Annotated in this window: 55 protein-coding genes, 1 tRNA gene and 2 pseudogenes; 24 read left to right on the top strand and 34 right to left on the bottom strand. The window is 55.6% G+C overall.

From position 1 onward, the window contains the following. The 29 genes from ACERY3_RS24170 to ACERY3_RS24310 all read right to left on the bottom strand — a co-directional run. Positions 1–970, bottom strand: a 970-nt coding sequence (locus ACERY3_RS24170) for a type VI secretion system ImpA family N-terminal domain-containing protein (protein ID WP_373226612.1), incomplete at its 3' end; no start/stop codon positions are given. 17 nt (positions 971–987) lie between these two features. Beyond that, positions 988–1,425, bottom strand: coding sequence for a type VI secretion system baseplate subunit TssE (tssE, locus tag ACERY3_RS24175; RefSeq protein ID WP_373226614.1), 438 nt, complete (start codon positions 1,423–1,425; stop codon positions 988–990). Next, entirely contained in the window at positions 1,422–2,648 is a 1,227-nt protein-coding gene (locus ACERY3_RS24180; RefSeq protein ID WP_373226615.1) for a DUF3396 domain-containing protein, read from the bottom strand. Before ACERY3_RS24180 ends, tssE begins: the two co-directional genes overlap by 4 nt. A gap of 10 nt (positions 2,649–2,658) precedes the next feature. After that, complete coding sequence (locus ACERY3_RS24185; RefSeq protein WP_373226616.1) at positions 2,659–3,948, bottom strand: VRR-NUC domain-containing protein; 1,290 nt, start codon at positions 3,946–3,948, stop codon at positions 2,659–2,661. Continuing rightward, positions 3,948–6,452: a type VI secretion system Vgr family protein gene (locus ACERY3_RS24190; RefSeq protein ID WP_373226617.1), complete on the bottom strand. Its 2,505-nt coding sequence runs from the start codon at positions 6,450–6,452 to the stop codon at positions 3,948–3,950. Before ACERY3_RS24190 ends, ACERY3_RS24185 begins: the two co-directional genes overlap by 1 nt. Beyond that, positions 6,445–6,981 (bottom strand): type VI secretion system lipoprotein TssJ, encoded by a 537-nt coding sequence (tssJ, locus tag ACERY3_RS24195; RefSeq protein ID WP_373226618.1) that lies wholly within the window; start codon positions 6,979–6,981, stop codon positions 6,445–6,447. Before tssJ ends, ACERY3_RS24190 begins: the two co-directional genes overlap by 8 nt. After that, positions 6,978–8,075, bottom strand: coding sequence for a type VI secretion system baseplate subunit TssG (gene tssG, locus ACERY3_RS24200; protein ID WP_373226619.1), 1,098 nt, complete (start codon positions 8,073–8,075; stop codon positions 6,978–6,980). Before tssG ends, tssJ begins: the two co-directional genes overlap by 4 nt. After that, complete coding sequence (gene tssF / locus ACERY3_RS24205) at positions 8,039–9,805, bottom strand: type VI secretion system baseplate subunit TssF (protein ID WP_373226620.1); 1,767 nt, start codon at positions 9,803–9,805, stop codon at positions 8,039–8,041. Before tssF ends, tssG begins: the two co-directional genes overlap by 37 nt. A gap of 32 nt (positions 9,806–9,837) precedes the next feature. After that, positions 9,838–11,445 carry a type VI secretion system protein TssA gene (gene tssA / locus ACERY3_RS24210; RefSeq protein WP_373226621.1) on the bottom strand — a complete coding sequence of 536 codons (1,608 nt, stop codon included), beginning with the start codon at positions 11,443–11,445 and terminating at the stop codon, positions 9,838–9,840. Then, positions 11,442–14,849, bottom strand: a complete 3,408-nt coding sequence (locus tag ACERY3_RS24215) for an ImcF-related family protein (protein ID WP_373226622.1) — start codon at positions 14,847–14,849, stop codon at positions 11,442–11,444. The genes tssA and ACERY3_RS24215 overlap by 4 nt, the downstream gene beginning before the upstream one ends. Continuing rightward, positions 14,842–16,050, bottom strand: a complete 1,209-nt coding sequence (locus ACERY3_RS24220) for a hypothetical protein (protein ID WP_373226623.1) — start codon at positions 16,048–16,050, stop codon at positions 14,842–14,844. The genes ACERY3_RS24215 and ACERY3_RS24220 overlap by 8 nt, the downstream gene beginning before the upstream one ends. 2 nt (positions 16,051–16,052) lie before the next feature. Then, positions 16,053–16,316, bottom strand: a complete 264-nt coding sequence (locus tag ACERY3_RS24225) for a PAAR domain-containing protein (protein WP_373226672.1) — start codon at positions 16,314–16,316, stop codon at positions 16,053–16,055. 63 nt (positions 16,317–16,379) lie between these two features. Next, a complete protein-coding gene (locus ACERY3_RS24230; RefSeq protein ID WP_373226624.1) occupies positions 16,380–16,988 on the bottom strand; it encodes a hypothetical protein in 609 nt (202 codons plus the stop codon). After that, positions 16,963–17,544, bottom strand: coding sequence for a hypothetical protein (locus ACERY3_RS24235; protein ID WP_373226625.1), 582 nt, complete (start codon positions 17,542–17,544; stop codon positions 16,963–16,965). Before ACERY3_RS24235 ends, ACERY3_RS24230 begins: the two co-directional genes overlap by 26 nt. Before the next feature lie 124 nt (positions 17,545–17,668). Further along, complete coding sequence (locus tag ACERY3_RS24240) at positions 17,669–18,043, bottom strand: hypothetical protein (RefSeq protein WP_373226626.1); 375 nt, start codon at positions 18,041–18,043, stop codon at positions 17,669–17,671. Next, a complete protein-coding gene (locus ACERY3_RS24245; protein WP_373226627.1) occupies positions 18,040–20,733 on the bottom strand; it encodes a glycoside hydrolase family 73 protein in 2,694 nt (897 codons plus the stop codon). Before ACERY3_RS24245 ends, ACERY3_RS24240 begins: the two co-directional genes overlap by 4 nt. A gap of 11 nt (positions 20,734–20,744) precedes the next feature. After that, on the bottom strand, positions 20,745–21,221 hold the full coding sequence (locus ACERY3_RS24250) for a DUF3828 domain-containing protein (RefSeq protein ID WP_373226629.1): 477 nt from the start codon (positions 21,219–21,221) through the stop codon (positions 20,745–20,747). 158 nt (positions 21,222–21,379) lie between these two features. Then, positions 21,380–23,737, bottom strand: a complete 2,358-nt coding sequence (locus ACERY3_RS24255) for a type VI secretion system Vgr family protein (RefSeq protein WP_373226630.1) — start codon at positions 23,735–23,737, stop codon at positions 21,380–21,382. Continuing rightward, complete coding sequence (tssH, locus tag ACERY3_RS24260; protein WP_373226631.1) at positions 23,730–26,417, bottom strand: type VI secretion system ATPase TssH; 2,688 nt, start codon at positions 26,415–26,417, stop codon at positions 23,730–23,732. Before tssH ends, ACERY3_RS24255 begins: the two co-directional genes overlap by 8 nt. Before the next feature lie 181 nt (positions 26,418–26,598). Next, a complete protein-coding gene (locus tag ACERY3_RS24265; protein ID WP_373226632.1) occupies positions 26,599–27,090 on the bottom strand; it encodes an Hcp family type VI secretion system effector in 492 nt (163 codons plus the stop codon). A 12-nt stretch (positions 27,091–27,102) separates the two neighbouring features. Further along, entirely contained in the window at positions 27,103–28,839 is a 1,737-nt protein-coding gene (locus ACERY3_RS24270) for an OmpA family protein (protein WP_373226633.1), read from the bottom strand. After that, complete coding sequence (gene tssL / locus ACERY3_RS24275) at positions 28,776–29,450, bottom strand: type VI secretion system protein TssL, short form (RefSeq protein ID WP_373226634.1); 675 nt, start codon at positions 29,448–29,450, stop codon at positions 28,776–28,778. The genes ACERY3_RS24270 and tssL overlap by 64 nt, the downstream gene beginning before the upstream one ends. Before the next feature lie 23 nt (positions 29,451–29,473). Further along, positions 29,474–30,823, bottom strand: coding sequence for a type VI secretion system baseplate subunit TssK (gene tssK, locus ACERY3_RS24280; protein ID WP_373226635.1), 1,350 nt, complete (start codon positions 30,821–30,823; stop codon positions 29,474–29,476). A 12-nt stretch (positions 30,824–30,835) separates the two neighbouring features. Next, on the bottom strand, positions 30,836–32,377 hold the full coding sequence (tssC, locus tag ACERY3_RS24285) for a type VI secretion system contractile sheath large subunit (protein ID WP_373226636.1): 1,542 nt from the start codon (positions 32,375–32,377) through the stop codon (positions 30,836–30,838). A 27-nt stretch (positions 32,378–32,404) separates the two neighbouring features. Then, on the bottom strand, positions 32,405–32,899 hold the full coding sequence (gene tssB / locus ACERY3_RS24290) for a type VI secretion system contractile sheath small subunit (RefSeq protein WP_373226637.1): 495 nt from the start codon (positions 32,897–32,899) through the stop codon (positions 32,405–32,407). A 386-nt stretch (positions 32,900–33,285) separates the two neighbouring features. Further along, positions 33,286–33,675 carry a hypothetical protein gene (locus tag ACERY3_RS24295; protein WP_373226638.1) on the bottom strand — a complete coding sequence of 130 codons (390 nt, stop codon included), beginning with the start codon at positions 33,673–33,675 and terminating at the stop codon, positions 33,286–33,288. Positions 33,676–33,784: 109 nt separating this feature from the next. Beyond that, the gene (gene aqpZ, locus ACERY3_RS24300) at positions 33,785–34,480 is read right to left on the bottom strand and encodes an aquaporin Z (RefSeq protein ID WP_373226673.1); all 696 of its coding nucleotides are present in this window, start codon (positions 34,478–34,480) and stop codon (positions 33,785–33,787) included. Between the two features lie 386 nt (positions 34,481–34,866). Beyond that, complete coding sequence (locus tag ACERY3_RS24305; RefSeq protein WP_373226639.1) at positions 34,867–36,657, bottom strand: penicillin-binding protein activator; 1,791 nt, start codon at positions 36,655–36,657, stop codon at positions 34,867–34,869. Between the two features lie 61 nt (positions 36,658–36,718). Next, complete coding sequence (locus ACERY3_RS24310) at positions 36,719–37,231, bottom strand: hypothetical protein (RefSeq protein WP_373226640.1); 513 nt, start codon at positions 37,229–37,231, stop codon at positions 36,719–36,721. A gap of 181 nt (positions 37,232–37,412) precedes the next feature. On the opposite strand from ACERY3_RS24310, the gene ACERY3_RS24315 reads away from it, so the two are divergent. From ACERY3_RS24315 to ACERY3_RS24325, 3 genes and pseudogenes are all read left to right on the top strand, one after another. Then, complete coding sequence (locus ACERY3_RS24315; protein ID WP_373226641.1) at positions 37,413–37,775, top strand: lysozyme inhibitor LprI family protein; 363 nt, start codon at positions 37,413–37,415, stop codon at positions 37,773–37,775. A 225-nt stretch (positions 37,776–38,000) separates the two neighbouring features. Further along, complete coding sequence (locus tag ACERY3_RS24320) at positions 38,001–38,498, top strand: outer membrane beta-barrel protein (RefSeq protein ID WP_373226642.1); 498 nt, start codon at positions 38,001–38,003, stop codon at positions 38,496–38,498. Positions 38,499–39,373: 875 nt separating this feature from the next. Continuing rightward, positions 39,374–39,544, top strand: a pseudogene (locus tag ACERY3_RS24325) (OmpA family protein); the annotation flags it as partial. A 256-nt stretch (positions 39,545–39,800) separates the two neighbouring features. On the opposite strand, the gene ACERY3_RS24330 reads toward ACERY3_RS24325, so the two are convergent. The 3 genes and pseudogenes from ACERY3_RS24330 to ACERY3_RS24340 all read right to left on the bottom strand — a co-directional run. Then, positions 39,801–40,433, bottom strand: coding sequence for a DNA-binding protein (locus tag ACERY3_RS24330; RefSeq protein ID WP_373226643.1), 633 nt, complete (start codon positions 40,431–40,433; stop codon positions 39,801–39,803). An 18-nt stretch (positions 40,434–40,451) separates the two neighbouring features. Continuing rightward, a complete protein-coding gene (locus ACERY3_RS24335) occupies positions 40,452–41,120 on the bottom strand; it encodes a DUF2913 family protein (RefSeq protein ID WP_373226644.1) in 669 nt (222 codons plus the stop codon). A 279-nt stretch (positions 41,121–41,399) separates the two neighbouring features. Next, positions 41,400–41,948, bottom strand: a pseudogene (locus ACERY3_RS24340) (tyrosine-type DNA invertase); the annotation flags it as partial. A gap of 512 nt (positions 41,949–42,460) precedes the next feature. Here ACERY3_RS24340 and ACERY3_RS24345 point away from each other — a divergent pair. Together ACERY3_RS24345 and ACERY3_RS24350 are read left to right on the top strand one after the other, a co-directional pair. Then, positions 42,461–43,306, top strand: a complete 846-nt coding sequence (locus ACERY3_RS24345; protein WP_373226645.1) for a DUF3658 domain-containing protein — start codon at positions 42,461–42,463, stop codon at positions 43,304–43,306. 657 nt (positions 43,307–43,963) lie between these two features. Beyond that, complete coding sequence (locus ACERY3_RS24350; protein WP_373226646.1) at positions 43,964–44,365, top strand: PD-(D/E)XK nuclease superfamily protein; 402 nt, start codon at positions 43,964–43,966, stop codon at positions 44,363–44,365. 67 nt (positions 44,366–44,432) lie between these two features. On the opposite strand, the gene ACERY3_RS24355 is transcribed toward ACERY3_RS24350, so the two are convergent. Next, positions 44,433–44,993 carry an inovirus-type Gp2 protein gene (locus tag ACERY3_RS24355; RefSeq protein ID WP_373226647.1) on the bottom strand — a complete coding sequence of 187 codons (561 nt, stop codon included), beginning with the start codon at positions 44,991–44,993 and terminating at the stop codon, positions 44,433–44,435. A 237-nt stretch (positions 44,994–45,230) separates the two neighbouring features. On the opposite strand from ACERY3_RS24355, the gene ACERY3_RS24360 reads away from it, so the two are divergent. The 19 genes from ACERY3_RS24360 (at position 45,231) to ACERY3_RS24450 (ending at position 55,218) form a co-directional block, all read left to right on the top strand. Further along, a complete protein-coding gene (locus tag ACERY3_RS24360; protein WP_373226648.1) occupies positions 45,231–46,106 on the top strand; it encodes a GTPase family protein in 876 nt (291 codons plus the stop codon). Positions 46,107–46,365: 259 nt separating this feature from the next. Then, the gene (locus ACERY3_RS24365; RefSeq protein WP_373226649.1) at positions 46,366–47,079 is read left to right on the top strand and encodes a WYL domain-containing protein; all 714 of its coding nucleotides are present in this window, start codon (positions 46,366–46,368) and stop codon (positions 47,077–47,079) included. A 1-nt stretch (position 47,080) separates the two neighbouring features. Continuing rightward, the gene (locus tag ACERY3_RS24370) at positions 47,081–47,230 is read left to right on the top strand and encodes a hypothetical protein (protein WP_373226650.1); all 150 of its coding nucleotides are present in this window, start codon (positions 47,081–47,083) and stop codon (positions 47,228–47,230) included. A gap of 11 nt (positions 47,231–47,241) precedes the next feature. Beyond that, entirely contained in the window at positions 47,242–47,457 is a 216-nt protein-coding gene (locus tag ACERY3_RS24375) for a transposase (RefSeq protein ID WP_373226652.1), read from the top strand. 49 nt (positions 47,458–47,506) lie between these two features. Continuing rightward, the gene (locus tag ACERY3_RS24380) at positions 47,507–48,454 is read left to right on the top strand and encodes an Ivy family c-type lysozyme inhibitor (protein ID WP_373226653.1); all 948 of its coding nucleotides are present in this window, start codon (positions 47,507–47,509) and stop codon (positions 48,452–48,454) included. Positions 48,455–48,539: 85 nt separating this feature from the next. Next, a complete protein-coding gene (locus tag ACERY3_RS24385; protein WP_373226654.1) occupies positions 48,540–48,773 on the top strand; it encodes a DUF905 domain-containing protein in 234 nt (77 codons plus the stop codon). A gap of 111 nt (positions 48,774–48,884) precedes the next feature. Next, positions 48,885–49,706: a DUF932 domain-containing protein gene (locus tag ACERY3_RS24390; protein WP_373226656.1), complete on the top strand. Its 822-nt coding sequence runs from the start codon at positions 48,885–48,887 to the stop codon at positions 49,704–49,706. An 80-nt stretch (positions 49,707–49,786) separates the two neighbouring features. Next, positions 49,787–50,257 carry an antirestriction protein gene (locus tag ACERY3_RS24395; protein ID WP_373226658.1) on the top strand — a complete coding sequence of 157 codons (471 nt, stop codon included), beginning with the start codon at positions 49,787–49,789 and terminating at the stop codon, positions 50,255–50,257. A gap of 10 nt (positions 50,258–50,267) precedes the next feature. After that, entirely contained in the window at positions 50,268–50,501 is a 234-nt protein-coding gene (locus tag ACERY3_RS24400) for a hypothetical protein (protein ID WP_373226660.1), read from the top strand. After that, positions 50,498–50,980: a DNA repair protein RadC gene (gene radC, locus ACERY3_RS24405; RefSeq protein ID WP_373226661.1), complete on the top strand. Its 483-nt coding sequence runs from the start codon at positions 50,498–50,500 to the stop codon at positions 50,978–50,980. The genes ACERY3_RS24400 and radC overlap by 4 nt, the downstream gene beginning before the upstream one ends. A 14-nt stretch (positions 50,981–50,994) precedes the next feature. Continuing rightward, positions 50,995–51,216, top strand: a complete 222-nt coding sequence (locus tag ACERY3_RS24410) for a DUF987 domain-containing protein (RefSeq protein ID WP_373226663.1) — start codon at positions 50,995–50,997, stop codon at positions 51,214–51,216. A 15-nt stretch (positions 51,217–51,231) separates the two neighbouring features. Continuing rightward, positions 51,232–51,876: an antitoxin of toxin-antitoxin stability system gene (locus tag ACERY3_RS24415; RefSeq protein WP_373226664.1), complete on the top strand. Its 645-nt coding sequence runs from the start codon at positions 51,232–51,234 to the stop codon at positions 51,874–51,876. Between the two features lie 51 nt (positions 51,877–51,927). Further along, positions 51,928–52,284: a type IV toxin-antitoxin system YeeU family antitoxin gene (locus tag ACERY3_RS24420; RefSeq protein WP_373226665.1), complete on the top strand. Its 357-nt coding sequence runs from the start codon at positions 51,928–51,930 to the stop codon at positions 52,282–52,284. 51 nt (positions 52,285–52,335) lie between these two features. Beyond that, on the top strand, positions 52,336–52,710 hold the full coding sequence (locus ACERY3_RS24425) for a TA system toxin CbtA family protein (RefSeq protein WP_373226667.1): 375 nt from the start codon (positions 52,336–52,338) through the stop codon (positions 52,708–52,710). 96 nt (positions 52,711–52,806) lie between these two features. Next, on the top strand, positions 52,807–53,184 hold the full coding sequence (locus tag ACERY3_RS24430; protein WP_373226668.1) for a TA system toxin CbtA family protein: 378 nt from the start codon (positions 52,807–52,809) through the stop codon (positions 53,182–53,184). Beyond that, a complete protein-coding gene (locus ACERY3_RS24435; RefSeq protein ID WP_373226669.1) occupies positions 53,181–53,672 on the top strand; it encodes a DUF5983 family protein in 492 nt (163 codons plus the stop codon). The genes ACERY3_RS24430 and ACERY3_RS24435 overlap by 4 nt, the downstream gene beginning before the upstream one ends. A 27-nt stretch (positions 53,673–53,699) precedes the next feature. Next, positions 53,700–54,053, top strand: coding sequence for a DUF5983 family protein (locus ACERY3_RS24440; RefSeq protein WP_373226670.1), 354 nt, complete (start codon positions 53,700–53,702; stop codon positions 54,051–54,053). Positions 54,054–54,089: 36 nt separating this feature from the next. Further along, positions 54,090–54,293: a hypothetical protein gene (locus ACERY3_RS24445; RefSeq protein WP_373226671.1), complete on the top strand. Its 204-nt coding sequence runs from the start codon at positions 54,090–54,092 to the stop codon at positions 54,291–54,293. Positions 54,294–54,372: 79 nt separating this feature from the next. Beyond that, entirely contained in the window at positions 54,373–55,218 is an 846-nt protein-coding gene (locus ACERY3_RS24450) for a DUF4942 domain-containing protein (protein ID WP_373226675.1), read from the top strand. Positions 55,219–55,350: 132 nt separating this feature from the next. Here ACERY3_RS24450 and ACERY3_RS24455 read toward each other — a convergent pair. Continuing rightward, positions 55,351–55,427, bottom strand: a tRNA-Asp gene (locus tag ACERY3_RS24455). Between the last annotated feature and the right edge of the window lie 48 nt (positions 55,428–55,475).

A 55,475-nucleotide genomic window follows, 5' to 3' on the forward strand; every position in this document is an offset into this window, starting at 1 on the left:
ATCCGTAGTCCTGCGCCCATGTCGGTGACAACTGCGCCAGTTCGTCCAGCTGGTCGCGGGTACGTTCAGTCGCCATCCGTCCCTGCGCCTGCAGAGCGGCGGCGTTTTCTTCAATCATCGCTCCCTGTTCGGAGGCAGAGAGCACCACCGGCAGCGGTGAAAGTGAGGTGTCAATCAGCGTCTCCGGCAGGTTGTCGTGCCAGTGTTGCCAGCCCCAGGCGCTTAGTGCCGTGAGCAGCAACGAGGCGGCAACGCCCCCGGCAAATCCCGACCACACACCCCGACGATGGCGCTTCAGAATGGAGGTCTGCGTGATTCTCTGGGTGCCGTCATCCCGGACCACCAGCACCACCGGGTCACTGTCGCCATACGACGGCGCAGCGCTGCCCGGAAGCGGACTGGCGGTGTGCGGGTAAGTGGACTCAGCGGGAGCAGGTAGCGGCGCATCTTTCGCGTTTTCCAGCCGGACCACCGCCGCGTGCATCCAGTGCAGCAGTGCATCCATTTTACTGACCTGGCGCAATTCCAGGCGCTGTAACAGGTCGCACAGGTGGCGAAACTGCTGCTCCAGGCGATAGACCACCGGCAGGTCCTGGTGACCGAGCGTGAAGCGGCGCAGGCTCAGCATCAGGTGGTCACTGAGCCACACCAGAATCTCCTTACGAAACGGCATCTGCGGCGGCCACATTACGCTCCACTGGTGTGAAATCAGCGAATCGACAAGTTCCAGCCCTTCCGACAGCCCGGTGAGACCGGAACGCTGCAGGCGGGCACAGCAAAACCAGGATGCGGTCTGCAGGTCGGTGCCGTTATGGCGAAACAGGGTAACGCAGAGCTGCTCCACGTTGCGCCAGTCCACATCGGGACGTGCGGGGTGGGTCAGCTTGCTCAGTTCATCGCGCACCTGGGTGTACTCAGACCATGCGCGGGGATCCTGGCCCGCATGTACGGGCAGGTTTCGGGAAAACATATTCAGATGTCCTTAACTCAGGAGGGGAGTATGCGTTGTTGTTTCAGGTGGCGGAGCAGCACTTTACCTTCCGGCATAAACTCGGTGCCAAAGCGCACCAGTCCGCCGTCGTGAAGTTCCGCTTCAATGGCATAGCGCAGTTCACCGGGCCGGGTCTGCTCCAGTATCACCACGTTAATGTCCTGAATACGCGGCTCGTATTTCAGCAGCGTGGTCGCCAGCGTGGATTTGAGTTCATGGACGGTGCCGGGCATGCCCTGCAAAATCAGCGTCATATCCGGCAGACCGTAGTCCGGCAGGTGCGCCACGGAACCGGCCCGGGTACTGAGCACCCGCTGCAGGTTATCCAGCACCGACATAATGTGCTGGTTCTCTTCACTGACCTGGTGCAACTCAAGTTCACCTTCAAAATTTCCATACAGCATGTCGTGTAATGACACTGAACGATGACTCATTCTGATGACGACTCCGGTAAGGTAAAGACACTGCCCCGATCATCGCGTTTCAGCAGCGACCAGCAGGCACGGTGTTTCTGACCGTGAACATCCTCAAAGGCGGGCATTTTTTGTCCTTCACGGGTTTGAATATACTGCGTGGTGCCGTTAACAATCGAGGCCCACTGCCCGGCATGAGGGGCGATATCATCCGTCCAGCGGGTAATACGGACCGGCTCCAGTGACTGACCGTCATCGTCGCTGTCCAGCAGGGCACTGGCTTCATCAAAACGAGCAAACCAGGCCATGGAAGACTCTTCTTCAAACTGAAAGTTTTCGTATTCTGAGTAAAAATGCAGCCCGTTATGCCCGTCCTGCCGGATGGGTTTGATAATCTGATTCACTTTGACCAGCAGCGGCGGTAACGGTTCTGAATTGACCTCGCCAGGTGCGGGCGGTAATGCCCCGGCTTTCAACACAATGCCGCTGTTATAGGAAAGCAGTTCAATCTCCGGCGTTTTCGCCAGACGGCGGGTCAGTGTCTCCGTACCGCCCAGCTTGTCCAGCCACGGCGTCCCCAGAATGGTGTACCAGCAGGCTCCTTTTACTCCCTCGACCGCTTCTCCCCCCTCCAGTGTCCCCAGTGAATCGACCATCACGCCGGGAAAACGCTGCGCCAGCTGGTACTCATAGGGAAACATGCGTTCAAACGCGTAGGGCAGTACGAACGACAGCCCGGCATAGCCGCTTTCCACCGTAAAGGTGTTGCACAGCCACATCAGCCAGGACTGATAGCGCACTTTGCCCTCCGGCTCTTTCAGCAGCGACAGCGGAAACACCAGTTTGATAACCGAGCGATTATTCTCGTTATGGAAAATCCGTTTACCCATAATGAGTATTTCATAGTCAGGGGCATGATAATCGGTTTCGACACTGCCCAGATACCAGGAAATAATCTCTTCCGGGGATGAATCCAGGATTGTCTGTCGGTTTTTCTGGTAGTTTTTCTCCGTGATGCCCACCCATTTCGAGAGCATGGTCTTCTTCAGATGCGGCTTAAACTCACCGTAATAGCGGTCCACGCATTCGACCATCTTACGGCGCACCGCTGCCGTATGGCCGTCCTTAAAGAACACCGTGATAATCAGCCCGAGGTTGATCGCCGGGCTGCCGTCCCGGTATCTGACCGACGCGTCCGGCAACCACTTATCAAGATAGGTCAGTTCAAAATCTTTCAGTTCCATTATCGCTCCCTTATTCGGTTGCCAGCGTGCCGGACGCTCCGGCACCAAGAACGGCAGCCAGTGCGTCCCAGGCGCTGATTGCCAGACGCACGATGGTTAAAAAGGCGGCCAGTATTTCCGCCGGAACCCCCAGCGTGACCACCAGGGCCCCAATACCGACCGCAACGAGCACCACCCCCACCGTTTTCGCCACGCTGGTGATGATCTGAACCCATTCCACCTGTTTCAGTGTATCCAGCGTCATGTCCGTCGCCCGCTGAATGCTCACCCAGGCGGCCTGTAGCTGCGCATTACTCCAGACTGCCGCGCTGCGCCCGGTGCGGCTGAACCAGCGCCACGTCTGAGCCTCCTGGTAATAAAGCCACTCGCCTTTGTCGTTGAGCCAGCCCGCCCCCCGGCTCAGTTCCTGCTGCATCTCTTTCGACAAAGCATTCCAGCCTGCGGCCACGTGACCGACAACCCCCTCGCTGAGGTCAGCAACGGCCTGACCGGCATAGGTCCACGGCTCCACTTTCGAGGGGGTGGGGGTGGGCGTGGCCGGGGGCGTGGGGGTAAAGATAGGCGGGTAGAGAAACAGCGGCCAGTATTTCGCCCCGCTGGTTTTCCAGGCCTTCATCGTCACGTTGACCACCTGATCGCTCCACTGCTGCTCCTGTGAACGGCAGTCGTGGATCTCCAGTATCGTCATACGCCTGCGCTCTCCGCCAACAATCAGCATGTAATCTTCATACTGCCCTCGCTCAAGTTTATCCCCCGGAAACTTGACCTCCACCAGTCGCTCCAGGTTATCGCCGTGCCTCTGCCCTTCCGCATCGTCTCCCGCCAGCCCCGGCCAGCGATTATCTTTATCCTTCACTATAATGATATCGGGGCGGCGGTAGAGACCTTTTCCCGGCACCGGAAACGGGTTGATGGTATGGCGTCTGCCTGCCCCCTCATGCCGTAACGTACCGCTGAGAAACGGGCGGGGCGGAGTAGTCCGCATATCAAACGGAACCTCGGCCTTGTACCACCACTGGTAATTCGCCGCGATTTCGTCCACCCGGATCAATCCGCTCATCATCATCTGTTTCAGGCTCATCTGATAACACTTACCGTTCCGGCGGATTTCACCCGATAACCGGGGAAAGCGCATCGCGTATTCCACCTTGATATGCAGGTACTGACGGTTATCCGCTGTCGGCAGGCGTGACTGTTTCTCCACCATCTCAATGCCGGTGGTGGTGCAGTCCCACGGCTGATTGTTCGCACCGGCAGGCCTCTCTGCTGCCGGGATATCGGGTAAATCGGGTTGTTCCATTACGCCTCTCTGAATTCCATTGCCAGTTGATGTGTCTCCCCGTCCCCCGTAAAGCACAGTGGGGTATCCGGCGAGAGTTTCGGGTGAACCACATGCAGTTCAGCAGCCTCTTCTTCACGGGTATAAACCGGGGCCGAGTAACCATTGTCATCGGTATATCCGCTCGCTATCAGGCCAGAAGGCGTAGTAATGCGGTAAGGTGTCTTCACTCTGACGTTACCGTGCATGTCCAGTAGCCGGTACACCGCCGAGTACATACGGGAAAGTCCCGTCACAGGGATATCCACCGCCATTGGGGCGGCGGCCACATTCATCGTGGGTTTTACCCTGCGCTGATAGCTCTGCATCGTCCCGTATTCCACGACACCCTGCGCCAGTGTCAGATAGCTGCCGCCACCAATCAGAGTGATACGCTTCTTGCCGGTCAGGGTGATATCATCGCCAGCACTGAGGTTCAGCGGTTTCTGTGCCGACAACTGCATACATCCGTGCTGCGCCTGCACCACCACGGGTCCTTCTCCCGACTGCAGACGCATCGCCCCCCGGTGCGCAAACACCCCGATCTGCTCTCCGGCCATTGCCGTCATCGCCCCCGTCACCCCGAGGCTGATATCCGCGCCTGCGCTGAACGCCACATTGTCAGCCGCCGACAGCTGCAGGTGTTCCCCGCTGGTCAGCGCTATCCCCTCCGGGGCCGACAGATGCAGCATCCGGTCCAGGGTCTGCAGCCGCGTCGCCGACATCTGTACCTGAGCGGTGATATCCGCCTGCAGCGCCTGAGCCTGTTCAGCGGCAATATCCAGTTGCTGGCGCTGCTGCAGGCAGACGTCAATTTCACGCAGCGCATCAGCCTGGTCCAGCACCTCACCGACGGCTTTATTCTGCCCGTCGGCGGTCACCAGCAACCCTTTTGCCACCCGGATGACACCGTATTCGTCGGTGCGCAGCTCAAAGCCGGTCCCCCGGGGCTGGCGCTGTGCATCCGTCATCTTCCCCTGATTCAGCTGCGTCGCCCCATACGGGGTGGTCAGCGCAATATGCTCCTGCGCCTTCTGGTCTTCCATGCGCAGCTCGTTGCCACCGCCGGTACGCAGAATATTCTGGCTGCGGTTATCACGGGTTACGATGTCAGGGTGTTCAGAATCATGAAAAGCGTGCGCAATATAAGGGCGATCCGGGTTGCCGCCATGGAATGCCACCCCCACTTCCGTACCGTCCGTCAGGGGCATGTGCCAGCCATATGTATCTCCGGCAAAGGGCGAAGCCCGCCGCAGCCACGGATACGCGTAGCCCGGTTCGCCCTCATCCGGATGAAAATCCATCCGTACCCGGTAACGCCCGGTGGTATCAATATGCGCGTAGCGGTCATAGGGGGTAACGCTTTCCACCCGGCCCGGCAGCGTGCCGGTGATGTGAGGACGGGGACATTCCGCAGGCCGGAAGCCGTACGCCTCCCGGTACGGCATGCCCCACAGCGACACGTACAGCCGTGAGTCACGCGCCCCACGAAACGAGGTGAAGGTCACCAGTATGCCTTCATTCAGGTCATGCAGCCCCGCTCCCACGGGATTTACCACCTGCCCCGGACTCAGCCAGTAAGCGTTACTGAACAGATGAAGGTAAGCCAGGTTATTCAGCTCGCGCTCATGGCGGATGCGGGCATAAAATCCCCCGGTTTCAGGGGCGGGGGCGGTACCCTCTCCGGGGTGAAGATAAGACTCCCTGTCGCGGTAATGCCCGCCCGTCGTCACGCCCGCAGCACGCACAGAGGCAGTGGCATCCATGGGGGCACGTGCGGTACGAGGATTGTAATCACGAACCGGGACGTTCCCCGTCGCCACGTTGTGCCAGGTACGCAGCCCCCAGCAGCAGAGTTCAGCACCATCATACAGACCGGACGGTTCATGGTATGGCAGAGGCCGCTCAGGCCGGTACTGCTGCTGGCTGTCACCAAAGACCGTCACATCCAGTCCGGTCACATCATGCATCGTCTGGCGATACCAGATGCCGACCTCCGCCAGAATACGCTGCACAAACGCCAGGTCCGTCTCCTGCCACTGGGTGATGAGTTCGCGTTCCGGGTAGTCGCCGGTCAGCTGAAAATCAAAGTCGGAACCTTCCAGACCGTGCGAACGCAGTATCTGGGCCACCAGCTCCGGCACGGTGACATTCTGATAAATGGCGCAACGCCGGGAGCGCGACAGCAGCGCCAGACGGGACCCAAGAGTCACGGCATAGTGGGACTGGTCTGCGTTTGTGGAAAGCCATTCCAGTCCCGTGATAACCCCCTGCACCACTTTGTGATGGCGCAGACTGAAACTCGCTGACTTCAGCAGCACGGCTTGCGCATCCACCGTTCGGTGGGTGGTAAACTCAATGCGCCATGAAAACGGCCTGCTCAGCGCTTCTGTCCCGCGAAATCGCTGAACATCAGCCCTGACCGTGCTGTCGCTTATCACCAGTTGATACGGGTTCTGTTCGCGACCGGTATTCTTATCATCCACCCTGTTTCCCCTTCAACGGTACCAGGCTCAGACTGCCGTCACCCAGTTCAACGGTCCGGGCCTTGTCCGGATCCAGTTCGTCACGTCGCAGCACCAGCCGCCAGGTGTTGTGCTTCAGATCCGGCTGGCGAAACAGCGCCACCACCGCCACGTAAGCGGCATTTTCGTCCATCGGCATATTCAGCGTCACGTTGCCGCCGGGCATCACCAGCAGCGAACGGGAGGCCAGCATATCCTCTTTCAGGACAGGGCTGTCATCACGCAGCAACGTCTGATAATCAGCGGAGTCCAGGCTTTTCCGGTCCTTCAGCTGATACACCCTGACCATGGTCGCCAGCGGCGTCTGGGACTCATCCGCATTCAGCGCCGCACGCGGTGACAGGTCCAGGTGCAGCGTTTTGATTTTTTTGTAAAACAGCGAGGCTGCCATACTGCGCGTGCCGTCATGGACGCTCTGGGCCAGCCCGCACCCGCTCAGCAGAGTGCACAGCAGCGGGAGCAGGGCCCGCCAGTGATTCATAATGTTCATGGTGTTTCCTGGTCAAAGCGATACTGACCGTCGCTGGCCGGGTGCCGTGCAGCCATGCACAGACCCTCATAGCGGCCGGTATTGACGGTGATGTCACGGGGAGGGGGACTTTTGCTCTCCTGGCGCCCCAGCACGCCGGTCTGACCGAGACGGACCCGACGGGCGCGGTCAGGGTCAAGCCGGGGTTCCGGTAACAGGGACAGGGGCACACGAAGCTGCAGACGGACATCGCTGCGATACCCGAGGTACACCCGCAGCAGAACCAGCAGGTCAGCGTGAAGCGATCCCCCCGGCAGCCAGCCTGCCGCCTCTTCCCGGTCTGTGGTACTGAGCGTGACCCGCACACGACTGCAGCCTTCCGGAGCCGTCTGCCCCAGCACGGGACGTGCTGAAAGCATCACGCGGTTTGCCCGCACCAGACCGCTGCGCACGCTCACCGGCACACGTATCACCTCATAATCGCTTACCGCCGTCTGCGTCCGGGGAGCCAGCAGACTGACCAGTGCGCGGATCCCTTCGGCATTGCGGGTCGGCAGACGCATATTGCCCAGCAGGGCCAGAAAGCGGGACACCGGCGTGGCAATCCGTCCGGCGGTACCTGGGATCCCCAGACCAATCAGCCCCAGCAGGCACTGTGAGGTTACATCCGTTCCCCCCGCCTCAAACGTGGCCGGGTACGCATATTTGCGCCAGATCCGGTAATACTGCGTGGTAATACGGTGGCTGAACAGATCAAGAAAGGCGGTGACGGCTTCATACCCTTCACGCCGGGTGGCAATATCATCCAGATAGTGCGTCGGCAGCGGGGAGTCCACACCGTATACCCCGAGGAAAGTTGTCCGCACCGAGAGCGGTGCCTCCGGATCGTCCTCATTCTCCTCCACGGCCCGCAACTCGCTGACCGGAAATCCCATTCCCGGCCAGGGGCGAAAGCGAACCGGATCGTTGCCGGGGCGACTGGTACTGCCGAGCGGAGGCGCATCAGGAGCCGCCTGCTCCAGCAACCGGCAGAAACGATAGAAATTAACCCGCCAGATCTCGTCCCGCAGTTGCTCTGTCAGCCGGGTACGTGCTGACTGTGATTCTCGCACCATCGCAGTCGTTCTCCTGTGGGCTGCAGCAACAGCGTCAGCTGATTAAAAAGATGAATATCGGCATACAGGCTGAAGAAGCGGTGCAACAGCTCCCCGAAAAGATTCACATCCCCTTTACCGGCAAACAGCCCGGTGTCGAGGGTGATTTCAATATCGACGCCGCGCAGCATCACGCCGCGCTCAAAGCGGCGGATAAGGGTATGTCTCACCTCCACAATGGCTTCCAGACGGCGGCGGTTCATTTCATCATCGCTCCAGTCGTACAGCGCCAGAGTCCCCCGCAGCACCTCCGGGTTATCCATCATGCTGAGAAAGTTGGACCCCAGATGGCTCATGACCCGCCAGTGAAAACGATCGCGGGCAGGCGGATAGAGCGGCATCGTGGGTGCCGTCAGGTTCTGGATCTGCAGCGGAATTTTTCCGGCTTTCACCGGTCTGTCCAGCCGCGTGCTCCTCAGCGCCATACGGGGTAACTGACCGTTGGTCCCGGTCATTCTCATCGACAGCGCATCGGTTTTCCTCGCCAGCTGGTCAGCATCAAAGGAATCCCCACCGAGAATAAGCCAGGTGTCATACAGACCCGAGGGACCGCGTTTCACCCGGGTATGAAAGTAGCGCTCCGGTGCGCCATGGCGCATCATCCCGCCACGGTGACGAAAGCTGGTAAACGGCACATAGCGCTGTTGACCATTTTTCACCGTCCCGTGGATCTCATCCACACTGTAGATCTCGGTATGCCCGTCCTGGATCCGCAGGGGACGCAGCAGATATTCATTTACCAGCGGATCCAGAGGCATCGGATCCGCTTCCAGCGTGAACAGGTTGATGACCGGCGCACAGTGCAGACGAACGTTACCGGTGCCGAACGTTAACTCTGCAGGCCAGGCCTCGCTGAGCACGATATCCACCTCAAACCACGTACTCTCCGGTGCCAGTACAAGCTGCTCCAGCCCCCGGAGCCCGACAAACATGAATTTTTCCCGGAAGCTGAAATACTCCAGCAGCAGCTGATAGCCACTGAATGCGGACGTACCCTTCGGCCACAGACGATCGTCGTCATCAAAGCCCAGCGGTTTACACCAGCCGTCAAAGGGTTGTCGTTCCGCTGCCCCCGCATGGCGGACATACATCGCCTGAACCTGACGCGTCAGCGCCAGATGCAGGGCTGAACTGACCGGTGCATCCGCACAGAGGTACAGAACAACCTGCTCCATCTCCGCCTGTGTCAGATCAGCCCTGGCGGGGCATTCAAAGCGCAGCCGGATGGCAGAACGACCGTCGGTTTCCGTCTGCAGACGGGCTTGTGCCAGATGCAGGGGCTGAAGCGTCAGCGCCCGGGTGGTCCGGTACTGGCAGGCCGTCTGCCGTGGCCCCACCGGACGGGAGAGCACGGAAAACCCTTCAGGCAACCGTTCCGCCTGGCGCAGCTGTTGCCACGGTGGCGCAAACTCCACCACCGACAGGGAAGGGATGGTGCGCAGATAATGCGGCCACAGCAGACTCACCAGGCCTTCCGTCAGTTCGGGTAAATCGTCATCCAGCTTTTCGCGAAGACGCCCCATCAGAAACGCAAATCCCTCCAGCAGGCGCTCCACATACGGCTCAACGGCGCCGGGTTTATCAAGATGCAGCATCGCCGCCCTGTCCGGATGGGCGCGGGCAAACTCTTTTCCGGCCTCGCGCAGATAGCGCATCTCGGCCTCGTAATAACGCAGGGTTAAATCATCCATTCCTGTCTTCCTGATAGCCTGTCAAAAAAGGGTCAACTGCAGAGCACCATGGCCCGGGCAGGATCGAGGTTAACCAGCGAGGCCAGCAGGCTGTCCATCTCCGGAGCCAGCCGTGCACGCTCACTGTCGTGACGCCCCGCCCGCAGGCGAAGCAGCTTCAGACGCCGGGCAAGCACTTCAAACAGCAACCCCGGCTCCCAGTCCGCCAGCGTCAGCTGCGGTGCCTGCGCAGCCAGCTCGCCCAGCAGATGCATTGCCATGTCATTTCGGCCGTACTGCTCCGCCACGCGGGCCATCAGCAGGCGCACCAGCCACCGGCCCCGTGGAGTCTCAAACCCCGGACGGGTCTGCAGCCACGCCAGAGCGGCCTCCGGGCCGTCGCTGTCCCCCTTCGCGATCGCCTCCGCTTCCAGGGTCTGTATGTCCTCATCCACCGCAACCGTCGTCGCGGCAGGCTCATGGCCCGGATGCCCGGAGGAGGCATTCACGTGTTCCGCTATCCAGTGCAGAGTGACCTCATCAGCAAACGGACTGCCGTCATTCCAGGCCAGCGTCTCAATACCGGGCAGTCGTGTCAGAAACAGCCGTAAATCCGCCAGCACCGCCTCTGCAATGACCTCAGGTTGTTCCCCGGCCTTGCTCAGCCCCTGCCAGAGATACCACTGCAGATCGAGCCAGAAATGATTGACGCCTTCCGCAAAAAACTGATCGGCAAGGGTGACCAGCGCCGACCAGCTTTGCTGACGGTAAAGGCGGATCAACTGTGCCCGGTAATCGGCACGGGGGGGATTCAGCCGGGTTGTACCGTCCGCCGCCAGCGGAGGCAACTGCTCAACGGTGTCCCAACGGATGGTTTTCATCAGACGGTGTGCGGCCAGCCAGCCTGACGGCTGTTCGCCCAGCCAGCGTGACAGATGACGGGCCTGATCGAGGACTTCCCTCGCGGACAGTTTTCCCGGTACCGCGCCCCCGGAAAAGGGTTGAGGAGCAGGAGACACCACCTGATGACTGACATTCTGGGGCAGCATCGCACCCGCGCCGCCCGCACGTTCAAGCTGTACACGCAGGGCCTGGCATAACCCCGTAAAGACAGGTCGTTCCGCTTCCGGCCATTGACTCACCGACTGGTGTAACTGCACCAGGGCCGTCGCCACCGTGGCCGTGTCTTCCGCCACCACGCCCGGGAAACGCCCGAGACCGTCGATAATGCGCTCACTGTTGAGCCATTCCAGCGATGCCCGTCGGGCATTCGCCCGCTGAGGATGCAGCTGAACGCCGAAACGTGACACCAGTCCGGCAAGCAGCAACAGTCCTTCACTCAACCCCCGGAGCCCTTCATCCTGCAGGCGGGCCAGGGTATACCAGGTCGCCACGCGGATATCTTTGGCCGTATGGTAAAGGAACGATCCCGCCCGCAGACAAAGCTGCGGCAGATCCCCGCCCGAGGTTTTGTTTATCTCCTCGCGCATCCACAAAAAATCGTCCTCGTAGGCCGGATCTTCGCCCGCTGGCGCAACGTCGCCAAAAGGCTGCAGCCAGTCTTCCAGACCCGAGAGCGTCTCCTGCGCGACCTGCAGTAACCGCTGCTGTGTCTCTGCATCAGGTGCGCTCAGGTGAAGCAGGTGTTCAGGGGTATTCACTCGTCGTCCTCCCCGGATAAAAGGGACGCATCATGCTTATCGGATACCGCATCATGTTCTCCCGCAAAAATCGTTTCCGGCAGCCGAAAGTTCCTCAGTTTCAGTAATGCCAGGGGCCCACCGCCCAGTTCACTGCGCAGAACCATACTGAGCGGGTGACCGTCAGTCGTCAGCCAGAGAAGTTGAGTACGGCTGCTGTCCAGCGGCGTGGTTCTGGCCTTCTCCAGCAGGCGGATAAGACTCCATACGCCCTGCTGGCTGTCATACAGCTGAAGCCCCCCGTTATGGTTACTCTGCCAGCTCAGCGTCTCGCCCGGACTGTAGGTGTCACCCGGCCAGGCGAAGCTCTGCCAGCTCTCCATCTGGTTAAAGTAATCCAGTTGCTGTCCGTCCACCGTCAGCTGCATCCGGGCCACGTCTTTCGACGGCCGGGGCAGGAGTTCAAAATGAACCCCGGCGTCACCGCCCGCAAAGACGATGTCGGACAGCGCGGTCAGCTGGTTCACCGCCGAAAGAAACGCCGGGTTGATACGCATCCCCTGGCTTGCCGCAGGATCCACCACCCAGCGGTTGCCTTCCAGACGCAGCATGCCCCCCAGATTCGCGTGCAGGAAGGTGGAAATCCGCCCCGTGTCCGCCCGTAAAAACTGTGCCAGCATCGATAAAGAGGCATCACTGCCGGTGGCACTGAACGGATAGCGTCCGGTAAAGGCGGTATTCCAGGGCCTCACGATGGCGCTCTGCCAGCGGGCGTTCAGCCCGCCCGCCGCCGGAGCCAGTACCTGACGCCAGGCCAGATCCAGCGGCTGCACAAACAGGGCCTGCCCGAATCCGCCCCACGCCTGCCCGAGGCTCGCGGCCACCAGGCTTCCATAATCCCGGGTATCGGTCAGATCGCCGGATTTTCCCTGAAACACCGCCCGGGCCAGCCCCTGCGCCATCTCCTGCGGATCGGGTGCGCTGGTCACCTGCTGCAGTTTCAGCCGCAACTGCGTGACGCGGGTAAGCCATGTCCCAAAGCTGAGCGTGTCACCGCTGTCGACGCCCTCATGCCCCCCCATCAGTCCCAGCAGGGGACCAAACACGCCATCAAGAGGACCTTCCGGCCCCCGGGCCTGCGCGGCGAACTGCTCGCCGTCCGTCACTTTCCCCATCAGCTTTTTCGCTGAGTCCACCAGCGAGTCTGCCAGCGCACCGCCTTTCTGGCCGGTTTTTCCCTGGTAGCTGAGGGTGTTCATCAGCGCCACCAGGGGAGACTGCCGGGCATCGGACAGCAGGTTAAGCTGCCCCATCGCGCCGGACAGTGACGAGGCAGGATGCCAGCGAATGCTGTTGAGCATGCCGAGCCAGGAGTTACCAAAATCGGTAAAATAGCGTTCCGTCAGCCTGGCCTTTAACGCCTCCGGCGACACCTCACCGCCAGATTTGTGCGCCTTGTCGGTCAGCACCCAGTCAATCTCATCCCGGCGGGATTTCACGACATTATCAATGGCGCTCTGCACCTGTGACTCCCAGGCCTGACGGGTGAACATCCCCGGCACCACCTCGTCTGTGGAGAACAGGGAAGACGCATCCGTATCGCCGGTCATATCGGCCAGCGTCAGGTCCGGCCAGTTGCTGGCAATCTGTTTCAGCATCTGCTGGTACAACCCGGAGTCCGCATTGTGTTGACCGATTTGCTTAAGCAGGATCTGGCGCACCGTCCCCACCAGTTCGCGATTGGGGGTCACCGCCCATTCAGGATGGGCCGCCAGATTCTGTCCCCAGAACGCCGCCAGCGAGGGTGCCAGCGTCTGCCAGGTGCCCGCAGGCACGCCATCACGCTGCGGCCAGGCCGTCAGGATATATTTTGCCATCCAGGCAGCATCCGCTTTGTCCGGCCGCGACATCATCAGATAGTCTTTCAGCAGCCCGTAAGCCTGCTGCGCCTCCTTCGTCCGCGCATCGCTCGCAGGCGGCAAACGAACAAAGGCACGAAGACGGGCGATGAGCTGTTGTGCGGTGGCATCACGCATCAGCAGGGTATTATTGCGGGCATAAAGCGGCCACAGAGCCGCAAGCGTATCGTGGTCCTGATTGAGGCCAAAACGGGTGTACCACGGCGCTCCCCGGGCTTCCCGGTACTGAAGACGGGCAATAGCCTGCTGCAGCGCCATCTGGTGATGCAGTCGAACGGCCAGCGAACTGTGGGTATCCGCCGCCTGGCTGGCGGTCTTCTGCACCAGATAAATTTGTGTACGGTTCACGGCAAGCGACAGACCGGTGCCCGTGCCCCACAGCACGATGAGCGCCAGCAGGAGAGCTTTCCCCCGGGTTCTCCAGTCCGCCGTGATTTTTCGGGCACGAACCACCACGCTGTCCTGTGCAATGGTCTGCCATCCCGGCGAGGACATCGCACTGTGAGGAAGCGATGCGGTACGGGTCTGTGCCGGACTGAAGACGAGGCCACGCAGACGATAAGGTGCCGTTGCACCCAACACCCAGGTCACCAGCGTCTTAATATCGCTGCGTAAGGCATCCTGCAACCGGGACGACAGGCTCAACAACCCGTCGTGGCGCAGGTCATTCAGCACCGCCGTCATCCCCACCTGACGCAGACGGGGAACCAGCGCATCCACCTGTGACAGTAAGGCTTCCGGCGTGCATCCCGGTCCCGACAGAGCCGCAACCGCCTGGCTGGATCCTCCCTCAGGAAACCCCTGATGCGCCAGCGGCAGCCACAGCCAGACCGGAGCCTGCCAGCCCAGGAGCTGGTCGGCTTTCTGGCGGTAACGGATGCAGGCATCACGCGCCTGTTCATCGGGGAAAGCGTCCGTATGCACTATCTGGACAATCCCGGTCACCGGCTGGCGGGGACGAAGTTGTCTGAGCACGGATAAGACGTTTTCATCCGGCGGCAACTGCGCATCGCCACCGTAAACCAGCAGACACCCCTCCGCTTCCTGCCAGTGCTCACTGCTCAGCCTGGGGGCAGCGCTCTCCGTATCTTCCGGACTCCCCGTCACCAGGAAAATACGGACCTTCTTTTGCCAGCGAGGGCCGTAGCGGAGCTGAAGGTGATCGCGGATAGTTTCAACACAGAGACTTTTTTCACGACTTCCGACCTCGGGGAGGTCGGTTAATATAACCCCGACACCCTGCTTCCGGTTTGCGCCCCACTGATAATACAGACCGGATTTACCTGAAGCATTGAACATCTGTTCAGTCAGCCAGCCCACTAAAAACCAGATAGCAGCCATCAGCGAACAACAGGTGAAGATCCGCTGACCGTCCCAGGGACCAAGCCCCGTAGTGGACACCATTGTTTCCGGAAAGGCATAAAACAAAAAAACCACGATCACCGTCAGAAAAAACAGAACAGCAACAGTCGTGCCAATCAGTGTTTTCACTTTTACTTTAGACATTCCCTTGCCGTTCCTCGTGCATTTTTTCTTTAGTGATAACCATGACCCAAATCTCATCAATATCAGCTGCTGGCTGGGCGGCAATAAGCTGGGGTCCCCTTGTCTCACAAACTGCTTCCGCCAACCCTGCGGCAACCCACAGAGCCGCCTGACCGCAATACCCCAGGACAGGATCGAAGCAAACGTTGTTTTCTGACAGACTGTATGTCAGTCCATTTTCTTCACAGGCCGTATTCCAGCTCGCTCCCGTCTCCAGTAGTGGGCCACTACTCCACCCGCCCTGTAACGCGCAGGCATCAATTCCGGCCCACAGCAGGGCTCTGTTCAGGGTTTTCACGAGGGTAGTATTACGACCTTTTTCAGGTCTGTGGAGACGAGGGGCGTCAGGAAATGCCACCGATTTGCGGTTGCAGAGCACCATCATGGTCACAGCATCAGCCTCTCCCGCCCGGGGAATGGACGGAAGAGAAAATGTGACAGCAACAAGGATCCCCGGCACCTCATGACATTGATCCAGCCAGAAATCAAACGCAGCCGCCCCTCTTTCAGAGAGAAGATGAAAAGTGCTACCGGTCACCTGCAAAAATTTACTGATGAGAAGAGGCTTAACCTCAGACTCCAGGTCAGTGTCACAATCCAGCGCCAGCCAGCAGGCGATTCCCCGGGGAAGATGTTTTACCACTCCAGCCAGACTCGATGACAGTTTGTTCACTGCGTCATCCAGCGCTTTCGGCAAATCCTGTCGAAAATCAATCATAGCGGCATAATTGACCGGTGCGGAACTGCCCCGTGATGGTGACAGTTCCGCGACGGGGGCAGCTTTGCTGATGGCAGACAGTAACTGCCCTGGTTTATTTCCGGCAGCAAGCTGGATACGTGTGGCGAGGATCCAGGCGCAACGTTGCCCACGACGAACCTCCTGGTCAATAAGCGCTTCACGTGCCACATTTCGGGACTCAGCAGCAACCTGCTGAATTTTGTAACCCAAACGCCGGCCTGAAAAAATCAGGCCCCAGCAACAAAAAGGTAATCCCAGCGCGGTGAACCAGAAAACAAATCCTGTACGTTCTGACGTCCATCGCCAGAGCGTCAGTATAATTCCAGTCAGCATGACAAATGCGAGAAACAGCAGCCAACGCCGGGTGTCTGGACGCCGGACCTTCGCCGCTTTCTCTGGAATAGCATCCAGCCAGACAGGCATCTTCAGCCCACCTTAGCCGGAGAAAAGGAGCTAATCAGTGTACAACCACAGCCACATTTATGGCCGTGAAACGCCACGGGAACACCATGATCAAGATAATCAGGGTTACCCTCAATAATCGTGGTAGGACCATGACCGTTAACCGGGCAGGAAACTTTGTCACCTTTACGTGCTACACCAACCCCACCAAATTTCATTGTTTCTGAACCAGTGAGAACCGCACCACCGTGGGTGGTTTTATCACCCTTACGAATAATAGGTAACATGAGTAAATTCCTTATTAAAAAATCAAAAAAAATGCGAATAGATTTCATTGTCTCACCCTGTGCTTACCAGGTGTTTTTAAAATCGATTTGACTCAACAAGGTTGATTCAACCCAGCCCGTGATTGTACGCCCTGATTTTGTTTGATACGATACTTTGCTATACTCTCCTTCTATTCCTAAAAGATGAACATAATCTCCATTAATGATAAATGTTTTAGTTTGTCTCATATCTGAGTCTTTTTTATCAAAGAAATACACCCGTTCCTTACTTCTAACCCGATAAACAACATCACCTAAAAGACAGTATTTCTGAGCTTTCTCATATTCTCTATTATAAGTTAGTTTGATTGGTTTTTCTGGATCGATAGTCGTGTTAAGTAACTCGCCATTACTCTTATCAAACACTATCCACCCTATTGTTCCTGTACCATCAGTATCAACCTCTAGTTTCGCTCTAATGATTTCACTATCATCCTCATCAATTATTAAATTTACTTTTCGCGGCTTAACACCCCAGTCATTGAATGGATAATTACTACTTCTCACTAACTCAGTAAGTATGAATAACACTGTTCTGGAGTTGCTGAATATGACACAGACAAAGGAAGCAAGGAAAGCAATGGAATTATTATTTTGATATGATTTTTCATTTATCCTCTTTATTGATTTCATCGATAAATGGGTGCCTCATTTTAGAAATTGCAGTTCTATAATATTCTTGTACTGAAGGATCTCGTGAGTGCCAGCGCGCCCAATTACCACCATTTCTGTTTATATAATCAACTTTATACTCCATTGCAGCTAAAACTGATGGGAAAATTATATAACCTTTTTTCCTGCTTGTTACTTGCCGATTCCCACCATGACCACTTAACCCTTTATTTTCAAAAGCCCACAAAATTCCAATAGGCGTATATTCTGGATGTAATGAAAACAGTGACTCATTCCAACCATATCCTGGTGGTTGAGGATTTCTACCTGATACCTCCATGCCACCCGCACCACATCGTTTATACTGCGTCGATTGGAAGTGACCATTATCATTAAAAGATATTTCACATTGGGTTCCATTTTTTATTGAGTGAACTGTGGGCAAGTCGAAACTGTTGGCCATGCCATACATAGGCAAAAATGAAACTATCAAAGACACAGTTTTTCTCATGTTAACCTCTATATCCAGGGGAAAAGCATGAATTACATTTTTGTTAAACCATGCTTTTTCTTGCACCCTAAAGTCAGGTGATGTACAGGCTGCCAGGACTTCCTCTATGTAATATGCTTTAATACTATCAGTATTGTAACTCGTTAAAACCTAATCCATTAAAAGTTGTTTTCTTTATGAATGAGCGATTTCAATCGCTATGCTGTTTTAGCTTTTTTTCTGATGGTCCAATGCCGGTACCTGTTGGTGCCAACCGATTAGACTTCATCCACCCCTCTACGTCTTTGCCATCTTTTGTGAAATACATTATATATGTAAAGTTATTATAATCCGCATATCCGTTCACAAGATCACCAGGAATTATAAATAAGTTTTTGATTGCACATTTTTCATTCGGGGCCAAATAGAAATAAGCCCGCCCTTTCCCTGATACTTTATAACCAGAATCACTACTTGGGATTATAGCTCTTTCTATATCTGCCTTGGCAGATACGCTTGAACAAAAATCCTCGGCATTGGAAATTAATGGTACAAATGAGAGTAACAATACAATTAAAGCTTTCATTTTATAAGCCCCTGACTTTTCATAACACTAATCAATGAATTTGCATAATTTGGATCTGTAGCATATCCAGCCTTTTGTAAACCTTTAGCCCACTTAATGGGATCTGAACTATTAAACAAAAAATGATATCGAGGATTCTTTTTAAAGAAATCGGCTCTCCCTTTGATGCTGTCAGAATAAGAATCGTAAGCTTGAAATTTATCTATTATTCTAACTCGCTTCCCATTTTCCACTTCATGAGTATAGTCTTCAACATAATCTTGGTTACCATGAGCTTTAATTCCAAAGATGTTGTAGCTATATTTTTTAGACTTAATGTCAGTAGGGACCGATTTACCATAGCCTGTTTCTAAGATAGCCTGTGCTGTTGTTATTGCTGCGGGCACGCGCGACGTTTCTTCATTTTCTTTAGCCTCTGCAAATACATATTTAACAAAATCCTTCCCTGTGATTTTCCCGATGTGTTTGGCTCGCGGCATTAAGAAACCTAAAAACATTACTGGATGCATATGCCATAGTGATGGCCCAAGTTTTAATTTACTGGCATCCTGCATCCAGGCCATCTTGTCGATAAAAGCCTCACTATAAGCCTTCCACTCCGGTGCTTCTTTCTTTAACGGTTCCAGAAATGACTGCCATATTGCATCGCCTTTTTTGTGATACCAGTCGCTCGGATGCTTAACTATCGCTTTTTGCACAACATCCTGGTAGTCCGGTCGGTGAACCGCCCGCAGGTATTCACCAGAAGAGTAATACGGTTCCCCGCTGTCAATCTTATTCAGCAGGTACTGGTAACCGTGTTTTGCCATTGCATGGCTGGGACGCGGATCGTTTTTAGCCACTTCTAGAATCCATTCAATAATACGCCGCACCAGCCCCACTGGCTGGGTTTTACCATCAAGGTAATCAAAACTCGGAGGGTCTACAATTTCCGTTCTGAAACCCAGTTTCCCCAGGTCATACTGAGATAATAATTCCAGTTGAGCCAGACCTTTAGGGACATAGCCATTTTCAGGGGGCAGTTGCCAGTATTCCTCTTTTGTCGTGTCATCCGTCTCTGTTCTCAGGTCGCTCAGTTTCAGCAATCCGGACCGGCTGGTCACCCGACCATCTTCCGCAAACGTTCCGGCCCGGATATTTTTGCTGTACAGCTCCAGATCCGGCGAATACTTCAGCCACAGCGGATGTTCAGCACCGACCTTTTCCGGATTGTTGAGAAACTGCGGCAGGTTCTCATCCATACTGAAGCACTCAATATGCACCTGATAACGCGAAACATAACTACCATCTTTCGGCGACTGATAATATCCCAGATGCCCAACCGGATCACCCGCGTGGATAGCGAAAGGCTCCGGACATACGACCTGGTCAAATATCATGCTATCTTTCGCCGGTGGCATCAAGGAACGCCACCATGCAGGCAGCACCACAGAACCGGCCCCCGGAGCGATATTGTGGTTATCAACCAGCATCCAGTACTGCTGTCCGGCTTTAAGTGATGTTTTTACATTGTTTTTTTGTGCTTCTTCATTCAGCCCCTGGTAAGTCACCAGACCGTATTTGCGCTGGTTGAAGCCCATCACGTGCAGACTGTCGTCAGACTCATCCCATTCGACAATGGCACCTTTCGGGATCGTCCCAGCCCGGTAACTACTGTTTACTGAATCCGGGTTATGGCTTGCCGCAACCATGAGCCAGTCAGGGTGATAAACCGACAGTGCATTCTGAACTGTCCAGAGGGGTTTATCCTGCTGTTCGTCATAAGCTGAATAAGGAGCCAGATGCATATAGAGAGTATAAAAATGCAGGCCACTTTTTTCTGTCTCTCCCGGCTGAATATAGTGACGTACCAGCAAAAATGAGCCGGAAAACAATAGCGGCCCGGATTCCCATGGAATATCGAGATAATCCTGGCAGATCCGGTAGGCAACGACTTCTCCATCAGCCATACAACGCACAGCCTGCTCCCCTTTGTACGCCACAGGGAAGTCTGTGTGCTCTGATACCGCTTTGCCGCTAAGCGCACACCAGGGGGTCGTGACCTGCGTGATATGGATCCCTGGATGCCACATCCCACTACGCCCGACAAGAAAAAGTCCCGTCGACTCTCCGGCCAAATGCTCAAGAATAGCTTCCTTATTTTTAAACTCTCCTCCCCTACTGTTGGAGTGGATCGGCCATACAATACTTATATTTTTCTGTGCTACAACGCTTTGAGTTTCAGTAGTATTATCAGTGTAACGATAAAGTGTATATGCAATATTATTATCACGATATACCTGTGCAGGATAAAAACCTTTATCCTGAGCGAAATCAGAAATCCATTTAGAACCATCAAACATCGCCATGTGGCCATGAACATGGTTTGGTGCTGCCTGGATTACAACTACATCCCCAGCTTGTTGGCCTGAAATTGAGTAAACCCCACCGTTTTTAACGGTGGCAGGGTTTAATACAGGTTTGAAATTATTTTCAATGAGCCATGGGCCATAGTCTTTTGCTGAGTTTATCTCTGAATTGTCTGAGGACAAACCACCTTGTATCAAGGCTACTTTGACGTAATGAGCACACTGAGATCTTCCATACTTAAGATGAGAGTCCAATCCTCTTCGATAGCGGTCCGCATTACTTCTTGCAATAATTTCCGCGTTAGCATTAAGCACCGAAATGGCGTTTAATTTATTAAACATTTAACTCACCATTAATCCTGATTGCACGTTTCTGACTTTCTTGATTCAAATTTCACGGAATCTATAAGCCAACGTTCATCCTTTCGTTTTAATCTAATAATATAATTTGACTCACTATTATTAACACCGAGAGTGAGTTCGAGATTTGCAGAGTCGTCATTAATGTTTACTTTCTTAGTTTTTAAATTTTTGATCCAGTCAGTACAAATATCCTGTGCAGCTGTAAAATAGTCCCCACCAGTATCATCGGAGTCCCGTTCATTTTGCAAATGTCTGGATGTATATTTATCAATAGCATCTTGTGACTGCTCAATACTTGCACTGGCGTCTGAATTGTTAAATGCTCTCAGGTAATCAGTATAAAATGCAATTACAACACCTTCAGGAGACTTGAATGTTTCATCTGAGTTGCCTTCCCCTCCGAAAGAAACACGTAAACCCAGAAAAAATATAAAGAGTATCAAAAATAATTTCGTATAATTTTTCATGATATCACCCTAAAACCTTATTTTTAATAAATCACTAACATTCGCTCTGCATCAGCATTTTCTAATTTAAAATGAGATACGTTCTATCCTGCTGGTTTCCGGATTCTTTGTTGAGTCATGTTATCTATCCACGAAAAGATGGCGACAATCCTCCTCCGTCAGTCGTGAAATGACTTGCTGTCAATATGCTTCACTTCCGTCAGCGTGGATACGCCGAACTCTGAGGTATCTGCAGAAAGGCTTGCTCCCGAGCCAGGAACCAGATACTCCGCCACCTTCATGATCATCTTCCCTTCAGAGCCATGCTCAATGCCATTCTCACTCAGCTTCAGGTAAGAACCGCCACCGTTCAGCGTCAGCGTTTTCGGCGTACTGATGATGATTTCATCGTCGGTACTGGTGATGGTGACCTGCTTCTCCGCGCTGAGCGCCAGCTTATTGTGCTGGGCCTGGATGGCAATATCTCCCTGACCGGCAATCAGTTTCATGCCGTCTTTATGCGCAAAGAGCCCCAGAGACGCCTCTGCCGCCACCGAGACGTTGTTCATCGCCCCCAGATCAAGATGCTGACCGGCGTTGACCATCACGTTCTGGCTGGCCGTCAGTTGTACATGTTCACCCGAGGTGAAGGCCACGCCACGGGGGGCGCTTGCCAGCAGTACCGCTGACTGCAGCTGTTTGAGCCGTTCATCGAGCAGCGCTCTCTGGGCCCGGATATCACAGGTCAGCGCCTGAGCCGCCTGTGCCGCGTCATGCAGCGCCTGCATTTCGTTATTTGCCTGCGTTATCTGACCGACCGCCGCGCTCATCTCCAGCACCTGACCCTGCGCTTTTGGCTGCTCGTCAGCACTCAGAAACAGTCCCCGTGCCGCACGAAGGGCACCGTATTCGTCGGTGCGCAGCTCGAAGCCGGTTCCCCGGACCTGGAGCTCAGCGTTGACCAGATGCCCCATATTCAGCTGGCTCTTGCCATATTCCGTCGCCAGTTTGATATGCTCCTGCGCCTGCTGGTCCTCCAGACGCAGTTTGTTGTTGGACGGGGTACGCAGCACGTTACGGGTATGGTTGTCCTGCGTCACCGGGTCAGGGTGTTCTGAGTCATGCAGGGCGCTGGCAATGTAAGGCCGGTCCGGGTCGCCTGCATCAAAGGCAACCGCCACTTCCGTGCCGTCCAGCAGCGGGGCGTGCCAGCCGTATTCATATCCGGCGTACGGCTTCGCGAGCCGCAGCCAGAGGTACGCTTCTCCGGCACCGCTGTCGCTGCGGTCCACGTTGAGCCGGACGCGATAGCGCCCCTGCAGGTCCAGCCAGGCATAGCTGTCGCCCGTGGTTTCACTTTCCACACGCGCCACCAGCGTTCCGGCAACCACCGGGCGGGCGACCAGAGGAGGACGAAAACAGACCGTTTCACTGTAGGGAATGGCATCAAAATCCAGAATAAAGCTGCTGCGTCGGGAGCCACGACTGCGAATACGGGTGATGACCATCCCCTCTTTCAGGCTCTCCGGCAGGGAAACGTCGCTCTCCAGCACCTGGCCGGGTAACAGCTGCGGGCTGGTCGAACGCCCGGTGACCTGGTGCTGTGCGTTCAGAATCCGTTCATGGCGCAGCCGGGCATAAAACGCCCCGGCCTCCGGGGTTGCCGTATCGCCAGCCGACAGAAAAGGCTCCGCATAGTGGTAGACCTCTCCAGTCGTAATACCGTCGTCACCGCTGAGGCTTTCCGTGCTGTCCTGAGGTATCAGCGCCTGCCGGTAGTTGTAATCACGGGTGGTCACGCGGCTGCTTACCACCTGATGCGAGGTGCGGACAGCCCAGATGCTCGCCTGGCCGTTATCACTGGTCCCCGATGGAGAACGTAATGGTAGCCGGGTCCCGAACAGATACTGCGCCTGGGTATCCATGAATACCACAACATCCATCTGGCGTTTCTCATCCATCTCCGTACGCCAGAAAATCCCGACCTCAGCCAGAATGCGCTGCACAAACGCCAGGTCCGTCTCCTGCCACTGGGTGATAAGTTCGCGCACCGGGTAGTCCAGCGTCAGGCGAAACGCAAAGTCCGGGCCTTCCAGACCGTGAGAGCGCAGTATCTGCTCCACCAGCTCCGGCACGGTAACATTCTGGTAAATGGCGCTCTGGCGGGTGAACTGCAGCAGTGCAATACGCGGCACCAGGGTCAGCTGGTACGTCGTTTCATCCGCCGAGGTGGAAAGTCGTCTGAAAGACTTCACCACGCCGTGCAGGGTACGCAAGGGGGTGGCGGCCCTGCCGTTAAAATCCGGCACCTGAAACGTAAATGACGCAAATTTCAGCAACAGCGCATCGCAGGCAATATCCGCAGCCCCGCAGGTCACCCGGATATGATAATGCCAGGGCGCACTGAGGGATTCTTCTGCCCTGAACGACAGCACGTCCAGAAAATGCGGGCATTCATGCACGTCCAGGCGATAACGGGACTGGCTGATAAGCGTCTGAGCGGCCAGGTCTGCCAGACCGGTCAGTATCTCACTCATGGTTCACCTCTTTTTCCGGGGCCACAAACGCCATCACGATACCTTCCTCATCATGCCAGCCGAGCGTCAGGTGCTGCGGCTTCTGTCCGGCAGCAAGATGATGCAACAGTTGCTGGCTCAGCACCGGCAGTATCTGCTGGCTGAGCAGGCTGTCGATATTGCGCGCCCCGGTGTCCGGCAACAGGCAGGCTGCTGCCAGCGCGTCATAAAGGCTTTCGTCAAGGGTGGTGGTGATGCCGTAGTGACGGGCGAGCCGTTGGGTGACCTTCTCAAGCTTCATCGCCACGATGGTGCGCAGCGGCGCTTCGCCGAGCGGGCGATACAGCACCGTCTGAAAACGCGCCAGCAGCGCGGGCTGGAAGTGGTCGCGCAGAAGCGGTCTGACCAGCGTGTGCAGTTCGGCGTCCGTGGTCTGCGGATTTTCTGTAAGCTGCTGCATGATGTGGTCGCTGCCGAGGTTCGAGGTCATCAGGATAACGGTGTTGCGAAAATCGATTTCCCGGCCTTCGCCGTCGCGCATAAAGCCCCGGTCAAACACCTGGTAGAACAGGTTCATCACGTCCCGGTGGGCTTTTTCCACCTCGTCGAGCAGCACCACGCAGTAAGGGCGTTTGCGTACCGCTTCGGTCAGAATCCCGCCCAGGCCGTAGCCGACGTAGCCCGGCGGGGAGCCCTTGAGCTGCGAGACGGTGTGCGGCTCCTGGTATTCCGAGAGGTTGATGGTAATGAGCGATTTTTCACCGCCGTACAGCACGTCCGCCAGCGCGTGGGCAGTTTCGGTCTTGCCGGTGCCGCTGGGGCCTGCCAGCAGGAACACGCCCTGCGGGCCGTTCTCCGGCGTCAGCCCGGTTTTCGACGCCCGCAGACGCTGTGCGATGGCGGCGAGGGCAGCGGCCTGCCCCACCACACGTTCAGCCAGCAGGTTCTCCAGATGCAGCAACTCAGTCTGTTCGTCTTTCAGCAGCGAGGATAGAGGAACACCGGTCCAGTCAGCGATGACTTCCGCCACCATGCGTACATCGACGTCCGGACACAGCAGCGGGCTGTTCTCCTGCAGGGTGTGCAGTTGTTGTTGCAGCTCTGCGGTCTGCTGTTGTGATTCGGGAGCGTTGCGGCTTTCCAGCAGTTGCGTGACCAGCGCCTTCTCTTTCTGATGGCGAGCTTCCAGTGTCCGCTGTTCGGCGGTAAGCTGGCGGGTCTGCTGCGCAATCTCCGCTAACCGGGTATCTGATACTGACTGCCCCACCGCCTGGTCTTCCAGCAGGGCCTCCTCTTCCAGCACCAGGGCATTCTCCTGCGCTGCCAGCCGGGTGAGGGCTTCCGGGACCGTATCGAGGCTCATGCGTACGCGGGCGGCGGCGGTGTCCAGCAGGTCCACCGCCTTGTCCGGCAACTGGCGTCCGGTGAGGTAGCGCCGCGACAGCGTGACGGCAGCGCGAACCGCCTCATCGCTGATATGTACGCCGTGGTGCTCCGCGTAGCGGGACTTCAGCCCCCGCAGCATCAGGCAGGCGGTGTCGTCGTCCGGTTCGTCCACCTTAACCATCTGGAACCTGCGCTCCAGCGCGGCGTCGCGCTCGAAGTACTGTTTGTATTCGCTCCAGGTGGTGGCGGCGATGGTTCTGAGTTCCCCCCGGGCCAGCGCCGGTTTCAGCAGGTTGGCCGCATCCGCGCCGCCCGCCTGATTGCCCGCCCCGATGATGGTGTGAGCCTCGTCGATAAACAGCAGCACCGGTAACGGGGACTGTTGTACCGCATCGATGATGTTTTTGAGGCGCTGTTCGAACTCGCCTTTGACACCGGCCCCCGCCTGCAGCAGGCCGAGGTCAAGGGTGCGCAGGATAACCGGCTTGAGCGACTCCGGGACGTTACCTTCCGCAATGCGCAGCGCCAGCCCCTCCACCAGAGCGGTCTTTCCGACGCCCGGCTCGCCCACCAGAATCGGGTTGTTCTTGCGCCGACGGGAGAGAATATCTACCATCTGGCGGATTTCATTGTCACGGCCAAATACCGGGTCGATTTTACCGTCCCTGGCTTTTGCGGTGACGTCGGTGGTGAAACGGTCCAGAACTGCCAGTAATGCCGTGGTGGGTTTGCCTTCTTTTATTACGGGCGCATCTGCACCCACAGGACGCCCGACGAATTCCACATTACCGTTTCCGGTATCGCCGCCGTCACCCGCCATCAGCGCCGATTCTTTCTCCTGTTCTTCCGGACGTTCATCGGAGTGCACATCGAGCAGCGGTCGCAGCTGCGTTATCTGTCCGGCGGTCAGGGAGAGCAGCGGCCAGAGGCCGTCGCAGTGCAGCAGCGACGGATGGCTGCGGAACGCCATCAGCAGATGAATACTGCGTATCTGCGTTTCGCCCGCCAGCGAGGCGCACAGCCACGCCTGACGCAGCAGTTCATTAAACTGCGCGGACAGCTGCGGGCGGCTTTTCACCGACCGGGGCAGACGGTCCAGGTACGTCAGCAGGTCCTGCCAGACGGTGTCCATGTCCCACTCATAGCGGCGGGCCAGCACGGTGAGGTCGCCTTCGCCCTGCTCCAGCAGTTTGAGCAGCCAGTGCTCGGGGTGGATTTCCGCATGGGCGCGGGTCTGGCACAGGGTGGCCGCATCCTCCAGCGCCCGGGCGCAGAACGGGTTAAGGCGACGCAGCAGTACGGCAGGATTTTCCATATTTATTTACTCGCAGTCGGTGACCTTCGGGCACGCTACCGCCCCTCGCTGTGTCCTGGTGTTCAGGAGCCCGTAAGCGCATCAGGTCAGATTTTTGTGTTGTAGTTTTTTGCAGAGCGTCCGTGCGGACAGGCGTTCAGCAAAAAAAAAGCAGACAGGGATAACCCCGTCTGCCGGTGTGTTACGCGGTGGCGCGTTCGTTCCAGGAATCGGAATGAATGATGTTGCCGTCCTTGTAGGTCCAGGTGATTTTTTCGTAGCGCAGTTCAAGCTGCTCCAGGTGGTTGTGCTTCTCGTAGGTCGGGTCCTTGATGTCATGCATCACCGGATTGACCTTCACCACCTTCACGTTTTCCAGCAGGGTGTTGAAGTACTCCACTTCCTGACCGGCATCGTTGATTTTGTACCATCTGAACTCGGCTGATTTCAGGGTCTGGCCGGTGGTCACCGCCTTGTACAGGTACGGGCTGGAGGCGTCGATTTCCTTGGTGAATTTAAACGGGGTGTGGATACGGGTGCCGGTCAGCTTGCCGGTGTTGTTGTCGGTCGGGATGTACAGATTATGCTCCTGCGCCACCACCTCAATGCTGCCCTCGCGGTCCTTCACGTCAACGGAGCCCTTGATGTCCGCACCGCCATCGTCCTTCAGCCACAGATAAACCGGAATTGCCATGTTGTTGATTCCTTATTGATTACGTTGAGAAGCGCCACCACCCTGTGATGGCACCGGTTTTAAGCCCGGTATCCGGCAGGCATCGGCCTGCGGTACCAGACGGATTTCAACCCGACGGTTGGCCGCCCGGCCCGCCGTCGTGTCATTGGTCTGCAGGGGACGCGTTGCCCCGTAGCCCTGCACCGCAAAACAGCTTTCCGGCACGCCGCCGGTGTCGCGCATCCAGTCGCGCACGGCTTCAGCACGCTTCAGGGACAGCGTCTGGTTAAGTTGCTGGCTGCCGGTGTTGTCGGTATGCCCGCTGACCACAATCAGCCAGCCGGGCCTGGCCTTAATACCGACCAGCGCATTCACCAGCACCTTCGTGGAGCCGGATTTCAGGGAAGCCTCGCCCGGCGCAAACAGCGACAGGCTATCCAGGCGTATCGTTTGCGCTGGCGTGGCCGATGTCCGGGAAGGCACCTGCGCAACCTGTGGCGCAACAGGTACCACACCATCCGTCACCTGCTGCAGCGCCAGCAGCAGCGGCTCTCCGGCATACAGGCCCAGCCCGTAGCGAAGCGGTGCCCCCTGACGCTGCCAGCGCTCAAGCAGCAGCCTGCGCTGCGTCACAGCAGGTAACACCTGCGACCGGCTGGCTGGGGGTTGTACACGCCACCGGGTGAGCACATCCCGGGTGCTGTTAATCAACTGAGCGTTGTTAACGGTGGAAAATGCCAGAGCAGCCAGCAGGCAGCCCGTCAGAAAAGCCAGCGTATAACGCGCGGCAACTGAATGACCGACCGGTGACGATGCGCGGGCAAGCACCGGCAACAGCGCATCCACGAAGGTCATGGCTTCGCAGGCAGGTGCTGAAGTAACGTGGTAACGTACTGCCGCCGCACGTATCAGCCAGCGCTGCCAGAGCGAGGTGTCTTCAGCCTGTTGCGCGTTCAGACGAAGCACCACAGCAAGGGGAGAGACCACAGGAAAATAGTCATCAGGACGTGTCAGCTCACTGAGCAGAATATCCCGGCAAAACGCCATCGCCTGCGACAACACCGGGATGCAGGCCAGGTGATTATCCTGCTGCTGCCATTCACTGAAGGCATACACTTCACCATCATCTGCACAGGCATTCACCTCTGCCCCCTGAACCATAAACCAGGGCGTGTCGGGGCCAGCGAAGCGACACTGCAACACCACCGGCAGCAAAACCGTGTGCGCATCCTTTATCCGCTTAATCTGCTGGCGCAGGGTTTTCAACGACAGCCGGAGGGTCACCTCATCTTCCTGTCCGTCCGGCTGGCAGCAGTACACTACCGATAACCGCCCCGCCAGGGCTGGCGAGTGTCTGAGCAGGCGACTGACCTGAGCTGACAGTGTCCCCGGTGCCCCGGCCAGTAACCAGCACCCGGTGGATGTCCGGCGAAGCGACTGCCCGGCGAACATCGCTTCCACCCCGTCGCCGCAGACCAGTACCACCGGTCCGTGCACGTCAATACCCGCGAATTCATCATCAGGTACTGCCGCCTCCGCCGTCTGTCTGTGACGAAACGCCCATCCCATGCCCGCCATCATTGTCAGTACGGTTAACAGACTGCGACTCAGCACTGAAAGCGGCACAAATCCCCACAGCAACCACATCGCCGAGCAAAAGCAAAGTGCAGCAGACAGCGCCATCCGGGAAATCAGCAATACCGGCATCAGGAGGTGAACCCCGACAAATGCGTCGTCAGCAATGACTGCAGCCAGAGATGGCCGCCCCACCAGGCAAGCCCGGTCACCAGCAGCGCCATAACCAGCCAGAATCCGAAGGAACGAAGCCACCCGAAGCGATAACGGGCACGGTGATGCACCACCAGAGAAAGATCTGAGGGTAACGGGGGCACTCGGGCCGCCAGCGCCTTCAGCACCGCGTCCCGCTGAGACACATCCTCATCTTTACGGGTGTACAGTCCCTGAAACCCAAAGGCCAGCACGCGGTGATAGCAGGTCAGCACCGCCTCTACCGGGGCGGGCTGATGCAGCACTTCCGTGATACGCTGCCAGAGCGTGCCTCCGGCCCGCAGGGTGCTGAAATACCGGCTCTGCAGCGGCACCGCTTTCCATTCTTTCGGTACGGCCTCAGGGCGTGGTGACGCGTCACCGGAAATGTCATTATCACCCTGTATGCTCGCGTGATGCCTCAGCACCGCTTCATCCAGCAGCGCACACTGTGCGAATGAAATATGCTCAATGCTGGTCCTGTCGTACCCCGCTTTTTCCAGCACCTCTCGAACCCGCTCAATCTCTCCGCAGCAGCGCTGGTACAGGATTTTGCCTTCCGGGACCGCCGCACCATGACGCAGCATCGTGACAATCAGCCAGGTCCTGGTCATTACCTCGTCAATATCCACCCCACTCATGAACGCAGCACCGCAAACAGTTCAAGTTCCACATTGCCCAGCACCGCCGGGACGTAGAACAGACAAACGCCCTGCTCCAGCATGTCGCGGGCCATCGGGTTATCCATATCAAGGGCAAAATACTGATTTTCCATACGGACAGGCAGGGCCGCAGGCACCCGGGTAACCGGAACTAACGGGATCCCGTCGAGGGCCACACTGGATATCGTATTCACATCATCAGGGCTACCGGCCTTGCACAGATCGGGGAATTGTTCTGCCAGTTGCCAGAGCGGAATATCCGAGCGGACAGACAGCCAGAAATCCGCCTCTTCGCGCAGACGAATATCATGCAGCGTTGCCTTCCACGTATGGTCATCAGGCCGTGACATCTCCAGAACCACCACCCGTGACGGCAGGCTGGTTTCCAGTAACTCCGCAATCAGATCAAATAACGGTGGAAACGTTCGCGCCGGATCGTCGTGGTGATACTCCGGGATCACATCCGGATCGTGCTCCAGCGAGAACGTCAGCATGCTTCCGGCCAGGCGGGTCAGTTCAGCCCAGACCACCTCGGCCTGACGCTGTGGCTTCTGTTCATACCGGGTCAGCACGCGGGTATGAGAGTTCAGGGCATTGAGCAACCAGAACAGTGACACATCCGCTACCGCAAAATCAGCCAGACGGGCGTTACTTTCACGCCGCATGGACATCAGCCGGGCCCGTCGGGAGCGCAGTTGCCGGTTCAGTAATGACAGACGCTCACACATCGTCGCACTGGCAGAAAAAAGTGCGAGCGGCGGAATAAAATCCGGATCGCTGTGCCAGTGTCCCTGCTTATCCCGCACCAGTCGGGCTACCGGGCAGGTCTGCCATGCCGCATTGTCTTCATGCGCATACCGGATGGACAGATTTAAACGGGCGACCGCAATGGTTTCTTCTTCCTGACCAAACATATCCGGTACCGGGATCCACGCTTCACGAAAGCGCAACGGCTGACCGCTCATGGCCCCCTCTGTCTGCACGTTCACCCTCCCCGGCAGCATCAGGGGTAATCCCAGTAATACCGTTACCGAATCCCGCCCTGAAAGTGCCTGTTCGTCCAGTTCCCGGACATCCGGCCCCGGATCGATGTCCGGCACATCCACCAGCGTGCCATCCTGCAGCCAGAGACGCAGCGCAGTGAACTGAATACGCCCGAAAGAAAGCAGACGTTCATCCAGCTCAGCACGCTCAACGCCCCACGGGTACGGCGATGCCAGTGCTGACACACCCGCCCGAATAAAAGCGTCCATGGCCGACTGCTGCTGAAACTGCTGAGGGGACAGTAACACCCCCTCATTCCATAACGGACGAAAAATCTTCATGACATCAACCCGTTATGCTTTGGCTTTCGGCATCTTGCTGACGAGAGACAGATTGACGTCCATCCCCTCAACCTGGAAATGCGGGACCGCAAAGAGTTTCACGCGGAAGAAGCCCGGGTTGTCATCAATATCTTCCACCACCACTTTGCCTTCGCGCAGCGGGTGCGAAGCCTGCAGCGCATCGCCCGGATCGGTCATCTCGGTCACCAGGCCGCTCAGCCAGCGGTTCAGCTCCTGCTCCAGTACGCGACGATCTTTGGTGGTGCCGATGTTTTCGCGCTGGATCACCTTCAGGTAGTGCGCAATACGCGACATCAGGAAGATATACGGCAGGCGGGCGTTGATACGGCTGTTGGCCGTGGCGTCCGGGGTGTCATACAGCGCCGGTTTCTGCGTGGAGTTGGCAGAGAAGAAACAGGCGAAATCCTTGTTTTTATAGTAACTTAGTGGAATTAATCCCAGGTTTGAAAAATCAAACTCGCGGGTTTCGGAGATCATGATCTCAGACGGGATTTTTACCTGACTGCCGGTACCGAGATCGAACAGATGGATAGGCAGATCTTCCACGGCACCACCGGCCTGCGGGCCACGGATCTGCACACACCAGCCGTTGTTCGCGAAACTGCGGGCCATGTTGGCGGCAAAGGCGAAAGAGGCATTCGTCCACAGGTACTTGTCGTGGTCCGGGCCTTTGACTTCTTCCACGTAGTTGAAGCTGCGCACCGGGACGGTATCCGGACCGTACGGCAGGCGACCCAGCACGCGCGGCATCGTCAGGCCGATGTAGCGGGAATCATCGCTTTCCCTGAAGCTCTTCCATTTGATATACTCCGCACGATCGAAATAGTTGGTGACATCTTTTATCGCGGCCACTTCATCGATCGTATTTTTCATGAAGAACTTCGGACCCACCGAGCCAATGAACGGCATATGGGCGGCGGCGGCCACTTTGGAGATATTACGCAGCAGCGCGATATCCTGAGCACCGGCATCAAACTCGTACGCTGAAATCAGCGCCGCAATGGGCTCACCGCCGGGCTGGTCATATTCCGAGCAATACGCGTGCTGGTATAATCCGCTCTGGATGATTTCCGGCGCGTCCTCAAAATCTTCTCTTAATGATTCTTTAGATAAATCAAGTAATTCTACGCGAATATTTTTTCGGAAGTCAGTTTTAGCAACCAGGTGCTCCACGCCGCGCCAGAGACTTTCCACCTTCTGAAACTCCGGATGGTGCAGAATTTTGTCCAGGTCCTGGCTGAGCTGACGATCCAGTTCACCAATCATCTGATCCAGCAGGGCTTTATCCAGCTTATCGACTTTACGGGTACCGGACTGGCGCAGCTGCTCCAGAAAGACGCCCAGGGCAGCGGTCACGCGCTGATTCGCACCGGCCTCCGCCATATCGGCTTCATCTTTCCAGGCGCGGATATCGCTGAGCTGGTCCACAGGGGACAGGTTGATTTTTTTAAGTAATGACGCATAGACCCCGGCAGACGGTTCCTGCTCCAGGACTTCAGCCGCTGCGGCGGCGGTATTCTGTTCAACTGACATGATAGTGTTCTCGTGCAAATAGGGGGATCAGATGTCCTGTGGTGCCAGGGCGGCAATTTCAGCGCGCAGCTCGTCGCTCAGAGCGGGGTTGCGCAGGATGTCCAGCAGCTCACGGCGGAAGCCCGCGTCATCTAACAGATTGGCCCGTAAGTCTTTCAGCAGATTGCGCATCATCAGCATTGCCTGCAGCCTCGGCACCTGGCGGGCAACGTGCTCCGGGGTAAAATCCTTCATCTGGCGGAATGTCAGATTAATCTTCTCTTCCGTTTCTTCGCCGTCATGTGCATGCTTCACATCGAAGCTGACAGAAGGTGCGAACTCTGCCACCACCTGCTGAATATTCAGCTTATTGATATTGATCTTATTCCTTTCTGACAGCGGTGCCGTTTCCCGGCCATTGCTGAAGTCTCCGGCGACCACCATTTTCAGGGGGAGCTCAGACTGACGCTGCGCGGAACCAACGTGCAGGTCAAGCTTGAGATTAATTCGCGCTTTAGGTATTTCCGACTGATAGCTGCTCATGGCACATCCTTCGCGTTATTTGAGAATGATTAGAGAAGCGCGGATACTAGGAATGGGGGCGGGAGGAAATCAAATCGACAGGGAATTCCTCTGCTTTAAGCTATACGTGCGGAATATTATTTCACTTGGTTAATTTAGTGCATTTATTAACCGCCAGGAGGGGATTTATCTTGCTTCAACCAGCCTCCCGTTTGTTGTCGCTATGATTTTTTTGGTGAAATCAGAATAAAATCCAGGCAATTATGGCCCGTAATTAATCGTATTATCGTTTACGGCATCACGTTCTTTTTTTGCAACTAAATGTGAATTGCAGTTAATTGTGATCAGATTCAAATAAACCCAGACTTCCCGTGAGCACTTCCAGAACAGCAAATGCTCTCTTCACCTTACTTCTCTGCTGATCGTAACGGCACCTGAACAGGCGGCTCCAGCTGCTGTCGGAGCCTCACCGACATAATATCCGTACTGGTCAGATCGCCGATATCTCCGGCTACAGACTTATCACGCACCGCCCACAACTGTGCTTTTGCCATATCGCGTTGCATTTCGGCCCGCAGTAGCTGCTGACGTAACTGGAAATTTTTAACACGTAAGGATGCAAAACGCTTTTGAGCTTCCTGCAGATCACGGCGCAACGCAGCTTCAGCGGGTGAACATACAGTAGCAGCCGAGGACACTCCTGGAATGGCGCTATGCGGAGAACTGAAGGATAACGATGCGGCTGTCAGCAGCAACAGGCCACCACGAAGAGAAAGGTAAGGGACAGTGAAACTCATGAGCGCTCCCGGGAACTGGACGGCTTACAAGGGATATTGGCTTTTACCAGCGACTCACTATAAAAGAACATAGTTGCCACATCACCCGACGTGATGTGGCGATGACGAATCAGGCTTCCTGCCCTGCAGAAAACAGAACCTTGCCCAGCGTACCGCCAAGCAGGCCACCCACCAGCGGTGCCAGCCAGAACACCCACAACTGTGAAATGAACTCCCCACCCGCAAACAGCGCCACCGCCGTTGAACGAGCCGGGTTGACTGAGGTGTTGTCAACCGGGATAGAAATCAGGTGGATCAGCGTCAGACACAAACCAATCGCCAGTGGCGCAAAACCCGCAGGTGCACGTTGACGCGTGACGCCAGTAATGACCAGCACAAACATCCCCGTCAGCACCACTTCGATGAGAAGTACCGACATCAGCGGATAACCGCCAGGAGAATGCGGGCCAAAGCCATTGCTGGCAAATCCGGCATGAACATCAAAACCCGGGAGACCTGAAGCCACCAGATACAGCACACCCGCCCCCAGCAGACCACCAACCACCTGAGCAATCATGTACCCCGGCAGTTGCGATGCCGGAAAACGCCCGGCCGCCCACAGTCCCAGCGACACCGCCGGGTTAAAGTGTCCGCCGGAGATATGGCCGACGGCATACGCCATCGTCACCACCGTCAGACCAAAAGCCAGCGACACGCCCGCAAACCCAATCCCGAGGTCTGGTATGCCCGCCGCCAGCACCGCACTGCCACATCCTCCCAGTACCAGCCAGAAGGTGCCAAACACCTCGGACAGCGCCACTTTCATCATGTTATTGTTCATTTCCTTACGTTCCTTATATCTGACTGAGTTACGGTGATTTTTTCAATTATCCATAGCAGGATAATTAACATTCAGGAACGGGAGGCCCGTTTGTCAAATGACCAGTACGAATTTTTGACAGCGGATCCAGATACGACATTGATCTCTCCTCAGTGAATATCGCGTAACGACCCACATTCCGCTTCAGAAACCAGACCTGTCCACAATGAACATCACGAGAAAATAAATCACAGCAACGATGCCGATGGCCATCAGTATCTTTGAGAGCAGCATAACGTCCTCCAGAAAAATCGTGACGGGGTGCTTACCGGTCAGGTGTCCCAGCAACGTTGCGAAGCCGCCGCCCCCTGGCTAAGCCGACAAACGGGCGTTTACTCCACCGGCACAACCAGCCCTTTCAGGTAACGAAACCAGGGCAGTTCACGGGTAATCACACAGCCCGATGATGCGCTCAGTTCACCGGTATTCCCCTTCAGCGTAAAGCCCGGAGTCTGGCGCATCTGCGCATAGTGATTTGCCAGCGTCCAGGAATCTGCTCCCATGGCGAACAGGCGGGCCAGAAAATAGTCACGGCCCGTGGCGTTAAGTGCCCGTTGCTTCAGCCCCGGGTTGCTGTTCGCCAGTACCGGAATGTCGCTAAACTGCAGGCCTTCCATGTCCAGCCGATAATCCTGCCCGGCGGTGCCGCTGATGCTGCGGGAGCTGGCATACAGCATCGAGCCTGACTGGCTGCCGTTTCGCTCTGCAATCATTGGTTTGAGATATCCCATTTCTTCCGGCGTGGCGATGATATACACCGCATCCACACGACCCCGACGATAGCTTTCCGTCCCCTTGCGCGAAACAATAACCGGCGCCCCGGCCAGAGTGATACCGCGGTTCACACTGTTCTTCAGTGTCGCCAGTGAACCAAAACGCTGCTCCGGCACTGCACCACCGCCCTGTTTCTGCCACTCGTCAGCAAAAGCCCGGGCAACACGTTCGCTGATTTCGCTGCCGGGAAGCAGGAGCAGCGGAAAATGTTTCCCCTGCGCGCGGATATGCCGCGCCGCACTGCGGGCCTCATCTTCCGGCGAGAGCGCAAAATAGCAGATGTTATCCCGGCGGGCAGGATTTTCAGTCTGGTTCAGCGCCAGTACGTTCATCCTCGGGTTGCTGCTGAGCAGCTCCGCCACGTGATTTTTTAACAGCGGTCCCACAACCAGCGTGGCGCCGTCCTGCTGTGCCTGTGCCAGCAACTGTGGCACCGACATGGTTGTCGTGTCGTAGAGCAGAAGTTCTGAATTTATCCCTGACGCGGACGCTTTCCTTTCAGCCTCAAATCCCTGCTGAATCGCCCGACCAAAACGGGCCGCCGGACCACTCAGGGGGAGCATCAGGGCAATTTTACGCACCGATGCCGGACGAAAATTCATGTCGTTTACCAGTGCTGTGGGCAACTGTCTGGCCGCCGGATGCTGCGGCCAGCGAGTCTGCCAGGCGCTGACGGCGGCTTTCAGTCTGTCCGGCGTATCACGGTTATCAGACCAGGTATGGCGCAGTGCCAGCCAGCCCGGAAGTAATTTATCATCGTCAGCAGGCTGTACAGCATCAGCCTGCGCCGGCGTCATGGCAGTCAGCGCCTGCCAGGTCGCATCGATGTTTCGTTGCTTATCCTGTGTGGTGGTCAGCAGCGGAGCCTGTGTCATCAGCGCCCGCAGCAGTGCCAGGGAGGGGGTATCCTGCTGAGCGGTGACCATACTCCGCCAGTAACGCGCCAGCTGCGCCCTCTTAAGACCATCCGGACTGATTTTCGTCAGCCGCGTTTGTGCCCCCGTGAAATCTCCCTGAGCCAGTTTCAGCTCAACGGCAAGCAGTGACTGCTCCTGTTGCTGGGCATCATCCATTTCTGGCGGTAACTGACTGAAGAGGTCTGCGGCCTGCTGGTTTTTACCCTCCCTGAGGAAGGCGCGAATGGTGAGCAACTGCCAGCTGGTTTTACTGCTGCCCTGACTGTGCTGCATTCGCAGCTGCGCCTGTGCGGAGTCAGTCTGCACCGGACTTTCCAGAAGCGCAGCGCTCCGGTCTGCGGGACGAACGGCACAGCCGGTGAAAAACAGCGCCGCCGCAATCAGCGGAATACCATATAACGTTCTGGTACCATGAAAATCAGATAAACGCATCCCGGACTCCTCCCGGTTATTATTTCCATTCAACAGAATATCCGGACCATACGGGGCCGACTTATGCATCGTCGAACAGCGGCGCGAGAGCGGCCATCAGCAACTCGCGGGTCAGCACTTTCCCTTTGCCCGGCTTACGTTCGTCGCGGTGTATCGCCCAGTCGGCGGTGGATAACAGATGGCCGGGCATACAGAGCATGTATTTTTCGGTGCGGGGGTGACGACGGGGATTATCAACTACCAGAGAAACTTCACCTTTAAGCTGAATCCCCCCTTTCACGCTGTACAGCGCCTGCGGGGTGAAACCGGCCCAGTTGCGCCCACAGTGAAGGACGATAGCGGGGATGGTATATGCGCCCGCCGTCGCGGCTGGCACCCTTTCCCGCACGCTAATACTGACCTCATGTCCCTCCAGCCACGCCGTCAGGTTGTCTGCCAGGCGCTGCATCCGCTCACGAAACGTCCCGATATCCTGCAGCGTCTGCAACTGCCGTTGTTCACGGCTGGCACGCTGCCGCCTTCCGGTTACCGCGTTCATCTCATGCACTTTAGCTACCGCGCTTAATTCCGCCATTCTCAGCCCCCTTCTGCATCCTCACAGACAACCGCTCAGCTTTATACCTGGTGGAAGGCTTAACAACGGGGAAAAGTCACTGTCCAGACATATCAACAAACCGTAAATCAACCGGGTTGACGGCATAGGCCTCCCGTCAGGACACATACCGGATATCGGCACTGAATCAAGGGGAATTATCATGGCACCACGTTCACCGTTCGCTGAAGTCACCCGCATCGCTTTCGCCCTGCTGTTGCTGCTGTCCGGCTCCGTATCTGCCGCCAGCTTCAGCTGCAGCGGCGTCACCGCCCCCGATGAAAAGGCCATCTGCGCCGACCGGGAACTGGGGGAAAAGGATGTCAGAATGGCGACAACGTACGAGATGTTGAGAAAGGTCGTGCTGATGGGCGGACGCGGTGCGCTGCAGGATGAACAGACTGCCTGGCTGCAGAAACGTCAGCAGTGCGGCGACAATACCGTCTGCCTGTCGCATCTCTACGATGACCGCATTGATGAACTCAATGACCAGTATCAGCACATCACTGCATCACTCAATCGCTGAGGAAAGGATGAAGAAACCTGTAACAGAGCGGCGGGATTTACCGGTTCCGGAACATCACAGCTTTTTGTCGGGTCCGACATTGCGTGAACTCCGGGCTCGTCTGCAACGCGCATCCCAGTGCCATGGTCGCAGAAAATGACACCGCATCTGGACAAACCATCACTCCCGTGCCTATTGCTTATTTGTTAATACATTGTAATGCACTGATGAATAAGGATCCTGATTATGAAAAAACTGATGTTTGCCCTGCCGCTGCTGGCAGGTCTCGGTACCGTACATCCGGTGCTGGCGGCAATGGAGGGTAATGATATTATTTCTCTGGGCTATGCTCAGCAGCACAGTGACCGCGCGGGTACCCTGCACGGCTTTCGTCTGGGGGACAACCATTCCTTCGCGGATAACTGGGGGCTGAACACTTCGGCCTCATGGACCATGAAAGACGGCGGTGACAATGGTGAATCCAATCTTGTTTCCCTGCTGACCGGCCCGTCGTATCAGATTAGCGACATACTGGGTCTGTACGCTCAGGCGGGACCCGCATTCTTCCATGAAGATGAACTGGGTACCAAATGGGGTTACGGCTACGGTGCCGGATTCCAGATCACACCGCGCGAGGACATCAATATCACCGTGGGCTATGAAGGTTCAGATTTCAGCAGCGACCACACCAGCGGCAGTCTGGACACCAACGGCTGGAACCTCGGGGTTGGTTACCGTTTCTGACGGTGATGTCAGCGTGATGCCCGAAGCCGTCTGTCTCAATACGCAGGCTTCGGGCTGAACGGCACCACCGAATGCGAAACATTTGCAGAATATAAGAGCATCTCCCGAGGATTCATCAGCATACGACAGGACAGTGACCATGTTACACGACCTTTTTATTGCCGGTGTTGTTGGTTTATTTATTTTACTGATGGTGATATCTGTTTTCTTTTTGCTCATGAGTCTCGGCGAATAACAGGATTCCTGTCAGATATAGTCCTGACGGTTAGTTTAAAATATTCATCCATAACCCTTCCGGCGGAAATAATAATGAGTAATGACGACCTGACTAACGCGCTTAATGCAGTCAACTTTGCCCACCAGGTCTTTGCCTCTCCCTCCAGTCGGGAGGAGGAAGAACTTTGTCATTTATTAAGTGCAGTCCGGCAACGTCTTCAGGAGATGCATAGAGAGCGCAACGGGAGTTCTGCCCCGGAAAGTTGATGACTAATCTTCCCGGATAGTTACCTGTAAAATAATTTATTTGACGGACATCGCAGAATGATTATTTTATATTTTTATCTGCTGCCTTCCGTTCACAGACTCAGTCTGCGTTATTTCCTCATTAAGACTGAAATCATTCGCGTTGCCCGTATGGAGATATATGGGCTTTTTTATTTTTACCGGGAAATGCAATTTTTCGTTGTATTTAATGGTAATCACACAAGGTAACTAACGAATGGCATATCCACAAAATACACTCGGGTAATAAATTATCCTGTTGCGTGGAGAAAAGCCGACTGCAATAATCGCCAGTTCGCACCGTAGTCGATCATGATTTCGCGAATCGCTAATCGACGTTCCACGCGAAAACATGATAGAACAGAGCGGAATACGCATTAAAGCGCGCAGATGCCGTTGCGGAAGTCTGGGCCAAAGGTGCAAAAGTACCACGCAGCAATCTGACAACACAGGGGCCAGGCAAGAAATATCCCATTGCCAGTAACCAGACTGCCGAAGGTCGGGCCGAAAATCGCCGGGTTGCCATCGTCATTACCGAACCATAACACCGTATCTGCGGTCAGTGCTGATAACATGATTTCAGACCATCCATGGTTGTATTATTACCTGGTAATGCTCAGCATACTCAGGTGTTGCGGTGCCTGGTGCCTCCAGGTAAGCCGTTGGTCAGCCACCGCGGCTCGTGGTCTTTTAAGCAAATCCTTCGTTGAATTTACCGCTGTTTCACCCCGACGCTAGTGGGATCCACCGCAACATCCACACGCTCTCGCAGGCAGGTGGCATAAAGCAAGCACCAAAAAGTCACCCACCGACGGTAAGCCGATAAACCGGGATCCGGCGGGTCGTACCGGTGAGATTATCGGACGCCTCTGTTTCGGAGGTCGCGATCGCCATACCCGCTTTGCGAAGCCGCTGCACATCGGAGGCGATCCGCTGAATGCCGAACCAGAAGAGCCCGTCGAGTGCGGTGACCTGTAGCCCGCTCTCCAGCGCCAGCCTGAGCCGTTCGCGTGGTGCTTTCACGTCTTTCGCAATCTGCTGATAAGGTGAAGCAGTTTCGCCTGCGGGATCCAGACGCCGGATGCGGGTGACCATGCGGTACTGAAACTCGTCCGGTATTGCGCTGAGATCGGTTTGCAGGCTCCAGACGCAGCCAAAGCGCTTCCCGTTGAAAATCGCCTCTTTCTGATTAAGCTGCAGTTCATTGCGCAGGTCGGCGATCAACTGTGGCGTACGTATCAGCAGCAGCCGAAATGGCAGCTCAAAGCTGGTGACATAATCGACGTTCAGCAGGGCAATACGCAGACGTTCTGCCGCTCCGGCTTTCAGGTGTCGGCATTCTTCCAGCACATCCGCCCACTGCCGGGTCAGACGGGGCGTCTCGTCAGTACATGAGAACTGATATTTCTCGATCTGATAGTCAATTCGCCCCACGGTCATTTTCCCTTTGTGTCAACGTACGTTCACCCGCGATTCGGAGAGCGTTGCCGCAGCAAGCGCTTCAACCGAAGGCAGCAATGACAACAAACAGCAGCCAGCGTGTTGCTCCCGTATTGCATAACGCAGCGCCCGCGTATCAAGCGCATCGCCCACAACACGGGGATCACCAACGACGATAAATTCCACCGGCGCGGACTGCTTACCTTCTTCAGTAAAATGGCGCTGGAGTTCGGACTTTCTCACCAGTAGCGCGGATACGTCGGCGTATTCGGCATACAGCGACCCGGGCCCCCATTCCTCATCGGTAACCACCGCGTTCACCCAGCCCTGTGATCTGAGATATTCAATAGCATGGGTCAGACGGAATAAATCCGACTGCTGCGTCAGCGGCTCCGTGCAGGACTGGTGAAGGTATTCCAGCCGCTTTAACAATCCGGCGGCGGGACCTTTCTGGCGTCCGAGCCGAAGCAGGCTGTCGATATCCGGTGCCACTGAGCGTGGGAACCGACGTTGCTTTTGCGCATCAGCGAGCCAGCGTACTAAAAAGGTGTGAATGGTCAAAGACGACAGCGCCTGACCATCCTGCTGTACCAGCCGTAAGCCCACCAGCGCACACCATGCTAAATGGGCGAGATCGGCGAGGGATCCTTCGGGAGGTAATACGGTATGATTCTTTTTCATGCTGAAATTATAACGGGGTCACTGCTGGCGGCAAAGCAGGAACGTTGAGCATTCTGGCAGCAACCGCCGGGTAGTCTGGCTACCCGGCTTTTTATCAGTGAGTGGTTTTCCCCCAAACATCACCGTGGTTGAACGTAACAGAGCCCACAATGTATATCTCGCATGGCGGCATAATACGCTCAGTGCAAACGGGCACCGGGCAATAATCTTTCGTATCACACCGGCTACGGTATCGCGCATCATCCCGTATCGCTCACTCTCCTCACTCACCACCGCCAGTCGCTGCTTTTTCCAGGTCTGTGCAAAACGAGCCGCATTGCCCGCCGTGTAGTGTACGGTGTGGCGAATGTTACGATGCCCCAGGTAGTCCTGGATTAATCGCGTATCCATCCCCTGTTCGGCGAGTTCATAGCCACAGGCATGGCGCAGCATATGAGGGTGAACCCGCACCGCCAGTCCGGCCAGCAGCCCGTAATGCCGCAGTAGCTTGTACATATACTGACGGGTCAGATGTTTTCCCTTTGCGTTCGGGAAAAGCCACCCTTCGTTCGACAGCGGTCTGCGACTCATCCACTCACCCAGGAGCTGTCGCTCATCTGGCTGGAGTGGATGCACGGTACTGAAACCGTTCTTCAGCCGCCGGATAAAAATAGTCCCGCCCGCTAAATCGATATCCCGAACGGTAAGGCCAGGCAGTTCGCTGATCCGCAGTCCATGATAAAAACACATCAGGATCATGCACCGATCCCGCAAGCCGTTTTTTGTGCCTTCCGTCGCCTGTAGTATTAGCTCCGTTTCGTGCTGTGTCAGATAGAGCCTGCCTTTCACAATAATTTCCCACCGTTACCATTGTTTATTTTTCAGCCTTCGTTTAGGTAGTGTTTATTATTGTTAATTGAATGCAAATGCATAATGATTGCATAAATTACAGACCTACGGCTAACCGTGATATGCATCGCGGACTGATAAAAAAGATGAGGGATATGAAAAAACTGTGCTACCGCCAATGATGCTCTGCCTTATGCCCTCCCCGGGCAGATGTGTTGCATCCACACTTCTGCTCCATTTGACAATCGCCAGTCCCGTGCTGACGGTTAAAAAGCGACATTAAGACAATCGCATCCTGATGATTATTGCTTCAACTTTTCCCTTTGCCCGTATCCTGCGGGCATTTTTTATGTTGCTGTGACGGTCCCCAGGGGAGATACACCGTGATTTTGTCGTATCACCATGTCGGGTCTTTTCTGGATCCGCTGAGCTTTGACGGTAGTGCCGTGATTTGCCAGTATAACATCCCATGACAACAGGCTCTGGATCCCACCAGCGCGAGCAACTATCTGATGAAGGAACGTTTTCATTTGAGTCTGGCGCACAACAACACGATTTCGGAGGAACGACAAATGAAGACTCATATCCGACACGTATGTCAGGCTGGATCGGCCCTGATACGCCTCGAATCGCTGTTTGATACCTATATCAGGGATATCGCCGACGACTGCAGTATCGGTCCATTAACGGATGTCGATGCCGAATCTCCGCTTCAGCGCATCGCTTTCTGGCATGATTTCTTTACTCTGACCTGTGGTGATGCAGGAACGGACTGGACAACCTTGTTTCAGAGCGTCCATCAGCAGCTTCGTTCTCTGGGGGAAGGAACGGATGAAATCGTCATCTGGTCGGGGACGCATCCCGTCGAACAGCTGCTGCGCCGCCGTATTTACTGGTGGCTACGGGATGACACTGTCAAGGTGACTGAAGTGCTGGTCGGTTCTGGCGATCTGGAAAATCCCGAAGGGAGACACTACGTTGCGGTGGCACAAATCTCCACCGAACGACTTAAGTTGCTTTTTGCTGAGCGCCAGACCGCGCCCCCCGGTATTCGCCGCCAACTGGCTGATGAGTGGGGAAAACTACGTGACCAGGGGACAGGAATACTCATTATCGAAAATAACCGACTGGCAGAGCATCCCATCGAGTATTTCGACATCCGGCTGTTATCGATTGTCGGAGAGCAGCCAACCAGACTGGCCCACGCTATCGGACAGGCAATGTCGGAAACCGGCATGACCGACACATTCTGCAAATGGCGTTATGTCACGCTGATACAACGTGGTGAACTGGCGCTGATATCGGGCAATCTCCACGACGAATTCGACTCTGCGATAATTGGCAAACCTCGTGGGTAATGGAATAACAGCAACATACCTGGCAATTGATATCGCACCGCTCCCGGCAGGATGCTATCGACCGATCCCCATAAAGCAGGCAACGCTATGCGCCAGTTACCCACCATTTTGATAGCATCACTATTCTCAGCCACCGGACAGGGTGTCATGATGTTTTCGCCCCTACGGGGATTCACCGCAACAGTAAAACACACTGACGGCACACCGCCGGGTACTGGAGAACCCAGGGGATCTTTGTCAGCATGTTTTACTGTTGGCCTTCCGGTCGCTCCGGGTAACCCCTTCATCGCAGACCGGAAGGCAAAAACGGGAGCGGTCAGCGGGAATTAAACCCGCACTATTATTGAAGGCAAGGCTGACCGCTGAAGGTGCTACTGGACCTGATAACGGCGACTATTCGGCATTAGAGCCCAAATGAATTAGCATACGGAGGCTATCAATGGGAAATAAATATTTGCAACATCAAAAATATCATGTGACACATTTATTATCATGAAGTTACACAATTCGCACTCTATTAATAGTTACATCGAAACTATTTCCAGCGCCTGTAATGCCAACACGATAACCCTGTTTTAAACTTCATTCTGCTCTTGAAATCTGAACTCCAGCCCCAAGATCAAAAAAGATACAAATGAATAAGAAATGGAGAGAGGAATGTCCAGAGCGGAATTATTACGTGATATTGAAGCAATTGTATCAGGAGCGGGCTTTGAGTTGAATAACTCAGAAACCCCGATGACATTTAAGAAAAATGTCAGTTATTCAGGGTTGATTGCCGGTAAAAATGAAATAGCGCATTTTTTGTTATTCACTAACAGAGGAACGATTCAAATAACCGCCAAATGGCAGGAAGTGAACGGTACGGCAATAGAGAAATTAGGTCATACCGCCCTCGATGCACAGAACACACAACATCAACACTATTTTGTTGTCTGTGGTGGAGGTAAGCTGGTAACAAGGGCTATCGATTACTTAAATGACCGACAATCTTTAGCCCCACGCCTCAGGGCAATGCAGGTCAGAGAGTTGGAGTCTGCTCTCGAAGCTATTATTTAAAGCCCGAAGGGGCTTTTTTTGCCATGATGCATCGTCTTTTCTGAGCCGATTGTGCCTGGATTGATTATTAACCCGTAACCCCCGTCCTTGCTGTCGCGATAGGTGCCCGCATCGTCTGTACCTGTGCTCTTAACTGGTTAAAGGGCGTCGTGAAGGTTCCCCGGTCTGAGCGGTTCAGGATGATTGGCGTTATATTCGTTACGTCTTTACGATCTGCGCCAGTAACCATCAGCCATGCTTCCCTGAGCATTTCGCTTATCGCCTGTTGAGCGCTTTCATCGTGCCCTGTGTGACGACCAGCCCCCAGCGTATCGAAATTGAGCAGCAGCACCATCCTGCACTGTGGCGCACTGGCAGACTCCCATATCCAGCGTAACAGCGTTGGCGGTGAACTTCGGCGTGCCTGCTGGAGTTGCCACGCATATTCGCCAATCCGCTGCCAGACTTCGGTATGAAAACGCAGAATCAATGACCGGTAATCGGCCATACTTTCGCAGTACGGTAATCCCAGCGTAAAGCTGAATGCCGCCAGCCGGGGGTAATGATCAACAGCCTGTTGCAGAAAGGCGCGTGTATTTATCGTGTCTGCCAAATTGTCGGAAACGGTGGCGTGAGAATAAGGATTCATAAAGGCGCTCTCTTTGTTTCATGGATGAACACTATCGTGGCGTACAGGAGCGTGATGTCGCAGGTGTGCTGTTCATCATCGGTCCCATATCATTGCGTTCGCTCACCAGGACCGGGAACCTTCAGACCTTAATCAGGTTACAATCCAAATAATTTCAGACAGATATTATCTCCGTGAATCCCCCGCCTCCCTGACCGGTGCGCGGGGATTTTTTATTTTTCACGCTGAGAACCCTCTATGATTAAACCTCACGGCCTCCAGGCCCTGGAACAACCGCTGGCATCGCTTCCCGATACGCTTCGCCAGCTTATTCTTGAACGCATTCAGAACCTTACCCACTACGAGCCGGTGATTGGCATCATGGGGAAAAGTGGGGCAGGTAAGTCGTCACTCTGTAACGAACTCTTCCGGGGTGAGGTTTCCCCCGTCAGTGATGTGAACGCCTGTACCCGTGACGTACTGCGCTTCCGGCTGCGCAGCGGTCGGCACAGCCTGGTGATTGTTGATTTACCGGGTGTGGGAGAAAACGGACAGCGGGACCAGGAATACCGCGCCCTGTACCGGCGTATGCTGCCGGAGCTGGACCTGGTGCTGTGGGTCATTAAGGCCGACGACCGGGCGCTGTCGGTGGACGAGCAGTTCTGGCGCGGTGTGATGCAGCCTTACCAGCAGCAGGTGCTGTTCGTGCTGAACCAGGCCGACAAAATCGAACCCTGCCACGAATGGGATATCGTAACCAGCACGCCTTCAGTACAGCAACGGGCAAATCTTCAGGAAAAACAGGCCGCCATTACCGCAATATTTAAACCCTGTCATCCGGTCTGCGTGGTATCGGCTATGAGTGGCTGGGGAATTGAGGAGATGGTGGCAATCATGATGCGCTGTCTTCCGGACCGCGCTGCCAGCCCGGTGGCGACCCAACTGCACGGGAGGCTTTGCACGGAGCCGGTCAGGTCGCAGGCCCGTGACGGCTTCGGTGAGGCGGTGGGCCGGGTGTTCGATGCAGCTGAGTCATCGTCGTTCCTGCCCGCGCCGCTTAAAACGGTGATTCGCACCGTGCGTGATGCGGTGGTGTCGGTTGCGCGGACTGTATGGGACTGGATTTTCTTCTGAATGAGTAAAAGGTCGTCAGGTCTGTAGTGGATGACTCTGTTTATTCGCCGTCTGGCAGATGATTATTTCTCGGCAGACATAACCTGTCCTGACCAGAAAAAGATCCCACCAGTCATAAGCGCATCACCACTGCCGACAGTGCATCCACACGGCCTTTTCGCGCCAGACGCTTCGCTACGTATCACGGACACAACCTGTCAGTCTCATCCTTTACAGTAATACCTTCTTAATTAACCACTTACCGACACGGAGATAATACATGTCTCAGGCTGAGCGTCGTTATGACCGCCTGTCTGTCCGGCTGTCGCTGATTATCAGCCGTCTGCTCGCGGGTGAAACGCTGAATATGCGCAAACTGGCGGCGGAGTTTGGCGTCTCGGAGCGTACCCTGCATCGTGATTTCCGCGAGCGTCTGATTTATCTCGATCTCGAATATCAGGATGGCTGCTGCCGTCTGCTGACCGGGGGCCGTCAGGAGATCCGGGAGGAGGCAGCATTGCAGTTTGCCTTTCAGTCAGGCACTGGCGCGTTGTTTCCTGATATGGACCACCATCTGGTCAGTTCGTTGCTGAGTGGTCAGCGCGCCTCACCATGCCTTATCTGGCATCAGGGGGCATCCGTACCGTCTTCCCGCCCGGGCATCTTCACGCGACTGGTCAGGGCTGTGTCAGAACAGCGGAGGGTAACCCTGCTGGCTGACGGGTGCCGTTGCGACAGCCTTGCTCCCTACCGGCTGATTTTCAGCACTGGCGAGTGGTTTCTGGTGGGAGAACACCTCGGCCGGATGACCGTTTTTGCGCTGCACACCGTTCACTCTGTGACGTTTCACGCGGAAACCTTCACACCAGACGGGCATTTCACCCGCATTCTGTCACGCCCTGATTTTTTACAGGCGTTACCTCATTTCCGGTTCATTGGTGAAGTGCTGTCCGGCTTCGTCCCTGAACCACATCAACCCGCAACAGAAGGATAACATGATGAAAATAAGACGTATCACACCCCGCAACCCGACTTCCGGCAAACGCTGCCCGGACTGTGGCTCTCACGACACCATCCCCTGGGCTGATGGCTGGATGTGCCGGGACTGCGGGTGTGAATGGGGCAAAGACAACGGCTATCTGTAGAAGGTGGGGCAATGAGATTCTGGAAGACTGCCGGGAAACTTGCCGTTGAGGTGGCAAAAGACGCACTCAGCAGCGCACGTGAAGTGAAGGCGACACATGACCGCCTGGAAGACAAAAGTAGCGCTGAACTGAGAAAGATAACCACTGACGATGGTTTTTTCAGCAGCGCCACCACCACGGAAAAGTGTCTGGCACGCACCATTCTGCGTGACCGGGGCGACCGTTAATCACACCACAGGGCCGGAACAGGCCCTGTTTTTATTTCAGGAAACAAAAATGATGAAAAGGGTAAAACATTCCGTCAGTGCGAAATGGCTGGCGCTCGGCCTGCTTGTTGTGGTTAACAGCAGTTATGCTGCCTCCCGGGTGAAAACAGCGGCTCAGGCGATTCAGTGTCAGCCTGATACTCAGGAAAACGGCTACAACGGGACCTGTCCGTATCCTGCCGACCTTTACCGCGCCGACCCCGTCTGGAAAAAAGATATGGAATCGGCCTTACAGCAGGCGGGTATCCGCAATGTGCTGGGACCGGATGGCAGTCTGAACGGGCAGGAAGAGACGCTGGAGCCCGTCACCGTCGGTGGCAGGCAATGGCTTCAGGGTTCGCTGTGTGAGCAGGGAAACTGTGGCGACCATTACCTGCGCTTTTTGTATTCGCCGGGTACGCATCAGGTTCTTGGCTTCTACGTTGACGGTCAGGCTCGCTGGGTCGGGCAACCCTCTGCCGAAGAGGCGAAACTGCTGCGCGGCAATGCCGACGCCATCGCGGAGAAAACACCGTTACCGTCTGCCCTGCCCGCAGCACCTGCAGCGCCTGCGGACGGGGCACCGGCAGACACTATCTGGACCTTTAAGGGCGATGGCGGCAAATCGTTATGGCAGGTCTGTGGGGGTAAGAGCAGCAGTTGCACCATTATCGCCAACACGAAGTATTACGTTGCTGTGCTGAACCGTAAATCCGCGACGGGCTGTGCTTTCGGCGATTTTTATGTTGCCGCCCGCGATACCGCATCATGGCATCAGTACGATACCGGCACCTGCAGCCCGGATGCGTATATCCGCAAGGGCAGCATCAACAACGGTCAGTATCTGTCCGTCGATATCGGTATCAACGGGGTGCTGGTGAAGCAGTTCCCGATTGGTTACTGGTCAATGCGCAAGGAATTTTCCGGTAGCCGACGCCCGTCGTGGTCAAAGGTTAAGGAAAAAAATCAGCAGCACTGACCACCCGCGATAAAACCAGTCATCAGGCCATGTTCCTTCGGGAGCATGGCCTTTCTGTGTTATGCCATTCATCAGGAGTATTCACATGCCAGACGCTGACAATCTGCTGCTGTCCGACGGTCCCTTTACCCGCAGGCAGGCTGAAGCTATCGTGGCGGCGTACCAGAACATCACCATCGAAGACGACCAGGGTACGCATTTTCGTCTGGTCATTCGCGACAGCGAGGGAATGTTGATCTGGCGGGTATGGAATTTTGAATCCGACACCGGATTCTGGTTTAACCGCTACCTGCTCAGCCACGGTATTCCCAAAAGATAAATCATCACGGCCCCCCCCCTCATACCAGCCACAACCTCACAGGCCATGTTCCCCACAGGAGCATGGCTTTTTTGTTTATGCCGTAAAATCAACCAACGAAGGAAATTAACAATGCGACTCGCCAGCCGTTTTGGGCGGACAAACCAGATCCGCCGCGACCGACCGTTAACCCGCGAAGAACTGATACAGCATGTTCCCAGCGTTTTCAGCAAAGACAAACACGACTCCCGCTCTGAGCGCTATTGCTACATACCGACGATAACCCTGCTGGATAACCTGCAGCGCGAAGGATTTCACCCCTTTTTTGCCTGCCAGTCACGCGTTCGTGACCCTGAACGTCGGGAACACACTAAGCATCTGCTTCGCTTACGTCGGGCGGGCCAGATAAACGGTCAGCATGTACCTGAAATCATTATTCTTAACAGCCACGATGGGGCATCGAGTTTTCAGTTACTTCCAGGAATATTCCGCAGCGTATGTACAAACAGCCTTGTCTGCGGACAGTCGTTTGGCGAAATCAGAGTTCCGCATCGCGGCGATATTGTCGGGAAAGTGATTGAAGGTGCTTACGAAGTGCTCAGCGTCTTTGACCGGGTGGAAGAGAAGCGAGATGCCATGCAGTCGCTGCTGCTACCTCTATCAGCACAACACGCGCTGGCAAACGCCGCACTCCAGTACCGTTTTGGCGAAGAACACCAGCCGGTGACCGCCACACAGATCCTGACGCCGCGACGCAATGAAGATCGCCAGGACGACCTGTGGACCATTTATAACCGCATTCAGGAATCGTTGTTGAAAGGCGGCCTGCCCGGACGTACCGCACAGGGTAAACGTACCCATACCCGCGCTGTTAACGGGATTGACGGTGACGTAAAGCTCAACCGCGCGTTATGGGTGATGGCGGAGAACATGATGGATTTATTAAGCCAGTAGTCACCAGCACCACTCCACCAGCAATAAATTCTCACCCCGGTAGTTCCATTCAACATATTCATGCATAAGGAAAAACGCAAATGACCAACAATACATTGCCATTGTTCACACCATCAGAATCTGTTCCCATTGCTTATCAGCAGCAGATTACCGCCACACCGGTCGCCGATGAGCAGCGCATCGGCTTCTGGCCGCAGCACTTCGGCAGCATACCGCAGTGGATAATTCTTGAGCCGACTGTCTTCGCGTGGATGGACCGCTTCTGCGCGGACTACCGTGGTGGAATCTGGAATTTTTATACGCTCAGCAACGGCGGCGCATTTATGGTCCCGGAAGCGGACAGTAATGAGCCGTGGTCGCTGTTCAACACGATGAACGGTAACGGCGGTGAACTCAGCACCGAGGCCGTCGGAATTGCCGTCTGTCTGATAGCGTACAGCCACCACGCCATGCGCACCGAATGCGACGCCATGACGGAGCACTGCTACCGCCTGCGGGACTACGCACTTAACCACGCGGAATGCAACACCATCATGCGCATTATCGACTGAGCGTTCCGCCATGCCGTATGAACTGTCTCACCTTAATGCTCTGTGGGATGCGCTGGGGAAAACAATGGTCAGGGATGAGGACGGTGACCGTGTGACCGACGAACCCTTCCTGCATTTCCCGACAGGCACCTCTCTCTTCCATATCTGGTCATGGTTTGAATCCCTGCACGACGAGTTCGTCGTTGCCGTGAAACTGTACAACACATCCATCCCGGACGCGTCAACTGACAGGAAAAGCAAATGAATATCACCACTTGTCCCTCCGGCAGCGGGGAAATATCTCCCACTGCACAGCGCACCATCAGACGCGCACTGACCTTACTGGAACGCCAGTTACGCGAACCCGGCGCGTCATTTACCTCCAGTCATGCGGTCCGCGACTGGCTTCGTCTGCAGCTTGCCGCGCTGGAGCGCGAAGAATTTACCGCCCTCTTCCTCGATAACCAGCATCGCCTGATAGCCCACGAAACGCTCTTTACCGGCACCATCAATCATACGCAGGTCCATCCCCGCGAGGTCGTAAAAGCCGGTCTGAAACATAACTGCGCCGCTGTCATTGTGGCCCATTGCCACCCATCAGGACTCGCCGAACCCAGCAAGGCCGATCGTCAGGTCACCACGCGTATACAGCAGGCGCTGGACCTGGTGGATATTCGTCTTCTGGATCACCTGGTGGTCGGCGGCATGGAAATAGTTTCGTTTTCTGAGAGAGGCTGGCTTTAAGGAGAAAAATAGCGATGAAGATTATCAGTAAACGTCAGGCGATGGCGATATACCGTCAGCATCCGCAGTCCCGGCTGTTTCGCTTTTGCACCGGTAAATACACATGGTCCGGCAGCATCTGCCACTACGCCGGTCGGGAAGTGCAGGATATCAGCGGTGTACTGGCCGTCTTCGCAGAACGCAGTCAGGACCGCAACGGGCCGTATGTCATCCTGCGCAGCGTCACGCTAAACTGAGTAAGGAAAATACCCGTGAGCAAAATTATCTCCACCACCGTGTATACGCTGGATGAACTCTCTGCCACCGCCCGTGAAAAGGCGCGTACCTGGTATCGTGAGAAGGCGCTGAACGATGACTGGTATCAGAACGTGTTTGACGAGTTCACCGGCATCTGCAACATCCTGGGCGTGGATATTAAGCTGTACAGGATCCCTCTGCTGTCTGGCGGCAGCCGTCAGCACCACTGCATCTGGTTCAGCGGTTTTTGCCATCAGGGAAGCGGTGCTGCTTTCGAGGGGGATTACACCTGGCAGCCGCAGGCCGTATACCGGCTCAGGGAACGCTATCCGGGAGGCGCAGACCTTCACCAGATAGCCGATTCACTGCAGGCTATCCAGTTACACAACGACGGTCAGCTTCGCGCCAGTATACGCCATCATGGACGGTACTGCCATGAAAATGACATGACCATTACGGTCGAACGCCACAGCCCCTCCGGGCAGGACATGACCGCAGACAGTGAAGACGCCGTAACTGAAGCCATTCGGGAGCTGGCACGCTGGTTATATGACTGGCTGGAAAGCGATTACGAATGGCGGACTTCTGATGTCGTAACAGACCAGTCCATCCGTACCGCTCAATACACCTTCACCGAATCCGGCCAGCGCTTCGGCTGAACGACATCATCTTTAACCTTTCCTTAATCCATTTTTTAGCGAGGCTTAACCATGCCAGATATCCCTGCCACAAATGACAATATGGACGCGCCGCGCTGGGGTCTTCAGCGCAATATCACCCCCTGTTTTGGCGCCCGACTGGTGCAGGAAGGGAACCGGCTGCACTATCTTGCTGACCGCGCCAGTATCACCGGACAGTTCAGCGACGCGGATTTACGCCATCTGGATCAGGCGTTTCCGGTGCTGTTGAAACAACTGGAACTGATGCTGGTTTCCGGTGAACTCAATCCCTGCCATCAGCACTGTGTCACGCTCTACGCAAAAGGTCTGACCTGCGAGGCCGACAGCCTCGCTTCGCACGGGTACGTCTATATCACGATTTATCCGACACCAGCCACAACCGCATAAGCCTTCTTACGACTTACCCTCGTTCTTACCCATCAACAAAGAGATCCCACGATGAGAATTTATCCTGTATCCGCAAAACGGGCCGCTGAGATTGAGCGGTTAACCCATAAATCACCGATTTACGTGTGGCAGCGCCTCCTGACATATCTGCTGGAGCGTCACTACGGCCTTACGCTCAACGACACGCCATTTAGCGATGACGGTGCCATTCAGGAATGCATTGACGCCGGTGATGCTCTGGTTGACGCCCTGAACAAGGTCGTTGAAGACTTTGACCTGGAGCGCACTGATAATCGGGGAAAATCGCTCCTGTCCGGCTCGCCACTGCTCACGACAGCAGATATCCGGAATGCTCAAAACGCGATGGGTCTGGAAGGCAGCAACAACACCCTCATCATCAGCGGACAGTCGTCATCCGGCCGCTAACTCCCCCATAACACCTTCGTCAGGTACAGGCGATCCGCCACGCCAGTATCCGTTGTCGTAACGTCTGGCGATTCTTTATTAACCGGAGTAAACCTAATGCAAACCCAACCACTATCCTCAACGCAGGAGGCTACACCACACCCGTCACCGGTGGAGATCTGGCAACGGCTTCTGAGCCACCTGTTGGACCGTCACTACGGTCTGACGCTTAACGACACGCCGTTTGGCAACGACGGTGTGATTCAGGAGCATATCGACGCCGGTATATCACTGTGCGACGCCATGAATTTTATTGTGGAGAAGTACGATCTGGTGCGCATCGATCGTCACGGTTTCAGTACAGAAACACAGTCGCCGCTTCTCACCAGTATCGATATTCTCCGCGCCCGAAAAGCCATCGGACTGATGACCCGCAACGATTACAGAACGGTGACCGACATCACCACCGGTAAATACCGTGGGGGGCATCGATGAAGTTATCCCTGACCGTAGAAGCCGATACCATTAACGTACTGGCCCTGAATGCGGGCCGGATCGCTGTAGATATTGACGGTATTGAATTGGCCGACCTGATTAATGTGGTCTGCGACAACGGCTGCATGCTGCGGATCGCCGATGAACCGGGTAAGGCAATCGTTGAATCCCCCCTGCCGCCCTTTACGTCATTACCGGGGATATGCTGCAGCACCGCGCACATCACGGCGGAAGACAATGCGCTGCTGTATACACTGTCGCACCAGGATATTGATTTCGGCGAGTCTGAATGGATCCATTTTTCTGGCTCCGGCTATCTGATCCGCTTGGAGGCGTGGTCGTTTCCGGTCTTACGCCTCAAACGTCTCGGCCTGTCGAAAGCCTGCCGCCGCCTGGTGGTGACGCTCATGCGTCGCTACGCCATTGGTATTATTCACCTGGATGCCTTTGGTGAATTACTGCCAGGCTTTGCCACCTTCGACTGGTAGCCAACGAACAGTAGGACAAACAACATCATGATATTAACCACGACTATCCACGTACCCGCTATCAGCTCCGTGCCGCTGGCACCATCCGTATGCCTGCCGGGCATATGCTGCAGTACCGCGCATATTACCCTGGAAGACAGCAGGCGACTGGAACAGGCATCATCACCCGCCACTGAATGCGGTCACTGCGACTGGATACACGATACCGGCTACGGATATTTACTCCGGCTCAATGCCCGATATCACCCGGCGCTGCATCTGAAAGCGATTGGGCTCTCAGGAGCCTGCCGCCGTCTGGTCGTCACGCTGATGCAACGCTATGGCATCCACATCCTGCACCTGGATGCGGATGGAGACCCTGCCCGACTTTGCCACTTTTGACTGGTAATCCAGCCTCAACCACCACAAGGAGCTCTGATGCCAGAATTAACCACCGAAGCGGCTCTCAACATTCTGATTAGCTGGCTGCAGGACAACATCGATTGTGACAGCGAGATCATCTTCGACAACGACGAAGACAACACCGACTCAGCAGCACTGTTGCCCTGGATTGAACAGGCGCTCAAAGATGTTCGCGATCTCCGCCATCTGCAGCTTCTGCAACAGGCAAGAACAGATTAGCCCCGAGCCAGACTTATCACACGCACATAAGCGCCAGTCCTCACCGACTGGCGCTTTGCTTTATATAAGGACAGAAATGATGTCAGAACTGACTCTCACCGAACCCGAAGTACTAACCGACCATACCGACGTGATTTGCTCCACCAGCATTGAGCGCATCGTCACCGGACGTAATGCCGCGCTGGCGCAGATTGAAGTGCTCATGCAACAACTTAGCGATATTTCGACGCTGACCCGCAGTATCGGCGGAAAAACCGCGCTGGACTGGGCGATGAAGCAGGATTTCCGTTGCGGCTGCTGGCTGATGGAGAAACCAGAAGCGGCAATGAAAGCCATTACCCGCAATCTCGATCGCGGTATATGGCGTGATTTAATGAAAAAGTCGGGGATGCTTAGCCTGATGGATGCTCAGGCGCGTGACGAGTGGTACAACAGTCTGGAAAAGGAGGATATTCCGGCTGTCAGTGAAGCCAATATCCTGAGCACGTTCGAGCAATTACATCTGAATAAAGGCGAGGTGTTTGAGCGCGGAGTGATAAATGTGTTCAAAGGGCTGTCCTGGGATTTCAAGACAAACTCGCCCTGCAAGTTTGGTGCGAAAATTATCGTCACAGGGCTGGTCAAGTTCGACCGATGGGGATTTGGGCTTAACTGGGGCTGGCAGCGTGATCGCCTGGCAGACCTTGAGCGCATGCTGTATTTGCTGGATGGCAAGCCGGTTCCCGATAACCGCGCTGATGTTACTCGTCGTCTCAGTGACCATATCCATGCTAACCGGCACGATACCCGTTACGAGGACAAGATGTTTGCGATTAAATATTTTCAGAAGGGAACGGCGCACATCGTATTCAAGCGGCCCGAACTGGTCGATAAACTGAATGACATCATCGCCCGACACTATCCGGGAGCACTGGCAGCAAGATGAAAGGAGAGCGAGTTGTCCGATGCTTTCTCAGGTAAGCCAGCTCAAGCCGGAGGACAATGGCATACTGGATGGCATACCGAAAAATACAGATACAAAAAAGGCCATGCTAATCAATAGCATGGCCTCGAATAGTGGCGGAACGGACGGGACTCGAACCCGCGACCCCCTGCGTGACAGGCAGGTATTCTAACCGACTGAACTACCGCTCCACCGAAGACTGCTGTAACCACCGGATTTATGCACCGGCTTACTACTTA

Source organism: Enterobacter cloacae complex sp. ESBL7 (assembly GCF_041679625.1).
In the GTDB taxonomy this organism is placed as follows: domain Bacteria; phylum Pseudomonadota; class Gammaproteobacteria; order Enterobacterales; family Enterobacteriaceae; genus Enterobacter; species Enterobacter asburiae_B.

Excerpts from the sequence above, each read along its gene's own strand:
- ACERY3_RS24450 (WP_373226675.1), top strand. The coding sequence starts at position 54,373 with ATGTCAGAACTGACTCTCACCGAACCCGAAGTACTAACCGACCATACC.
- tssG (WP_373226619.1), bottom strand. The coding sequence starts at position 8,075 with ATGGTGCGAGAATCACAGTCAGCACGTACCCGGCTGACAGAGCAACTG.
- ACERY3_RS24250 (WP_373226629.1), bottom strand. The coding sequence starts at position 21,221 with ATGAAAAATTATACGAAATTATTTTTGATACTCTTTATATTTTTTCTG.
- ACERY3_RS24255 (WP_373226630.1), bottom strand. The coding sequence starts at position 23,737 with ATGAGTGAGATACTGACCGGTCTGGCAGACCTGGCCGCTCAGACGCTT.
- tssB (WP_373226637.1), bottom strand. The coding sequence starts at position 32,899 with ATGAGCAGCTATCAGTCGGAAATACCTAAAGCGCGAATTAATCTCAAG.
- ACERY3_RS24240 (WP_373226626.1), bottom strand. The coding sequence starts at position 18,043 with ATGAAAGCTTTAATTGTATTGTTACTCTCATTTGTACCATTAATTTCC.
- tssH (WP_373226631.1), bottom strand. The coding sequence starts at position 26,417 with ATGGAAAATCCTGCCGTACTGCTGCGTCGCCTTAACCCGTTCTGCGCC.
- ACERY3_RS24225 (WP_373226672.1), bottom strand. The coding sequence starts at position 16,316 with ATGTTACCTATTATTCGTAAGGGTGATAAAACCACCCACGGTGGTGCG.
- ACERY3_RS24185 (WP_373226616.1), bottom strand. The coding sequence starts at position 3,948 with ATGGAACAACCCGATTTACCCGATATCCCGGCAGCAGAGAGGCCTGCC.
- tssC (WP_373226636.1), bottom strand. The coding sequence starts at position 32,377 with ATGTCAGTTGAACAGAATACCGCCGCCGCAGCGGCTGAAGTCCTGGAG.
- ACERY3_RS24265 (WP_373226632.1), bottom strand. The coding sequence starts at position 27,090 with ATGGCAATTCCGGTTTATCTGTGGCTGAAGGACGATGGCGGTGCGGAC.
- ACERY3_RS24345 (WP_373226645.1), top strand. The coding sequence starts at position 42,461 with ATGAAGGAACGTTTTCATTTGAGTCTGGCGCACAACAACACGATTTCG.
- ACERY3_RS24305 (WP_373226639.1), bottom strand. The coding sequence starts at position 36,657 with ATGCGTTTATCTGATTTTCATGGTACCAGAACGTTATATGGTATTCCG.
- ACERY3_RS24410 (WP_373226663.1), top strand. The coding sequence starts at position 50,995 with ATGAAGATTATCAGTAAACGTCAGGCGATGGCGATATACCGTCAGCAT.
- ACERY3_RS24445 (WP_373226671.1), top strand. The coding sequence starts at position 54,090 with ATGCCAGAATTAACCACCGAAGCGGCTCTCAACATTCTGATTAGCTGG.
- ACERY3_RS24380 (WP_373226653.1), top strand. The coding sequence starts at position 47,507 with ATGATGAAAAGGGTAAAACATTCCGTCAGTGCGAAATGGCTGGCGCTC.
- ACERY3_RS24335 (WP_373226644.1), bottom strand. The coding sequence starts at position 41,120 with ATGAAAAAGAATCATACCGTATTACCTCCCGAAGGATCCCTCGCCGAT.
- ACERY3_RS24440 (WP_373226670.1), top strand. The coding sequence starts at position 53,700 with ATGATATTAACCACGACTATCCACGTACCCGCTATCAGCTCCGTGCCG.
- ACERY3_RS24180 (WP_373226615.1), bottom strand. The coding sequence starts at position 2,648 with ATGGAACTGAAAGATTTTGAACTGACCTATCTTGATAAGTGGTTGCCG.
- tssL (WP_373226634.1), bottom strand. The coding sequence starts at position 29,450 with ATGACCAGGACCTGGCTGATTGTCACGATGCTGCGTCATGGTGCGGCG.
- ACERY3_RS24355 (WP_373226647.1), bottom strand. The coding sequence starts at position 44,993 with ATGAATCCTTATTCTCACGCCACCGTTTCCGACAATTTGGCAGACACG.
- ACERY3_RS24400 (WP_373226660.1), top strand. The coding sequence starts at position 50,268 with ATGCCGTATGAACTGTCTCACCTTAATGCTCTGTGGGATGCGCTGGGG.
- ACERY3_RS24430 (WP_373226668.1), top strand. The coding sequence starts at position 52,807 with ATGCAAACCCAACCACTATCCTCAACGCAGGAGGCTACACCACACCCG.
- ACERY3_RS24370 (WP_373226650.1), top strand. The coding sequence starts at position 47,081 with ATGATGAAAATAAGACGTATCACACCCCGCAACCCGACTTCCGGCAAA.
- ACERY3_RS24390 (WP_373226656.1), top strand. The coding sequence starts at position 48,885 with ATGCGACTCGCCAGCCGTTTTGGGCGGACAAACCAGATCCGCCGCGAC.
- ACERY3_RS24230 (WP_373226624.1), bottom strand. The coding sequence starts at position 16,988 with ATGAAATCAATAAAGAGGATAAATGAAAAATCATATCAAAATAATAAT.
- ACERY3_RS24385 (WP_373226654.1), top strand. The coding sequence starts at position 48,540 with ATGCCAGACGCTGACAATCTGCTGCTGTCCGACGGTCCCTTTACCCGC.
- ACERY3_RS24215 (WP_373226622.1), bottom strand. The coding sequence starts at position 14,849 with ATGTCTAAAGTAAAAGTGAAAACACTGATTGGCACGACTGTTGCTGTT.
- ACERY3_RS24360 (WP_373226648.1), top strand. The coding sequence starts at position 45,231 with ATGATTAAACCTCACGGCCTCCAGGCCCTGGAACAACCGCTGGCATCG.
- ACERY3_RS24425 (WP_373226667.1), top strand. The coding sequence starts at position 52,336 with ATGAGAATTTATCCTGTATCCGCAAAACGGGCCGCTGAGATTGAGCGG.
- tssE (WP_373226614.1), bottom strand. The coding sequence starts at position 1,425 with ATGAGTCATCGTTCAGTGTCATTACACGACATGCTGTATGGAAATTTT.
- aqpZ (WP_373226673.1), bottom strand. The coding sequence starts at position 34,480 with ATGAAAGTGGCGCTGTCCGAGGTGTTTGGCACCTTCTGGCTGGTACTG.
- tssF (WP_373226620.1), bottom strand. The coding sequence starts at position 9,805 with ATGGATGATTTAACCCTGCGTTATTACGAGGCCGAGATGCGCTATCTG.
- ACERY3_RS24365 (WP_373226649.1), top strand. The coding sequence starts at position 46,366 with ATGTCTCAGGCTGAGCGTCGTTATGACCGCCTGTCTGTCCGGCTGTCG.
- ACERY3_RS24310 (WP_373226640.1), bottom strand. The coding sequence starts at position 37,231 with ATGGCGGAATTAAGCGCGGTAGCTAAAGTGCATGAGATGAACGCGGTA.
- ACERY3_RS24320 (WP_373226642.1), top strand. The coding sequence starts at position 38,001 with ATGAAAAAACTGATGTTTGCCCTGCCGCTGCTGGCAGGTCTCGGTACC.
- ACERY3_RS24375 (WP_373226652.1), top strand. The coding sequence starts at position 47,242 with ATGAGATTCTGGAAGACTGCCGGGAAACTTGCCGTTGAGGTGGCAAAA.
- ACERY3_RS24395 (WP_373226658.1), top strand. The coding sequence starts at position 49,787 with ATGACCAACAATACATTGCCATTGTTCACACCATCAGAATCTGTTCCC.
- tssJ (WP_373226618.1), bottom strand. The coding sequence starts at position 6,981 with ATGAACATTATGAATCACTGGCGGGCCCTGCTCCCGCTGCTGTGCACT.
- ACERY3_RS24245 (WP_373226627.1), bottom strand. The coding sequence starts at position 20,733 with ATGTTTAATAAATTAAACGCCATTTCGGTGCTTAATGCTAACGCGGAA.
- tssK (WP_373226635.1), bottom strand. The coding sequence starts at position 30,823 with ATGAAGATTTTTCGTCCGTTATGGAATGAGGGGGTGTTACTGTCCCCT.
- ACERY3_RS24315 (WP_373226641.1), top strand. The coding sequence starts at position 37,413 with ATGGCACCACGTTCACCGTTCGCTGAAGTCACCCGCATCGCTTTCGCC.
- ACERY3_RS24435 (WP_373226669.1), top strand. The coding sequence starts at position 53,181 with ATGAAGTTATCCCTGACCGTAGAAGCCGATACCATTAACGTACTGGCC.
- ACERY3_RS24420 (WP_373226665.1), top strand. The coding sequence starts at position 51,928 with ATGCCAGATATCCCTGCCACAAATGACAATATGGACGCGCCGCGCTGG.
- radC (WP_373226661.1), top strand. The coding sequence starts at position 50,498 with ATGAATATCACCACTTGTCCCTCCGGCAGCGGGGAAATATCTCCCACT.
- ACERY3_RS24350 (WP_373226646.1), top strand. The coding sequence starts at position 43,964 with ATGTCCAGAGCGGAATTATTACGTGATATTGAAGCAATTGTATCAGGA.
- ACERY3_RS24295 (WP_373226638.1), bottom strand. The coding sequence starts at position 33,675 with ATGAGTTTCACTGTCCCTTACCTTTCTCTTCGTGGTGGCCTGTTGCTG.
- ACERY3_RS24220 (WP_373226623.1), bottom strand. The coding sequence starts at position 16,050 with ATGCCTGTCTGGCTGGATGCTATTCCAGAGAAAGCGGCGAAGGTCCGG.